This window comes from Kineosporia sp. R_H_3, assembly GCF_002198675.1.
In the GTDB taxonomy this organism is placed as follows: domain Bacteria; phylum Actinomycetota; class Actinomycetes; order Actinomycetales; family Kineosporiaceae; genus R-H-3.
This window is the reverse complement of record NZ_MWLL01000218.1, coordinates 1-55,594: the sequence shown is the minus strand read 5'-3', so window position 1 is coordinate 55,594 and position 55,594 is coordinate 1. Positions and strand designations below refer to the sequence as shown.

Annotated in this window: 54 protein-coding genes and 1 pseudogene (1 of these 55 cut by a window edge); 20 read left to right on the top strand and 35 right to left on the bottom strand. The window is 73.5% G+C overall.

Going from position 1 to position 55,594, the window contains the following annotated elements; genetic code table 11:
* Positions 1-601 carry the 3' portion of a class I SAM-dependent methyltransferase gene (locus tag ECOMGDLI_RS27550; protein ID WP_088320061.1) on the top strand. The gene continues 266 nt to the left of window position 1, outside the view, so the window shows 601 of its 867 coding nt (coding positions 267-867); its start codon lies beyond the left edge, outside the window; it ends in the stop codon at positions 599-601.
* A gap of 5 nt (positions 602-606) precedes the next feature.
* Here the strand turns inward: ECOMGDLI_RS27550 and ECOMGDLI_RS27545 are convergent, their stop codons facing one another.
* From ECOMGDLI_RS27545 to ECOMGDLI_RS27530, 4 genes are read right to left on the bottom strand one after another with little or no spacing between them, the layout of a single operon-like run.
* Complete coding sequence (locus tag ECOMGDLI_RS27545) at positions 607-1,317, bottom strand: methyltransferase domain-containing protein (RefSeq protein ID WP_088320046.1); 711 nt, start codon at positions 1,315-1,317, stop codon at positions 607-609.
* Positions 1,314-1,970 (bottom strand): DUF2064 domain-containing protein, encoded by a 657-nt coding sequence (locus ECOMGDLI_RS27540; RefSeq protein ID WP_088320045.1) that lies wholly within the window; start codon positions 1,968-1,970, stop codon positions 1,314-1,316. The genes ECOMGDLI_RS27545 and ECOMGDLI_RS27540 overlap by 4 nt, the downstream gene beginning before the upstream one ends.
* The gene (locus ECOMGDLI_RS27535) at positions 1,967-2,647 is read right to left on the bottom strand and encodes a glycosyltransferase family 2 protein (RefSeq protein ID WP_088320044.1); all 681 of its coding nucleotides are present in this window, start codon (positions 2,645-2,647) and stop codon (positions 1,967-1,969) included. The genes ECOMGDLI_RS27540 and ECOMGDLI_RS27535 overlap by 4 nt, the downstream gene beginning before the upstream one ends.
* A gap of 10 nt (positions 2,648-2,657) precedes the next feature.
* Complete coding sequence (locus ECOMGDLI_RS27530) at positions 2,658-3,995, bottom strand: glycosyltransferase 87 family protein (protein ID WP_088320043.1); 1,338 nt, start codon at positions 3,993-3,995, stop codon at positions 2,658-2,660.
* 114 nt (positions 3,996-4,109) lie between these two features.
* Here ECOMGDLI_RS27530 and ECOMGDLI_RS27525 point away from each other — a divergent pair, with 114 nt between their 5' ends.
* Both ECOMGDLI_RS27525 and ECOMGDLI_RS27520 read left to right on the top strand, forming a co-directional pair.
* Entirely contained in the window at positions 4,110-5,264 is a 1,155-nt protein-coding gene (locus ECOMGDLI_RS27525) for a molybdopterin-dependent oxidoreductase (protein WP_088320042.1), read from the top strand.
* The gene (locus ECOMGDLI_RS27520; RefSeq protein ID WP_088320041.1) at positions 5,261-5,725 is read left to right on the top strand and encodes a hypothetical protein; all 465 of its coding nucleotides are present in this window, start codon (positions 5,261-5,263) and stop codon (positions 5,723-5,725) included. Before ECOMGDLI_RS27525 ends, ECOMGDLI_RS27520 begins: the two co-directional genes overlap by 4 nt.
* On the opposite strand, the gene ECOMGDLI_RS27515 is transcribed toward ECOMGDLI_RS27520, so the two are convergent.
* Positions 5,685-6,719, bottom strand: coding sequence for an NAD(P)-dependent oxidoreductase (locus tag ECOMGDLI_RS27515; RefSeq protein WP_088320040.1), 1,035 nt, complete (start codon positions 6,717-6,719; stop codon positions 5,685-5,687). The two genes, ECOMGDLI_RS27520 and ECOMGDLI_RS27515, sit on opposite strands and share 41 nt — an antisense overlap.
* Positions 6,720-6,791: 72 nt before the next feature.
* A complete protein-coding gene (locus tag ECOMGDLI_RS27510) occupies positions 6,792-7,439 on the bottom strand; it encodes a TetR/AcrR family transcriptional regulator (protein WP_088320039.1) in 648 nt (215 codons plus the stop codon).
* Positions 7,440-7,569: 130 nt separating this feature from the next.
* Between ECOMGDLI_RS27510 and ECOMGDLI_RS27505 the strand changes: the two genes are divergently transcribed.
* The 6 genes from ECOMGDLI_RS27505 (at position 7,570) to ECOMGDLI_RS27475 (ending at position 12,848) form a co-directional block, all read left to right on the top strand.
* Positions 7,570-8,364, top strand: a complete 795-nt coding sequence (locus ECOMGDLI_RS27505; protein ID WP_088320038.1) for an SDR family NAD(P)-dependent oxidoreductase — start codon at positions 7,570-7,572, stop codon at positions 8,362-8,364.
* A 58-nt stretch (positions 8,365-8,422) separates the two neighbouring features.
* Positions 8,423-9,961 carry a long-chain fatty acid--CoA ligase gene (locus ECOMGDLI_RS27500; RefSeq protein WP_088320037.1) on the top strand — a complete coding sequence of 513 codons (1,539 nt, stop codon included), beginning with the start codon at positions 8,423-8,425 and terminating at the stop codon, positions 9,959-9,961.
* A 30-nt stretch (positions 9,962-9,991) separates the two neighbouring features.
* Positions 9,992-10,408, top strand: coding sequence for a nuclear transport factor 2 family protein (locus tag ECOMGDLI_RS27495; RefSeq protein WP_158221184.1), 417 nt, complete (start codon positions 9,992-9,994; stop codon positions 10,406-10,408).
* Positions 10,409-10,828: 420 nt separating this feature from the next.
* Positions 10,829-11,608 (top strand): class I SAM-dependent methyltransferase, encoded by a 780-nt coding sequence (locus ECOMGDLI_RS27485; RefSeq protein ID WP_088320034.1) that lies wholly within the window; start codon positions 10,829-10,831, stop codon positions 11,606-11,608.
* A 74-nt stretch (positions 11,609-11,682) separates the two neighbouring features.
* Entirely contained in the window at positions 11,683-12,369 is a 687-nt protein-coding gene (locus ECOMGDLI_RS27480) for a Type 1 glutamine amidotransferase-like domain-containing protein (protein WP_088320033.1), read from the top strand.
* Positions 12,366-12,848, top strand: a complete 483-nt coding sequence (locus ECOMGDLI_RS27475; protein WP_143447980.1) for a GNAT family N-acetyltransferase — start codon at positions 12,366-12,368, stop codon at positions 12,846-12,848. Before ECOMGDLI_RS27480 ends, ECOMGDLI_RS27475 begins: the two co-directional genes overlap by 4 nt.
* Before the next feature lie 61 nt (positions 12,849-12,909).
* Here the strand turns inward: ECOMGDLI_RS27475 and ECOMGDLI_RS27470 are convergent, their stop codons facing one another.
* The 7 genes from ECOMGDLI_RS27470 to ECOMGDLI_RS27440 all read right to left on the bottom strand — a co-directional run bounded on the left by ECOMGDLI_RS27470 (position 12,910) and on the right by ECOMGDLI_RS27440 (position 22,904).
* Positions 12,910-14,202 carry a thrombospondin type 3 repeat-containing protein gene (locus ECOMGDLI_RS27470; RefSeq protein ID WP_143447979.1) on the bottom strand — a complete coding sequence of 431 codons (1,293 nt, stop codon included), beginning with the start codon at positions 14,200-14,202 and terminating at the stop codon, positions 12,910-12,912.
* 178 nt (positions 14,203-14,380) lie between these two features.
* Positions 14,381-15,454: a DNA cytosine methyltransferase gene (locus ECOMGDLI_RS27465; RefSeq protein ID WP_088320029.1), complete on the bottom strand. Its 1,074-nt coding sequence runs from the start codon at positions 15,452-15,454 to the stop codon at positions 14,381-14,383.
* Positions 15,455-15,537: 83 nt separating this feature from the next.
* Positions 15,538-16,314, bottom strand: a complete 777-nt coding sequence (locus ECOMGDLI_RS27460) for a DUF6339 family protein (protein ID WP_088320028.1) — start codon at positions 16,312-16,314, stop codon at positions 15,538-15,540.
* On the bottom strand, positions 16,311-17,183 hold the full coding sequence (locus ECOMGDLI_RS27455; RefSeq protein ID WP_143447978.1) for a hypothetical protein: 873 nt from the start codon (positions 17,181-17,183) through the stop codon (positions 16,311-16,313). The genes ECOMGDLI_RS27460 and ECOMGDLI_RS27455 overlap by 4 nt, the downstream gene beginning before the upstream one ends.
* A 65-nt stretch (positions 17,184-17,248) precedes the next feature.
* On the bottom strand, positions 17,249-19,159 hold the full coding sequence (locus tag ECOMGDLI_RS35555; RefSeq protein ID WP_088320026.1) for a hypothetical protein: 1,911 nt from the start codon (positions 19,157-19,159) through the stop codon (positions 17,249-17,251).
* Positions 19,156-20,181 carry a PD-(D/E)XK motif protein gene (locus ECOMGDLI_RS27445; protein ID WP_088320025.1) on the bottom strand — a complete coding sequence of 342 codons (1,026 nt, stop codon included), beginning with the start codon at positions 20,179-20,181 and terminating at the stop codon, positions 19,156-19,158. The genes ECOMGDLI_RS35555 and ECOMGDLI_RS27445 overlap by 4 nt, the downstream gene beginning before the upstream one ends.
* Positions 20,178-22,904, bottom strand: coding sequence for a Z1 domain-containing protein (locus tag ECOMGDLI_RS27440; protein WP_088320024.1), 2,727 nt, complete (start codon positions 22,902-22,904; stop codon positions 20,178-20,180). The genes ECOMGDLI_RS27445 and ECOMGDLI_RS27440 overlap by 4 nt, the downstream gene beginning before the upstream one ends.
* Here ECOMGDLI_RS27440 and ECOMGDLI_RS36355 point away from each other — a divergent pair.
* The 3 genes and pseudogenes from ECOMGDLI_RS36355 (at position 22,820) to ECOMGDLI_RS27425 (ending at position 25,396) form a co-directional block, all read left to right on the top strand.
* Complete coding sequence (locus ECOMGDLI_RS36355) at positions 22,820-23,431, top strand: very short patch repair endonuclease (protein WP_369812798.1); 612 nt, start codon at positions 22,820-22,822, stop codon at positions 23,429-23,431. The two genes, ECOMGDLI_RS27440 and ECOMGDLI_RS36355, sit on opposite strands and share 85 nt — an antisense overlap.
* 70 nt (positions 23,432-23,501) lie before the next feature.
* Positions 23,502-24,125 (top strand): annotated as a pseudogene (locus ECOMGDLI_RS27430) (dienelactone hydrolase).
* A 41-nt stretch (positions 24,126-24,166) separates the two neighbouring features.
* A complete protein-coding gene (locus ECOMGDLI_RS27425; protein ID WP_088320022.1) occupies positions 24,167-25,396 on the top strand; it encodes an NAD(P)/FAD-dependent oxidoreductase in 1,230 nt (409 codons plus the stop codon).
* Between the two features lie 22 nt (positions 25,397-25,418).
* Here ECOMGDLI_RS27425 and ECOMGDLI_RS27420 read toward each other — a convergent pair whose 3' ends face one another.
* From ECOMGDLI_RS27420 to ECOMGDLI_RS27400, 5 genes are all read right to left on the bottom strand, one after another.
* On the bottom strand, positions 25,419-25,919 hold the full coding sequence (locus ECOMGDLI_RS27420) for a hypothetical protein (protein WP_198955228.1): 501 nt from the start codon (positions 25,917-25,919) through the stop codon (positions 25,419-25,421).
* Positions 25,920-25,956: 37 nt separating this feature from the next.
* Entirely contained in the window at positions 25,957-27,450 is a 1,494-nt protein-coding gene (locus tag ECOMGDLI_RS27415) for a hypothetical protein (RefSeq protein ID WP_198955227.1), read from the bottom strand.
* A complete protein-coding gene (locus ECOMGDLI_RS27410; RefSeq protein WP_088320058.1) occupies positions 27,447-28,496 on the bottom strand; it encodes a glycosyltransferase in 1,050 nt (349 codons plus the stop codon). Before ECOMGDLI_RS27410 ends, ECOMGDLI_RS27415 begins: the two co-directional genes overlap by 4 nt.
* Positions 28,493-29,758 (bottom strand): glycosyltransferase, encoded by a 1,266-nt coding sequence (locus ECOMGDLI_RS27405; RefSeq protein ID WP_198955226.1) that lies wholly within the window; start codon positions 29,756-29,758, stop codon positions 28,493-28,495. Before ECOMGDLI_RS27405 ends, ECOMGDLI_RS27410 begins: the two co-directional genes overlap by 4 nt.
* Positions 29,759-29,951: 193 nt before the next feature.
* The gene (locus ECOMGDLI_RS27400; protein ID WP_088320021.1) at positions 29,952-31,037 is read right to left on the bottom strand and encodes a glycosyltransferase family 4 protein; all 1,086 of its coding nucleotides are present in this window, start codon (positions 31,035-31,037) and stop codon (positions 29,952-29,954) included.
* A gap of 250 nt (positions 31,038-31,287) precedes the next feature.
* Here ECOMGDLI_RS27400 and ECOMGDLI_RS27395 point away from each other — a divergent pair, with 250 nt between their 5' ends.
* Positions 31,288-32,238, top strand: a complete 951-nt coding sequence (locus ECOMGDLI_RS27395) for an IS1595 family transposase (RefSeq protein WP_143447977.1) — start codon at positions 31,288-31,290, stop codon at positions 32,236-32,238.
* Here the strand turns inward: ECOMGDLI_RS27395 and ECOMGDLI_RS27390 are convergent.
* The 6 genes from ECOMGDLI_RS27390 to ECOMGDLI_RS27365 form a co-directional block, all read right to left on the bottom strand.
* Entirely contained in the window at positions 32,174-32,599 is a 426-nt protein-coding gene (locus ECOMGDLI_RS27390; protein ID WP_088320018.1) for a VOC family protein, read from the bottom strand. The genes ECOMGDLI_RS27395 and ECOMGDLI_RS27390 overlap by 65 nt on opposite strands.
* A 28-nt stretch (positions 32,600-32,627) precedes the next feature.
* Positions 32,628-34,109, bottom strand: coding sequence for an aldehyde dehydrogenase (locus ECOMGDLI_RS27385; protein WP_088320017.1), 1,482 nt, complete (start codon positions 34,107-34,109; stop codon positions 32,628-32,630).
* Between the two features lie 92 nt (positions 34,110-34,201).
* Entirely contained in the window at positions 34,202-36,538 is a 2,337-nt protein-coding gene (locus tag ECOMGDLI_RS27380; protein ID WP_088320016.1) for a pyruvate dehydrogenase, read from the bottom strand.
* A 105-nt stretch (positions 36,539-36,643) separates the two neighbouring features.
* Positions 36,644-37,369, bottom strand: a complete 726-nt coding sequence (locus ECOMGDLI_RS27375) for a GAF and ANTAR domain-containing protein (RefSeq protein WP_088320015.1) — start codon at positions 37,367-37,369, stop codon at positions 36,644-36,646.
* 52 nt (positions 37,370-37,421) lie between these two features.
* Positions 37,422-38,171: a GAF and ANTAR domain-containing protein gene (locus ECOMGDLI_RS27370; protein ID WP_088320014.1), complete on the bottom strand. Its 750-nt coding sequence runs from the start codon at positions 38,169-38,171 to the stop codon at positions 37,422-37,424.
* A gap of 117 nt (positions 38,172-38,288) precedes the next feature.
* Positions 38,289-39,362, bottom strand: a complete 1,074-nt coding sequence (locus ECOMGDLI_RS27365; protein ID WP_088320013.1) for an acyl-CoA desaturase — start codon at positions 39,360-39,362, stop codon at positions 38,289-38,291.
* Positions 39,363-39,606: 244 nt separating this feature from the next.
* Between ECOMGDLI_RS27365 and ECOMGDLI_RS27360 the strand changes: the two genes are divergently transcribed.
* Positions 39,607-41,325, top strand: coding sequence for a long-chain-fatty-acid--CoA ligase (locus ECOMGDLI_RS27360; RefSeq protein ID WP_088320012.1), 1,719 nt, complete (start codon positions 39,607-39,609; stop codon positions 41,323-41,325).
* A gap of 246 nt (positions 41,326-41,571) precedes the next feature.
* Here the strand turns inward: ECOMGDLI_RS27360 and ECOMGDLI_RS27355 are convergent, their stop codons facing one another.
* From ECOMGDLI_RS27355 to ECOMGDLI_RS27340, 5 genes are all read right to left on the bottom strand, one after another.
* Entirely contained in the window at positions 41,572-42,009 is a 438-nt protein-coding gene (locus ECOMGDLI_RS27355; protein ID WP_088320011.1) for an STAS domain-containing protein, read from the bottom strand.
* A 135-nt stretch (positions 42,010-42,144) separates the two neighbouring features.
* Positions 42,145-42,624, bottom strand: coding sequence for a response regulator transcription factor (locus tag ECOMGDLI_RS27350; RefSeq protein ID WP_088320009.1), 480 nt, complete (start codon positions 42,622-42,624; stop codon positions 42,145-42,147).
* 43 nt (positions 42,625-42,667) lie between these two features.
* Positions 42,668-44,140: a GAF domain-containing protein gene (locus tag ECOMGDLI_RS27345; protein WP_158221183.1), complete on the bottom strand. Its 1,473-nt coding sequence runs from the start codon at positions 44,138-44,140 to the stop codon at positions 42,668-42,670.
* Positions 44,141-44,280: 140 nt separating this feature from the next.
* On the bottom strand, positions 44,281-44,898 hold the full coding sequence (locus ECOMGDLI_RS34945) for a hypothetical protein (RefSeq protein ID WP_158221182.1): 618 nt from the start codon (positions 44,896-44,898) through the stop codon (positions 44,281-44,283).
* Between the two features lie 93 nt (positions 44,899-44,991).
* Positions 44,992-46,104, bottom strand: coding sequence for a GTP-binding protein (locus tag ECOMGDLI_RS27340; protein WP_088320006.1), 1,113 nt, complete (start codon positions 46,102-46,104; stop codon positions 44,992-44,994).
* A gap of 70 nt (positions 46,105-46,174) precedes the next feature.
* Here ECOMGDLI_RS27340 and rpmG point away from each other — a divergent pair, with 70 nt between their 5' ends.
* Positions 46,175-46,342: a 50S ribosomal protein L33 gene (gene rpmG / locus ECOMGDLI_RS27335; protein WP_088320005.1), complete on the top strand. Its 168-nt coding sequence runs from the start codon at positions 46,175-46,177 to the stop codon at positions 46,340-46,342.
* Positions 46,343-46,358: 16 nt separating this feature from the next.
* Here the strand turns inward: rpmG and ECOMGDLI_RS27330 are convergent, their stop codons facing one another.
* Positions 46,359-47,624 carry a YibE/F family protein gene (locus ECOMGDLI_RS27330; RefSeq protein WP_143447974.1) on the bottom strand — a complete coding sequence of 422 codons (1,266 nt, stop codon included), beginning with the start codon at positions 47,622-47,624 and terminating at the stop codon, positions 46,359-46,361.
* Between the two features lie 63 nt (positions 47,625-47,687).
* Between ECOMGDLI_RS27330 and ECOMGDLI_RS27325 the strand changes: the two genes are divergently transcribed.
* Positions 47,688-48,074, top strand: coding sequence for a hypothetical protein (locus tag ECOMGDLI_RS27325; RefSeq protein WP_088320002.1), 387 nt, complete (start codon positions 47,688-47,690; stop codon positions 48,072-48,074).
* Here ECOMGDLI_RS27325 and ECOMGDLI_RS27320 read toward each other — a convergent pair.
* Entirely contained in the window at positions 48,064-48,915 is an 852-nt protein-coding gene (locus ECOMGDLI_RS27320; protein WP_158221181.1) for a nicotianamine synthase family protein, read from the bottom strand. The two genes, ECOMGDLI_RS27325 and ECOMGDLI_RS27320, sit on opposite strands and share 11 nt — an antisense overlap.
* Positions 48,916-49,114: 199 nt before the next feature.
* Here ECOMGDLI_RS27320 and ECOMGDLI_RS27315 point away from each other — a divergent pair, with 199 nt between their 5' ends.
* A complete protein-coding gene (locus ECOMGDLI_RS27315; protein WP_088320056.1) occupies positions 49,115-50,608 on the top strand; it encodes an NCS2 family permease in 1,494 nt (497 codons plus the stop codon).
* Here ECOMGDLI_RS27315 and ECOMGDLI_RS27310 read toward each other — a convergent pair.
* Complete coding sequence (locus ECOMGDLI_RS27310) at positions 50,601-51,449, bottom strand: SDR family oxidoreductase (RefSeq protein WP_088319999.1); 849 nt, start codon at positions 51,447-51,449, stop codon at positions 50,601-50,603. The genes ECOMGDLI_RS27315 and ECOMGDLI_RS27310 overlap by 8 nt on opposite strands.
* Before the next feature lie 113 nt (positions 51,450-51,562).
* Here ECOMGDLI_RS27310 and ECOMGDLI_RS27305 point away from each other — a divergent pair, with 113 nt between their 5' ends.
* Complete coding sequence (locus ECOMGDLI_RS27305) at positions 51,563-52,543, top strand: YafY family protein (RefSeq protein ID WP_088319998.1); 981 nt, start codon at positions 51,563-51,565, stop codon at positions 52,541-52,543.
* On the opposite strand, the gene ECOMGDLI_RS27300 is transcribed toward ECOMGDLI_RS27305, so the two are convergent.
* A complete protein-coding gene (locus tag ECOMGDLI_RS27300) occupies positions 52,518-53,078 on the bottom strand; it encodes a DUF6529 family protein (protein ID WP_088319997.1) in 561 nt (186 codons plus the stop codon). The genes ECOMGDLI_RS27305 and ECOMGDLI_RS27300 overlap by 26 nt on opposite strands.
* Positions 53,075-53,626, bottom strand: a complete 552-nt coding sequence (locus ECOMGDLI_RS27295; protein ID WP_088319996.1) for a hypothetical protein — start codon at positions 53,624-53,626, stop codon at positions 53,075-53,077. The genes ECOMGDLI_RS27300 and ECOMGDLI_RS27295 overlap by 4 nt, the downstream gene beginning before the upstream one ends.
* 188 nt (positions 53,627-53,814) lie before the next feature.
* Between ECOMGDLI_RS27295 and ECOMGDLI_RS27290 the strand changes: the two genes are divergently transcribed.
* Both ECOMGDLI_RS27290 and ECOMGDLI_RS27285 read left to right on the top strand, forming a co-directional pair.
* Complete coding sequence (locus ECOMGDLI_RS27290) at positions 53,815-54,444, top strand: RNA polymerase sigma factor (RefSeq protein WP_158221180.1); 630 nt, start codon at positions 53,815-53,817, stop codon at positions 54,442-54,444.
* Entirely contained in the window at positions 54,441-55,112 is a 672-nt protein-coding gene (locus ECOMGDLI_RS27285) for an anti-sigma factor domain-containing protein (RefSeq protein WP_088319992.1), read from the top strand. The genes ECOMGDLI_RS27290 and ECOMGDLI_RS27285 overlap by 4 nt, the downstream gene beginning before the upstream one ends.
* Positions 55,113-55,182: 70 nt before the next feature.
* Here the strand turns inward: ECOMGDLI_RS27285 and ECOMGDLI_RS27280 are convergent.
* Positions 55,183-55,594 (bottom strand): RICIN domain-containing protein (locus tag ECOMGDLI_RS27280; protein ID WP_143447973.1); only part of this gene is annotated, 412 nt, incomplete at its 5' end.

Below are 55,594 nucleotides of genomic sequence, written 5' to 3'. Positions count from 1 at the left end.
GATGGTCGAGCTCGCCGCGCAGCGTGTCGAGGAGCTCGGGCTGACGAACGTCGAGCTGTCCGTCATGGACGCCTCGGCCCCCTCGCTCCCGGCCGGCGAGGCGGACGTCGTCGTCGCCTCGCTCGTCGTCTTCTTCCTGCCGCGCCCCGCCGAGGCCCTCGCCGCGTGGACGGCGCTGCTGCGGCCGGGCGGCCGGCTCGGCATCTCGACCTTCGCCGGGCGGGACGACGCGTGGCGCCGTCTCGACGACCTCTTCACGCCGTACCTGCCGCCGATGATGCTCGACGCCCGCACGAGCGGGGAGTCCGGGCCGTTCGCGAGCGACGCAGGCGTCGAGGGCCTGCTCGCCGGCGCCGGCCTCACGGGCGTCACGACGACGCACGCCGACGTCGTCGTCCGGTTCGCGGACGTCGACGCCTGGGTGACGTGGTCGCAGTCGCACGGCCAGCGGGCCATGTGGGACCAGGTCCCGGCGGACGCCGGGGCAGGGCTGCGGGAGCAGGCCGCGGCGATCCTGGACGGCGTCCGCACCCGTGACGGCGACGCGGCGCTGACGCAGCAGGTCCGCTACACGCTCGGCCGGGCTCCCGCGGCAGGGTGACGCGGTCACCCGCGGCTCGGTCGTGAGCGCGGGCGTCTGCCGGGGGCCGTCAGCCGCACGAAACGGCGGCCGCCGTCCGCCCAGTGCTCGGCCGAGCACCACCTCGTCGCCGCGGCGAGGGCGAGCAGGGCGGTCACACCGACCTCGGCCCACGGGAACGGGCCCGCGACCGCTCCCCCGGGGTCGGGGCCGCACCCGTGCGCCTGCAGACGCACCGGCCCGCGCCGGTCGACGTCGTGCGGAGACGCCTCGACGACGGCGGCCCCGCCCGGCGCGAGCAGCCGCCGCACCCGGCGGAGCAGCCGCACCGGGTCGCCGCCGATCCCGATGTTGCCGTCCATGAGCAGCGCGTGGCTCCACAGCCCCTCGCCGGGCAGCGGCCCGAGGACGTCACCTCGCAGGGCGGCCGCGCCGCGGGCCCGGGTCATGCCGACGGCCACGGGCGAGACGTCGACCCCGAGCGCGGGGATTCCGTCCGCCACGAGCCTGGCCACGAGCCGACCGGGCCCGCAGCCCAGGTCGACGATCGGGCCGGTGCAGCGGGCGAGCACGCGGCGGTCGACCGGGTCGGCATCGGCGAGCCAGCGCGGCACGTCGTGGTGCTGCACGGCGCCGCAGCCATGGACGACCCGCACCGGTCGCCCGGCCCGCAGCACGGTCTCGAAGACGTCCGGGCCGGCGTCCGGCCCGACGTCCGCGACGAGCACCTCCGTCACGCCGCACCCACCGGGGCCGGCGCACAGGCCGACGACAGCTCCTGCACGAGCCGGCCGAACCGGGTCCCCGGAGCCAGGGCTGCCACCGCGAGCGCGTCGTCCGGCTCGTCGACGTCGCGCAGCGCAGGCAGCGCCCGCGGCGCGAGCCCGGCGGCCACGAGCCGCTCCCGCTGCACCTGCCCGGTGAGCGCGGTCGACATCGGGACGCCGGCGAGCACCGATCGGGCGTCCCGCCCGGGATGCCGCAGCCCGAGGGCCCACCAGCCGCCGTCGGCCGCCGGCCCGAGCCAGGCATCGACGCCGGGTTCGGCGAGGTCGACGGTGAGCAGGGCAGGGGTGACCTGCGGGGTGTCCATGCCGATGAGCAGTGCCGGGCCGGGCTCGGCCGCCAGCGCGGCCGCGATCCGGTCGCCGTGGGTGCGTCCCCGCTGGCGCACGACGACGAACCCGGCGGGCACCGGCGGGACGACCTCCCCGTCGAGCACGAGCACCCGGCGCGCCGCCGGTGCCGCCGCGACGGCATCGAGTGTGTCGGCGAGCGCCGCCGCCGCGAGCGCCGCGGCCCCCTCGAAGCCGTAGGCCGGCGCGAGGCGGGTCTTGCTGCGGCCCGGCTCCGGGGACTTCGCGAGCACGAGGATCGTCAGGCCGCTCACGCAGGCGTCCCGGCGAGTGCGCGACGCATGTCGGCGACCGCGGCGACGGTCCCGCGGACGGTGCCCGTCACCTTGGACCGCCCGGTGCGCGGGTGGTACGCGACGTCGACCTCGCGGATCCGCCAGCCCTGCGCGGCCGCGCGCAGCACCATCTCGAGCGGGTAGCCGAACCGGCGGTCCTCGATCCGCAGCGCCAGCAACGGTTCCCGGCGGGCCACGCGCATCGGCCCGAGGTCGCGCAGGGGCGTGCCGCACCGGCGCCGCAGCTCGCGGGCGAGCACCCGGTTCGCGAGCCGGGCGTGCACCGGCCAGGCGCCGCGGGTCGTCGGACGGCGGCGCCCGAGCACGAGGTCGGCCTCGCCGGCGAGCACGAGGGCCGCGACGTCGGGCAGGGCGCCCAGGTCGAGCGAACCGTCGGCGTCGCAGAACGCGACGACCGGTGCGGTCGCGGCGAGCAGCCCGGCGGCGCAGGCCGCGCCGAAGCCGCGGCGGGGTTCGACGACGACGTGCGCGCCGAGGTCGGCGGCGACCCGGGCGCTGCCGTCGGTCGAGCCGTTGTCGACGACGACGGCCCGCCAGCCCGGCGGCAGGCCCGCGAGCACGCGGGGCAGGGCGGCGGCCTCGTCGAGGCAGGGCAGGACGACGTCCGCGAGGGCGGCGGGAACGGTGGCTGGCACCCTCCCGACCTTAGGAATCCCCTGGTGCCGCAACCCTTACGGAAGTCGAACGGCGTGCGCGGGCCGCGGCCCCGAGGAGCACGAGCGTCGCGATCCCGTAGCCGACGACCCGGGTCCCGAAGTACGCGTGGCCGAGCGCGGCCGCCGCGTAGACGGGGTAGACCGCCACCGGGACGACGAGCCAGACCCGGGGTGCGCCGAGCGCCACGAGGGGCACGAGGAGCAGCGCGTACCAGGGGTAGGGAGGCGTGAGCACGAGGAACGTCACGCCGACCATGACCGCAGCGCCCGACCACGGCTGCGCCGGCAGCCCGGCGGCCTCGCGCCGTCCGGCGTCGCGCCACAGCAGCAGCGCGGTGGCCGCGAGCAGCGCGACGGCGACCGGCGCGACGACCGCGTCGGGGAGCAGCGGCCGCAGCAGGTCGTACCGGTCCCGGGACTCCTCCTCGAGGTAGCCGCCGAGGAAGCCGGTGACGTCCGCGCCGAGCGCGAGCACGTGCGGCAGGTAGACGAGCACGACCGCGAGGGCCGCGGCCGCTCCGACGCGCAGCGAGCGGCGCGGCGGCACCGCGACGGCGACGAGCGCCGGCAGCAGCTTGGTCGCGACCGCGAGCCCGAGCGCGACGCCTGCCGGCACCCACCGCCGTTCCACGAGCAGCCCGAGCGCCACGACGACGAGGAACGCTGCGACGACGTCGACGTGCGCGTTGCCCCCCGCCTCGAGCACGACCGTCGGGCACCACGCCCACCAAACGACCCGCTGCGCCGGCCGGCCGGCACGGCGCAGGACGACGACGACCGCCACCGACGTCGCGACGGCCACGAGCGCCGACCCGACCTGGAGCTGGAGGCCCTCGCCGCGCCCGCCCGACAGCGTGTGGACGAGCCAGAACCAGGCCTGGGCGACCGGTGGGTAGATCGTCCGGACGCCGGGGTGGTTGAGCCGCGGCGTCACGCCGTCCGGGAACAGCCAGGCGTCCCGCAGCGCGGCGAGCTCCGGCGCCCCGGGCACGTAGCGGTACGGGTCGACGCCCGCCGCCTGCACCCGGCCGTCCCACGCGTAGCGCAGGTAGTCGTCCGTCGACCACGGCCGCACCCGCAGCGCGACGAGCTGGAGCAGCGCCCCGCCGAGCACGGCGAGCCGCACCCCGAGCGGCTCGCCGACCCGGTCGACCGCACGCGCGGCGGGCGCGAAGACGACGAACATGAGCAGGACGACGACGAGCTGCCGCACCCCGCGCACCGCCGGGTGCTGCGCGGCGACGAGGAGGGTCACGAGCGCGACGAGGCCGCCGGCGGCGACCGGCAGGTCGGTCGTCACGCCGGCACGCGCCGACCGGATCCCCATGTCCCCCAATGTGTCAGGGCCGGGAGGCCGCGGACCGGTCCGAGGGCAGACGTACGACTTCCGTAAGGACTCGGACGGGGTCGTCCACGCCGGTCCGCGCCTACGGTCGACCTCATGTCGCTGCTCGCCAAGGTCCGGCCGCCCGAGATCACCAGCCCGCTGCGGGATCCGCGTGTCACCGTGCGCGTCGGCGCCTGGCTCGGGGTGGCGGTGCTCGTCTGCTTCCTCACCGGGCTGCTGAGCCACCTGCACCAGCACCCGGTCGGCTGGCTCCCGATCCCGCCGCGGCCCGCGTGGGGGTACCGGGTCACGCAGGGGCTGCACGTCGCGAGCGGGATCGCCTGCGTGCCGCTCGTGCTCGTCAAGCTGTTCAGCGTGTTCCCGCGGCTGCTCGAGTGGCCGCCGGTGCGCTCCCTTCCCCATGCGCTGGAACGGCTCTCGGTCGCCGGGCTGGTCGGCGCGATGCTCTTCGAGGTCGTCACCGGGCTGCTCAACGTGGCCCAGCTCTACCCGTGGGGCTTCTTCTTCCCGAGCGCGCACTACGCCGTGGCGTGGGTGCTCGTCGGCTCGGTGCTGCTGCACCTCGCGGTGAAGGCCCCGGTCATCGCCGAGGCCTGGCGGACCCGGACCACGGACGCCGGCACGCCCGACGGCACGCCCGACGCCGTGGACGGCGCCCTGACCCGTCGCGGCCTGCTCGTGTCGACCGGCGCCGCGGTCGGCGCCGTGACGCTCGTGACGATCGGGCAGACCGTGCCGGGGCTCTCCCGGTTCGCGCTGCTCGCCCCGCGCCGGCCGACGACCGGCCCGCAGGGCTTCCCGGTGAACAAGACGGCGCGCTCCGCGGGGGTCGCCGCGTTCGCGACATCCCCGCAGTGGCGGCTGCTCGTCGCCGGCCCTGCCGCCCGCGCGTTCTCCCTCGACGAGCTCGCAGCCCTTCCGCAGCAGTCGGTGTCGCTGCCCATCGCGTGCGTCGAGGGCTGGAGCGCGACGGTGCGGTGGGACGGCGTCCGGCTGGCCGACGTCCTCGCGCTCACCGGGCTCGACCCGGCGGCCGGGGTGCTCGTCACGTCGTTGGAGGCCAAGGGGCTGTACGGCCGGAGCACGCTCACCGCCGACCAGGCGCTCGACCCGCAGACGCTGCTCGCCCTGCGCGCGAACGGCGAGACCCTCGCGCTCGACCACGGCTTCCCGCTGCGGCTCATCGCGCCGAACAGGCCGGGCGTGCAGCAGACCAAGTGGCTCAGCCGGATCGAGACGGCCCGATGACCGGCCCGCTCGCGTCCGCCGCGCTCGTGGCCCGGCTGCGGCCGGCTGCGGGAGCGCTCGGCGTCGGCCTCGCCGGGTACGGCGCGTGGCTCGTGCTCTCCGGCGGCCGGGCCACCGACGTGCTGTCCGTGGTCACGTTCGTGGTCCTGCCGATCGTCGTCCACGACGCGCTGCTCGCGCCGGCGGTCGTCGCCGCCGGCTGGCTCGCCGCCCGGTTCGTGCCGGCGGCGGCGCGGGCCCCGCTGGCCGTCGCGCTCGTCGTCGCCGGGTCGATCGTGCTCGTCGCGGCGCCGCTGGTCGCCGTCCAGGTGCTCGGGAGGCGCCCCGCCGACAACCCGAGCGTCGCCCCGCTCGACTACGCAACCAACCTCGCAGCACTGCTCGCGCTGGTGCTCGCGGCGACCGCCGGCTGGGTGGTCGTCAGGGCCGTGCGGCGCCGGCGAGCGTCTGCGCCTCGGTGAAGAGCTCGGCGACGCCGGCCGTGAAGTCCTCCCCTGCCGTCCAGCCGAGCTCTGCGGCAGCCCTCGCCGCGGAGGCGGTGATGTGCCGGACGTCGCCGAGCCGCCCGGTACCCGTGACGACGGGCGCCGGTCCGCCGCCGGCCGCGGCGAGCGCGGTCGCGAGCTCGAGGACGGTCCTCGGTCGGCCGCTCGCGACGTTGTAGGCGGCCACCGATCCCGCAGGGACGTCGCCCCCGCCCGGAGCGACCGCCGCGACGCACGCCCGCGCGACGTCCCGGACGTGCACGAAGTCCCGCCGCTGCCCGCCGTCCTCGGTGACCTGCGGCGGCCGCCCGGCGAGCACCGCGCTCAGGAAGATCGACGCGACCCCGGAGTAGGGGTTGTCCCGCGGGGCACCCGGTCCGTAGACGTTGTGGAACCGCATCGCCGCGCCGGTGCCGCCCGTCTGCCGGGCCCACGCCGAGAGCAGGTGCTCCTGCGCGACCTTCGTCGCGGCGTACACGTTGCGCGGGTCGAGCGCTGCACCCTCGTCGACGAGCGCCGGGGCCAGCGCCGAGCCGCAGGCCGGGCAGGGCGGTTCGAACCGGCCGGCACCGAGGTCCTCGACCCGGCGCGGTCCGGGCCGGACGGCGCCGTGCTCGGCGCACGCCCCCAGTCCCTCGCCGTAGACGACCATCGAGCTCGCGAGCACGACCCGCCCGACGCCGGCGCGGTCGGCCGCCGCGAGCACGACCGCCGTCCCGTGGTCGTTGTGCGAGACGTACTCCGGCGCGTCGGCGAACGAGCGTTCCAGCCCGACCTTGGCGGCGAGGTGGACCACGACCGCAGCCCCGCGGAGAGCGGCGTCCATGGCGGCTGTGTCACGGACGTCGAGGGCGTCGGCCGTGTGCGGCGCCGCCAGGTCGACGACGCGGACGTCGTGGCCCGCGTCGGTCGCGGCCCGCACGACGTGGGTGCCGATGAAGCCGTTGCCGCCGGTGACCACGATGCGCACGGACCCACGCTAGGAGCGGCGGGCCCCGTGCGTGCCGGTCGAGGTCCTTACGGAATCCTCACGGCCGCGGCCCTACGGCCGGGCGGCACCGCCGAGGAACGTCGGCATGACGTCGTGCACCTGGGCCACGAGCGCCGCCAGGGTCGGCTCGGGCTCGTCCCCGAACGCGAGCAGCGCCTGCTGGAAGAGCCCGTCGAGCATCCCGTAGGCGACCGCCGACGGGAGCGACGGCGTCCGGCCGGCGAGCTCGGCGTACCGGCTGACGACCCGCCAGATCATGTCCTGCAGGGTCGCGTCGATCTGCGTGACGGCCTCGCGCAACGACGGCTCGAACATGCTCTGGGTGCGCAGGTCGTACCAGAGCCGGTGCATCGGGGCCTCGTCGCGGATCGTCTCCGCGAGCCGGTCGGCGAACCGGTCGACGAGCTCGGCGGCCGACGTCGAGTCGGCGACGACGCCGTCGTACCGGGTCACGCAGCGGGCCTTGTAGTACCGGACGCTGTAGACGACGAGCTCGAGCTTGTCCTGGAAGTAGTAGTGCACGACGCCGTGGGTGAACGGGGAGTTGTTCGCGATCTCGCGCAGGCTCGTCCGGGCGTACCCGAGGGTGCCGAGCGTCTGCAACGCGGACTCGGCGAGCTGGGCGCGCCGCTCGTCGAACTTGTCGACGGGGCGCGCAGCGCGCCGCCGCGGCGCCTCGGTCACTCCCACCCGGCTCATGCTAGGCGCCCTGGTCCGATCTGGACAGTCGTCAAGATTTCTCCGGACGAATGTCAAGAGACCTCTTGACCGGTGTCAGGACGACGGGTGTGATGGGCGCCACCACCCGACCGAGAGCAACGGAGCTCCCATGACTGGTCTCGATCTCACCGGGCGCAGGGCGCTCGTCACCGGCGGCGCGCAGGGCCTCGGCGAGGGGATGGCGCAGGCCCTCGCCGCCGCGGGTGCCACCGTCGCCGTCGCCGACGTCCAGGACGAGGCGGGCGCCAAGGTCGCCGAGGGCCTCGGCGAGGGCCACACGTTCGTCCACCTCGACGTGACGGACGACGCGAACTGGGAGTCTGCGGTCGCCGAGGCCGTGGCCCGGCTGGGCGGCCTCGACATCCTCGTCAACAACGCCGGGATCGAGATCACGAGCCTGCTCGTCGACCTGGACGCCGACGCCGCACGCCGCCAGCTCGAGGTGAACCTGCTCGGCACGGCGCTCGGCATCAAGCACGCGTTCCGCGCCATGCGGCCCGGCGGTGCGGCCGGCGCCGGCGGCGTCGTCGTCAACGTCGCCTCGGTCGCGGCGACGATCGCCTTCCCCGGCATCTCGGTGTACTCGGCGACGAAGTCCGGCGTCGACCGGCTCACCCGGGTCGCGGCCATGGAGTCCGGCAAGCTCGGGTACGGCGTCCGGGTCAACTGCATCTACCCGGGCCTCGTGCCGACGGCGATGGGTGCGGGCCTGGCGAACGACGTCGCCGAGATCGGCCTCTTCGCCTCCCCGCAGGAGGCCGTCACCGCGGTCGTCGGGCTCACGCCCTCCGGCCGCCTCGGCGAGGTCTCGGACATGGCGGACGCCGTCGTCTTCCTCGCGTCGGACGCCGCCCGGTTCGTCAACGGCGTCGGCCTGCCGGTCGACGGCGGGATGGGGATGTGAGCAGACCCTCGCGTGGTGTCGCTCCAGGAACCACGGCCCAGGACTGAGGAGGCTGCGCGTGCGGCTCGTCGACTACCTCGACAAGGGGGCCGACCTCGGCCCGGACCGGCCGTGCCTGACGACGGACGGCGAGTCCCGCTCGTACGCCGCGGTGCGGGAGCTGAGCTCCCGCATCGCGGCGGCCCTCGTGGCGCGCGGGGTCCGGCCCGGCGACCGGGTCGCGATCCTCTCCGCGAACGACCCGACCTCGTTCACGTGCGTCTTCGGGATCAGCCGCGCCGGCGCGGTGTGGTGCCCGGTGAACCCGCGGAACGAGGCGGCCGAGAACCGGGAGCTGCTCGACCTGTTCGGCTGCACCGTGCTGCTCTTCCAGCCGGCGTTCGCGCCGCTCGTCGCCGCGATCCGCGGGGACCTGCCGGCCCTGACCACGCTCGTCTGCCTGGACGGCGAGGCACCGGACGCGTTGTCGTGGAACGACTTCCTCGCCCTCGGCGACGGGGTCGGCCCCGTCGACGAGCCGGCCCTCGACGACCTCGTCATGATCGTCGGCACCGGCGGGACGACGGGCCGCCCGAAGGGCGTCGAGCTCACCGGCCGGAACATCGAGACGATGACGGCGCTCACGCTGATGAGCTACCCGTTCGAGGGCCCGCCGGTGTACCTGGCGCTCGCACCGCTGACCCACGCGGCCGGCGTCCTGTGCTTCCCCGTGACGGCGCTCGGCGGTGAGGTCGTCGTCATGCGCGCGCCGGACGTCGGCGGCTTCCTCGGGCTCGTCGAGAAGCACGGCGTGACGCACACGTTCCTCCCGCCGACGCTGATCTACATGGTGCTCGCGCACGAGCACCTCGACACGACGGACCTGTCGTCGCTGCAGTGCTTCTGGTACGGGGCGGCCCCGATGTCGGCCGCCCGGCTCGAGGAGGCGCTGACCCGGATCGGCCCGGTCATGGCCCAGCTCTTCGGCCAGACCGAGGCACCGATGATGATCTCGACGATGGCCCCGCGCGACCACTTCCGCCCCGACGGCTCCGTCGCCCGTGAACGGCTCCCCTCCGCCGGCCGCCCGACGCCGCTCGTGCGGGTCGCGATCATGGGCCCGGACGGTGCGCTGCTGCCGCGCGGCGAGACCGGCGAGATCGTCGTCCGCGGCTCGCTCGTCATGCGCGGCTACCACCGCGACCCCGCGGCGACCGCGCAGGCGTCGGCGCACGGCTGGCACCACACGGGCGACGTCGGCTACCTGGACGCCGACGACTACCTCTTCATCGTCGACCGGGCCAAGGACATGGTCATCACCGGCGGCTTCAACGTGTACTCGACCGAGGTCGAGCAGGCCCTCATGGCGCACCCCGCGGTGCAGGACTGCGCGGTCGTCGGCCTGCCCGACGAGAAGTGGGGCGAGCGGGTGACGGCCGTCGTCCAGCTGCGACCAGGTGCCGAGGCCTCCCCCGACGACCTGCGGGCCTTCGCCCGTGAGCGGCTCGGCGGCGTCAAGGCGCCGAAGCAGGTCGAGGTCTGGCCGGACCTGCCGCGCTCCAAGGTCGGCAAGGTGCTCAAGACGGAGATCAAGGGCCGGCTGCGGACGAGCACCTGACCGTCCGCCCGGTCCGTGCGAGGGTGGGGCGTGCCCACCGACGCCGAACGGATCGCCGACGACCTCCTGGCCGCGTACGTGGCCGGCCGGGACGCTGTCACCGAGGCCTTCAGGGCCTGCCTCGCCGACCAGGTGGACCTGCTCCACGAGCCAGGTCAGCCGCAGGACGGCGTCTACCCGCGCGACGTCCTGGTCGCGGCCCAGGCGGCGCAGGCGGAGCGGCTGGCCGGCGTCCTGCGGCAGTACGCCGAGAACGTGGAGATCTCGGCGGCGGGCGACGAGGTGACGGTCCGCCTCGTCATCACGGGATCGTTGCCCGACGGCACCGGTGTGACCATCACCGGCCGCGACGTGCTGGCCGTCGCCGGCGGTCGCATCGTGCGCATGGTCTCGACGTTCGCGTCCGACCAGATGCCTGCCCTCGTCGCCGCTCTCACCAGCGGGTGAGCCGGACCGTCCGCCGAACACCCGACCCGCCGTCCGCCGAACGGCTGGGATCGAGCATCCCTGACAGGGTAAGAAGGACAGGACCGCACCACCGTCGTCCCACCACTGACAGGCTCGATGGCGAAGAACGGTCCGCGCGTAGAAGACGTCCAGGGCCCCGGGGTCGGCTCGTCACCCTCGAGGAGTGCCCTCATGCCCACCGGTTCCGACAGACCGCCGCGTCTGAGCTGCCCCGAGTGCGGTGCGCACGTCGAACCGAGGACGGTCATCGCGTTCGACCCGCGCCTGCGCGAGGTGACGATCGAGCGCGCGCGCTGCTGGGGGTGCGGCTGGGAGCGGACGACGGGACCCGACCGGCGGCAGTCGGCGGAGGGTTAGGCGTCCCCGGCCGGCGCGGGCCGCCGCGGCTACCCTCGCCGGGTGACAGCCCCCTCGGAACGGCACGCGTTCGCCCGGACGTACCAGCGGTCGTGGGCCCGGCTGTGCGCCGGCACCGTGGACGCCGTCCTGGCCGACCTGGGGCCCGCGGCGTCCGGCCGGCTGCTGGACGCCGGGAGCGGGACCGGGACCCTGGCGCAGGCAACGGCGGCGCGCGGGTGGTCCGTGACGGCCATCGACCCGGACGAGCAGATGCTGCAGGTCGGGCGGGAGGTGTGCGACGGGCTGCCGGTGCGCTGGGTCCGCTCCGCCCTGCCCCGGTCGGGGCTGCGGGACGGCGCCTTCGACGCCGTGGTCGCCAACTTCGTCGTCAACAACCTGCCCGACCCCCTGACCGCCACCGAGGAGCTCACCCGGACGGTCCGCCCGGGCGGCCTGGTCGCCCTCACCGCATGGGTCAGCGACCGCACGACGCACATCGCGTTGATCGAGGAGGCCTTCCGGCGGGCGGGGCTGCCGGCGCCGAGGCGGCAGCGCCCGCCCGAGGTCGACTTCGAGCGCACGGTCGAGGGCCTGGTGTCCCTGGCGCAGCGGGCCGGGCTGCACCCGCTCCGCAGCCGCGAGCTCACCTGGAGCTGGGGGATCTCCTGGGACGACCTGTGGCCGGGCATCGCCGCCGCGATGGGAAAGCCGTACATGGACCTCGACGCGACGGTCCGCGACGACGTCCGGGAGGCGCTGCGACGCCGGACGAGTGCGCTGGAGGTCGGCGCCGTGGTCCAGGTGCCCACCGTCGCGGCGTACGTGCTGGCCCGGCGATGAGTTCCTCGTCGGTCACGGGTCCAGACTGACGACAGGTTGACGACAGGACTGTCGATCCGAGCCGGGAAGGCATCGTGAAACTCCTCCTCACGTCCGCAGGCGTCAAGAACGCCACCATCCGCGAGGCCCTGGTCGGCCTGCTGGGCAAGCCGATCGAGGAGTCGACGGCGCTCTGCATCCCCACCGCGCAGTACGGCCACCCGATGGTCGGCCCCGGTGTCATGCCCTGGCAGTTCATCAGCGGCACGTCCGACAACCCGATGGTCGACCTCGGCTGGAAGTCCATGGGCGTCCTCGAGCTGACCGCGCTGCCGAGCATCGACGAGGAGCGCTGGGTGCCGCTCGTCCGGCAGACCGACGCGCTCCTCGTGGCCGGCGGCGACGCGCTCTACCTGTGCCACTGGATGCGGGAGTCCGGCCTCGCGGACCTGCTGCCGTCGCTGGAGCGCACGGTGTGGGTGGGTCTGAGCGCCGGGAGCATGGTCATGACGCCGCGGATCGGCCAGGACTTCGTCCAGTGGACGCCGCCGGCCGGCTCCGACGACGCCACCCTGGGCCTCGTCGACTTCGCGATCTGCCCGCACCTGGCCCCCGACGGCATGCCCGGCAACTCCATGGCCGAGGCGCAGGAGTGGGCGGCGAGCATCCCCGGGCCGAAGTACGTCATCGACGACGAGACCGCCATCGAGGTCGTCGACGGCACGGTCAGGGTCGTGTCCGAAGGGCAGTGGACGCACCTGCCCGGTGGGGGGACGGCATGACACGGGTACGCCTGCGCGAGCTGGTCACCGAGGAGGACCGCGCCACGGTGCTCGGGTTGCGCCTCGGTCCCGGTCAGGACCGGTACCTCAACACGATCGAGAGCATCCTCCTCGAAGCCGAGGAGGAGCGCCGCGCCATGCCGCGGCAATGGGCCGTCCACGACGCGGGGTCCGGCGCGCTGGTCGGCTTCACGATGATCAGCGACAACATCCCCGAGCCGATCGACGACGACCTCGTCGGCCCCTACTTCCTCTGGAAGCTGTTCGTGGACAAGGACCATCAGCGTCGTGGGTACGGCTCGGGGACGATCGACGAGCTCGTCGCGTACCTGGCGACCCGACCGGGCGCCGACGTCCTGTACACGAGCTGCGCCGACGGACCCGGCTCGCCGCGCGACTTCTACCTGCGGTACGGCTTCACCGACACCGGCCGCGTGATGTGGGGCGAGAACGTGCTTGCGCTCGATCTCACCGCATGACGTAAAAACTCGGCAGGGGAGATCTGTTCCTCGTGGCGGGCAGGTGCGTCGAGCGGAGGGGTCAGGCCGGGCAGGGCGTCGTCGGGCTCGGGATGCACGAGGTGTCGGGCTGGTTCACACCGCGGACGAAGGTCGTGTTCCCACCGGCCTTGTCCGGGTCGGGCAGGGTCGGGACCGGGGTGTACCAGACGGCGTCGTTGCCCGGGTCGACGAGGATCAGGCCCGGGTGCAGCGGGGAGTACATCGGCGGCTCGACGTCCTCCGGGCCCACCTCGACCGGGGTGTCGCCCTGGTTCGTGTCGGTCCCCTGGATCTTCTCGAAGGCCTCGCTCTGCTCGGGGGTGACGACGAGCGTGCCCCCCGGCACCACGGGCGGGGCGCCGTCCACCTCACCGCTCGTGAGGGCGTTGCACAGGTCGCCCGTGCAGACGCGGGTGGTCGTCGACTTCCCGGCGGCGTCGGTCGTCGTGGTCGTCGTCTCGACGGTCTGGCTGCCGTCCTTCGCGGTGACGGTCCGGTTGACGACCTCGGTCTTGTTGCCCTTGTCGTCGACCGTGGTGTTCGTGACCGTGTAGGTCGACAGCACGGTCTTGCCGTCCTTGTCCTTCGTCTCGCTCCACGTGGTCGTCACCGTCGTGGACGACCCGTCCGGGTTCTTCTCGCGCGAGGACACCGTGTTCGTCGTCGTCGTGGCCCCGTCCTTGCCCGTGCGCGTGATGTCGCTCGAGACGCTCTGGTGCTCGACGCCCTTGTTGTCGACGAAGACGAAACCGTCCTTCGTGACGCTGCTGAACCCGCCCGTGAGCACGGTGGTCACGAGGTTGCCCTGGCCGTCCTTCTCGGTGGTGTGCACCAGCCAGCCGATCTCGGACATGTTCACCCCGCCCACCTTGGCCGGCGGCCGCCCCGTGCCCGGGTCCTTGCTGCCCAGGTCGAGGACGACGCGCAGCCCGTTGCTGACGTCCACCCCGCCGAGCCGCTCGGGGTTCACGCCGAGCCGGGTGAGCGCGTCACCGCGCTTCGGGCCGAAGGCGAACAGGTCGCTCGCGAGCGCCGTCCCGTCCGGGGCCTGCGTGGGCAGCACGAGCACCTCGCGCCGGGCGAACCCGTCGGGCCGGACGGCGCCGCTCGTGTACGCATCGAGGACCTCGAGGATGCGGGGGTGGCTCTGCGCGTCGGACGGGTCGGTCCCCGCCGCGCGTTCGTCGGCGTCGGACCATCCGTCACCGTCGCTGTCCACGCCCGAGGGGTCGAGCAGGCAGATGCCCGTCTCGCAGACGAGCACCGGCTCCGGCCGCGGCCCGGCCGCGGACGCGGGTGGTGCGAGAACTGTCGTGGCGGTCGCCCCGACCACTGCCACGAGTGTTGCCAGGCGACCCGCCGTGGACCGGCCCCCGGGTGCACGGTCTGTTGTCAGCATGCCGAAGATCGTCCGGGGAGCGGGGCGGACTCCGCAGTCGTGCTGGCACCACTGTCAGCGGACGATCCGGCACTCCATGCCGCTGGACGAGATCCTCACGGTGGTGCCGAGTTCAGGCGACATCCTCCGCCTCGGCGTCACCGGCAAGAACGTGCCGATCGAGGGACGCCGCTAGGTGCTCAGCGATCGCGCGCGCCAGCGGCACAGGCACCGCGTTCCCGATCTGGCGGCCGATGGCGGTCTTGGACCCATGCCACAAGAAGCCAGGTGGGAACCCCTGTAGCAGAGCGGCTTCCAGATGGGTGATCGGACGGTTCTCGGTCGGGTGTAGGTACCGACCCTTCTCCGGCTTGTAGAACTCCGTCCGGATAGTTACGGACGGTTGCTCCCAGCGGAGCCTGCCCATGACATCGCCGGACCCCGTCGTGTGCTTCACCCAACAGGCGGGAAGAAGGTCGGGCGGGATGTCGAACCTGTTCCCGCCTGCGGGGATGGCCTCGAACCGACGGCGCGACAGGTCCGTCACGTTACGCGTCAGATGCAGTTCCGTCGTCAGGTACGGACCGTGTGGTCGGGGTAGAGATGTCTCGGTGACCCGGGGTCGGACGCCGTGGAGCACGTCGGCGAGAGTCGCCGGTTCACCATGCGTGGCCTCGGGCATCCCGATCTCGGGAAGCTGCCTCAGCCGTCCGATGACCAGCGCGCGGCGACGCTTCTGCGCGACTCCGAAGGCCGATGCGTCAAGCACGTCGTGGACCAGGTCGTAGCCCGACAGCCGCCCGGTCGGTCGGGTCTCCCGTGATAGCGCGGCGAACTGACCGGACCTCAGGAAGTCCGGCACGTTCTCGAGCACGAATGCCACCGGACGCACTCGTTGGATCGTCTCCACATAGCGGTTCCACAGTGCGTTGCGCGGGTCCCGGTTCCAGCGCGTCCCGAGGTTCGAGAAGCCCTGACACGGGGGGCCACCCACGACGACATCTGCCGCGGGGAGGTTCCCCGCACGAAGCCAGTCCGCTATGTCCCCGTTGAACATGTGATCGCCGAAGTTCGCCCGGTAAGTGGCAGCGGCGTTCTTGTCCAACTCGACGGCACCCACCGGAACGAAGCGCCCGGTCTGCACGAAACCCTGCGTGAGGCCACCGCACCCTGCGAAGAGGTCGATGATCCGGTACACGCGCGCCATACGTCAGACCCTAGGCGGCGCAGCCGACAACATGGTCACGGCACGCCGGCGAGGGACCGGGACCGGAGGAGTGAGGGCGTCGGCTACCGGCTCTCAAGTGTTCGGCGGCTGCTGTCCCTGGCCTCATGTACCAGGGACGCCAGTTGGTGACGCGACAGGCTGTCCAGATCGAGGAACGCCGCAAGTCGCAGCAGACGCTTGAGACTGTCGCGGAGCACATCACGATCTTTGGGTCCGCTTCCCGCGCGTGGGTCGTCCCTGTGAGCACGGACAATCTCCCTCACCAGCGCGGGACTAGCAGCGACATCGAGGCGACGCGCGAGGATCTGGTCCATGTCCGCCTCGCCGAGTGCGACGATGAGGCCATACGGATCGCCGACCCCGTCGTCGAACAACAGGTGGGCGCGGAGCCACAACCTGCCCAGTGTGTGCCTCGTCAGGTCTGCACCCACGAAACGGTCGTCAAGGAAGCCGCGGGTCTCGTTCGCCGGATACCGCCAGGCGCAGATGTCCGGGACGAGCACGAGCCCGAAGTAGGACCAGACCGAGCGTTGCGCCGCTTCGCCGGGGACCATCCCGCAGGCTCCGTGCAGGTACCTGGCGACGCTGACATCGAATTCGGCGTACCCCGTCCGCGACCGCTGAGTCGGAAACCCGGAGGCGCTCGCGCGCTCCACAAGGTCGAAACGAACTTTGGTGAGATCCGGGCCGGTGACCCTGGTGCCGCCCGTCGCAGCGAAGACGGCATCGGCCAACGACGGCTCCTCGCCTTCCTTCGGTGGCTGCGGGCCCATGACCTGCAGGTCCTTGAACCGGCGCGAGGCGGCACCCGGAAGGAGGCGCGGGTAGAGCCTGCTCATCCGACCTCGCTCCTCGGGTAGCCGAGACCGTGCTGAACGGCGGCGCGGTAGTAGGAGGGATCTCCGGCCCTCAGTTCTCGCAGCCGCGAAAGCGCCTCATCAACGGACTCGTTCGGTTGGGCGAGCCTGACGCGCACCAGCGCCCTCACCAGGGAACCCAGCGAGAAATCGTCGTCCGGGGAGTCCTCGTCCCCCGCGGCGAGGTAACTGTCCCTGAAGCGCTCGTCCTCTACAGCGCGACCGACCAGGTCGGTCACGAGATCGACCTCCAGGGTGTCCAGCAACGACCTGGCGCCGGCCGTCGTGGGGTCTTCCAATGCGGCGTTCACGGCGGGATTGTCCGTATTGAGGAGGACGAGGAGGCTTCCCATGGCCGCCCACTCCCACCGCGCCGTATCGAGACTGACGTACCAAGCTGCACCGGGTGGTAGACCCGCCGCGGAGAAGGACACGGGGGCTACCGGTAGGAGTCCGGAGTCGCCGTCCAGCGATGCCGCGGCCTCGTCCCTCCACAGCATGCTTGACGCGCGTGCGGCCGTGAACGGCGCCGGTTCGACGACGTCCTCGGCCAACTCCAGGACGGTCTCCATGGTCACCGCACCAGCCAGGTTCCGACCGGCGACCACGACATCCAGCGTGATCGACTGCCTGCCACCTGCAGCGAGAGGGACAGTTGCCTCGAGAGTGCGGATGAGTGACGACGACGGTCGTGACCTGACGCAGATGCGTATCGGGATGTCCGTGCGCAGCCCGGCGTCCGAGCGGACTCCGTCGCAGTCCACGACGACGCTCCGCCGGAGGTGGAGATCCGTGGCGTAGTCCCACCCCTCAAGAGGACCACCGAAGATCTCGACGTCGGACGTGGACACGCGCACCCACGAATCGGCCACGACCCTGTCCGCCGTAGGCGTCCGGTACGGGTATGTCCGAACACTCACGGCGCCGCCACTGCGACGGAGATATCCAACGTGGCGTCAACGACCGGTCTCACGAGGAGAGTGACCTCGCACGGCACGTCTGCGTCGACCGTGTCGCCCGCCAGTAGTGTCCCGACCTCACTCCGCCAGCCGATCACCGAAGGGACGACAGCGCCTGCGTATGGATCTGATTCGAGCTTCCCGTCTCCGGTGACCACGTGGACCGACGCGACGAAGCGTCCCCTTCCGGGCAGACGGACGCGTTGCTCGAGCACTGTCCCCCCCTCGGATTCGACGAAATGAGGCAGTCCTTCCAGACGAGGACGGCCGGAGCCTCGGCGGGCCCCGCCCGCGCGAGCGCCGGAACCAGCAGATCCGCCACCGCCTCCTGGGCCGCCGCCGAGGAGGGAACCGAACCCACCCGCCGTCGTGGAGCCGGCGGCCAACTGGACCGCCGGCCCACCTACGCCGGTACCGGAGGCGGAGACACCGGCCAACAGGTGACCGAGCTTCCGGGCGACGCTGCCGACGGGTTGGTCACCGGCCACGATCGTGTTCTTCCGCGCGCCCGCTATCTCATCAAGGCGGTCCTTCGTGCGTCGCCGGGCGACACGCACGAATGTTGCCTCCTGACCGTGGAGCTGGCTGTCGATCCACGCGTCGTGCGTCGGGGGCTCGGACTTGGCGAAGGTGGCGTCCAGGTCGTCCTCGACGCGGAGGACTGCCGCGTAGCCGATGTCCCGGTGCGGAGCAGGTGGACCGGGTACGTAGCGAACGACGAGCTCTGGTGTTCGCATGAGACATACGTGATGGGGGGCCTCTCCTTCCGTCAGGTCGTCCACGAGGCCCAGGTCGGAGGCGGCCTTGGAGCGGGACTTCGCCCCGAAGGTCCGCTCGACCGCGAACCTTGCCAGGAGCCTTCTCGGTCGCTTGCACTCGACGAGCTCTCCGTCCGGCGTCTGCAGACGTCGGTAGGCGGCGGCGAAACTCGCGATCACCGCGTCGTTGTCCTCGCCTGGAATTGCCACCGGCGCACCCGACACGACCATCCGGGGATTGAGACGCCGACGGCGTCCCTCGAGCGCGAGTGGCCAGAGATTCCACCCCATGGCATCGGCGAGGTAGCGTCCCGCCTCCTCCGGAGGCAACTGCTGAGCCTCTTCCTCGGGCACCGTCGGGTCGAGAAGGTTGGGTTCGATGATGGTGACGGTCGTACCGGTCTCGTCCGCCTCGAACCGCGGCAACCCGAGCGCACGCACGACCTCATCCGCCGCGGCGTCCACCAATGGTTCGCAGTGGTCGTCCTGTGCCACGCCCCACCAATGGCGACCGGTGAAGGGGCGATCGCCGCTCGTGTACGACGCCCACAGCGAAGAGCCGATGAACCGCGTCCTCAGCGCCCCGGCATCGTCCTTGAAGCGGGTGTAGATCAGGACGGTCCCGACCGCGGAGGCGAGGAAGAACACGCCTTTCCCGTAACCGTAGGTACCACCCCCACCCTCCGTATCTCTCGCCTCCCCGCTGTTGAGCACGAAGGAGAGCCAGTTCCTGTGCCCGGCGTCAGCCGCGTAGTCAGACCGGGTGGGGCCTCCGAGACCCTTGGTTCCTCGGTCGGAGACCGACAGATACCTGAGGTTCATCTCCCGGAGAGCCGGCCTCAGTGGGAAGACTTCGGGAGGGACCGACGGCATGCCCGTCGACAGCAGGCTCCGCCAGGCGTTGAGCTGAGCGGGGCCGACGGTCGCGAGCTCCATCGTGAAGTCGACGGTTCTCGCCCCGTCCGCCTTCGCGTCCCAGGAGTTCTGAGCGCTCTCCCGCACGAGGACGGTCGGCAGCGAGAGCGCCGGTCGGCCCAACTGGTTCCGCAAACCCTCGGCCGTGATGCCGCCGTCCGGACGGAATCTCTGCGCGTACCAGGAGCCGGTCACATCGCACCGCACAGCCGCCGCAGGACCGGCACCGGTTCCGTCAGCGAGGAAGTGGGCACGACGTCGAGGTCGACGAGGTACTCAACGCCTCCGACCCCGGCCGGCAGGGCACCCCGGACGAAGCTACTGGGGACGATTCGAGGAAAGGCGTCATCCACGACGTAGCAGCGCTCCTCCACCACGAAGAACGTGCGCTCGTCGAGCTCAGGATGCTTTTCGGTGGGTACTCCGAGCCGAGCCACGCAGTCGGCCCACTGCTTCACATCGGAGGCCAGGGCTGCGACCTCCCCCAGGACGGCACGCACAGTCGTCCCCTCCGCGTGCCGGTCGTCGAGCCGGAACCATGCCAGGTGCAGTTGGCCACCCACGGGTACCTCGAGCTGGTCCGACCCATGGATACGGACCAGGCGCCCCTCCCCTCCGAGCGTCGCCTTCACCTCGACCGCGGCCCGGACGCCGCGGAAGTCCTGCGCCTGTCCGAGCGGTCCGGTCCACAAGTCCAGCCGCGACTCATCGATCGTCAGGATCCTGCGCAGGATCACCAACTCAGCGAAGAGCCCTGCGGATCGCGATCTGGTCCACTCCGAGGTGCTGCGATCCAGCAGGCTCCGCCATTCCTCGATGACGCCGTTTACGGCCGCGACCGGATGTTCCGGTGCTCCGGCCACACGCAGGCAGATGTCGACCGACAGTCCTGCGAAGACTCGCGCGAGATCCTCTCTGGTGCACCCGAGATCGATGAACCGTACGGGTACGCCATCGTCGAGGAGCAGGACCCGGTCCCTGATCGTCACCCCATCGGTGCCGCGCAGGTGCTCGGTCGCAACCGCGGCGGGAACAGGCACCAACAGGTGCGGGAGGCCATCGCGGTCACGACCCACACGCAGCGAGCCGGTCGATGTTCGGAGATGTACCTCCGCCGTCAGCAACGCGTCCGATGGGCCGGGCAGGACGATCTGCTGCCAGAGGTCATCGAGCACCTTGTGAACCCGGCGACGGTCCTCGGCGGGGCCGCTCATCATGGTGCGACACCTTCGGGCAACTTGTCCTGGTCCTGGTCGAGAATGCTCGCGTCCTCGTCGTCAGCCCCTTCGGCGGCGGCAGGGAAGACCTTCCGCAGGTCCGCCTGGACGTAGTCGTACTCGACGGTGACATCCGTCCCCGAGACCGGGTTGGGGAAGATGAAGGCTGCGCCCCACACGGTCCGGACACCCTCGGGTGCGCCCAGAGGACTGCGGTCACCGCGTGCGTTCTTCGACTGCCCGTCGATGGGATAGAGCAAGATCAGCCCGACATCGGGCTGCTGTTGGCTGCGCCAGCCATTGAGATTCTGACGGTTGACGACCGACCCCGAGGGGATCGCCAGGTCCAGGCCCGGGTCACGTGAACCGGTCAGTGTCTTGATATCCGCCACCGCGTCCTTCGACGAGGCGCGGGTCCGAGCACGACTCACCGCCCCCAGAGATGTGCCGCCTGGCAACGTGACCTGGGGTCCGTCTCCGAGGGACTTGCCGATGACGCCGACGTTCCAGGTCTTCAGCCCTCCCTTGCCGACACGCTTCTCGATGTAGGCACGCACCAGCGCAGGCGAGTACTCGGTCGAGCGTGCGTCGAACTGGTACCGGTCGACGAACTCGAGGACGGTCGTGGTCGGTACGCCTCGGTACAGAACCGCAGCACCATGGTCCGCGGGATCGTGAAGTCCGTGTTCGTCGGCCTCCTTGAGCAGCGCCAACACAGCCGAAGCGTTGCGTTCGTGCCAGGTGACCACGTCCTGGGGAGCCTGATCGCCGACCGGCGAGCACGGGAAGTACCGGGTCTCGATGAGTTGGCCTCCGTACCCGGCGGCAGCCTTCACGTGGCTTCCCATGCGGCTCGGCGCCGTCACTCGCATCTTCGGGTGGCATCGGATCCTCACCGCCATGTCAAGCGGTGTCTTGTGCTCCGTCAGGTACCGCTCGATCTCCCGTCGCATGTCCGCTTCGACGGATGCCAGGTGCGAGAACCAACGCCGCATGTCGGCGGGCATCCAGATCCGTGGAAGGTCCGCGTACCCGGGGCGGTACCCGAACCACCGCCCCATCTGCAGCAGCGTGTCGTACATGTCGGCAGACCTGACGAAGACGCTGACGACGAGTCCTTCGAGCGTCAGACCCCGGGAGAGTGTGTTGCCTCCCACGGCGATCACGTTCACGGGCCCGGAGTCGTAGTCGAGCCGGTCCGAGCTGCGGTAGTGGTCCAGGATGATCTTCGTCGTCTGCACGACGTCGAGCAGGTTGGCGGCCACCTCGTCCCACGTCGTCCGCTCCAGCAGGAAGTCCTCCGCGGGGACCTCGCCGCATTCCTGGTTCCAGAGCTCCTCGAGCTCCTGCAGGACAGTGGCGTCGCCCGACCGCAGCCGTAGCGCCGTCTCGTCCCGGAGGAGTTTGAGCGGACGCTCGTACGAGTCGTGCACGGCGGTGTCGGAGTGAGCGTGGAGGAGCATCGAGGAGTGCTGATCACGCTGGCCCCTTGCGTGGCGAGCCGCAGTGGCGAGCCAGAACCAGTAGACGGCGTTCCTCAGCGACGGCGTCACCTCCGGCTCGAAGTCCACGACGTCGGCCCGCTTCGCCGGTCGCAGCGCATCGAGTTCGGCGTCCGGGATCTCCCGGATCATGTCCGATCCCGCCGGCACGTCCTCCGGGTCCTCTCCGTCGAGTGGTTCGCGGCCGAACAGTGTCTCCGGGCCCTGGTACCCGTGGCCCATGGGCAGGCTGAGGATGAAGTCCTTCGGGTAGAAGTCCTTGGCGTTCGTGGGGTCGATCAGAAGGTTCCCGAACGGGGTCGCGGTGTACCCGACGTAACAGACGCGCGGCAACTGGTCGAGGACGCCGCGGATCAGCGGATTGATCTTCTTCGTCGCAACCGTCGCCTGGTCGGCCTCGTCGTCGATGACGAGCGTCGGGCAGTTCTCCAACTGTTCGCGTGCCGTCGCCAACCATGCCTTCAGCTTGCGCAGGACGGCCGTGTTCTTCTTGACGACCAGGAGCAGGTACTGATCCTTCGACGCGAACAGCGAAGGGGCGTTGTCCCAAGGTTGGAAGTCCCGATCAGGGCCGGTGATCTGGTGCCAGAGCGGTGGGTTGAGCTCGACCAGATCTCGAAGCAATCTCGTCTGAGTCTGACGACGTAGAGAGTTGTGCACGCCGGAAAGGATGATGAAGAGGCGATATCCCCGATCGGCTGCCTTGCAGATGACCGCGGTGAAGTTGCTGGTCTTGCCCGACTGCACATGCCCGACCACGAGGCCTCGGGAATCGAAGCGTGGTGTGGCCGGGTGGTCGAGCATCGCGACAACCTTGTCCGAAGCTTCGTGGAGCCGGTCCACGGCAACGCCGGGTAGCTGCTTGCGTAGCTTCGCCTCGAAGGCCGGCCAATTCTTGTCGTCCTTGCGCGGCCCGGCGTACCAGTTCAACGCGTTCTCGCGGCCGATCCCCAACGGCTCCTTCAGAGCCACGATCCGCGCAGTCTCCGTCTCGTGCCGTTCGACCAGTTTGTCGATGATCTCGTCAGGGACGAACATGTTGCGCAGACGCTGCGGAAGCTCGTGGGGTGGGGTCCCGTCCATGAAGTGCTGGTAGGACTGCCAGGCTGCTTCCAGACGCGGGTCTTCCAAGGTGCATGCCTCCGAGTGACCGTCGTGCGCAACCCCCTGCGCATCGATCTGGACGCTACACGAGGACGCGGACAGGATCGGGGCGTCCACCTTTTCGTGACCGCGACCGTTGTGAGCGCACCCGATCGGAGCCTGAATTGAGCACGACGGATCGACCGGGCGCCTCGTCGCCGGCCGTGTCGCGCCGGATGTCCGTCCACCCCCGTAAGGACACGGGTCCCGAACTCGCCGTGCGAAGAGCCCTGCACGCCGCGGGCGAGCGCTACCGCGTCTTCGTGAAGGTACCGACCGCACCGCGCCGGACCATCGACATCGCTTTCACGCGTGCCAAGGTCGCAGTCTTCATCGACGGATGTTTCTGGCACGGTTGCCCGGATCACGGAGAGGTCCCGGCGTCCAACACGGACTGGTGGATCGCCAAGATCCATAGAAACCGCGTCAGGGACGCTGACACACGGCAGATCCTTGAGGATGCGGGGTGGGTCGTCCTCAGATTCTGGGAGCACGAGGCACCGGAACAGGTCGTCCTGCGGATCCGTGATCAGGTACGGGCGCGACGCGACGATCTGTGCGTCCCTGACGCCCATCCACGCTCGAGCCCATCAATACGACCTTAGCGTCCGGAGTCCTCCCTAGCGTCGATCCCGCCGCGCGACGCCCGGACAAGACCCCGAGGGAGACCCACCGATGGCCGACGTCCGGCTGTTCCACCACGCCCAGGAACTGACCGAGGGCGTGCTCGCCTTCGTCGACACCGTGCGCGCGGCTGGGCACGTCGTCCACACCCCCGACCTCTACGACGGGCACACGTTCGACTCCCTCGAGGACGGCTTCGGGTACGCGCAGCAGATAGGTCCGGAGCCGTCGTGGAGCGCGGCGTCCGGGCAACCGACGACCTACCGGCCGGCATCGTCCTCGCCGCCGTCTCGCTCGGTGTCCTGGCTGCGCCGCGGCTGGCGAAGACCCGGCCGGGCGCGGCCGGCGCGCCGCTGCTCGAGGCCTGCGGGCCGACGTCCGAGTTCGGCACCTGGACGGCAGGCGTCCCGGCGCAGGTCCACGGCATGGACGCCGACCCGTTCTTCACGCTCGAGGGCGACGTCGACGCGGCCCGCGCGCTCGTCACGGAGGCCGACGACGCCGAGCCGTTCGTCCACCCCGGGCAGCGGCACCTGTTCTCCGACAGTTCGCTCGCCTCGTACGACGCAGCGGCGGCCGCCCTGCTCACCGGATCGGGTGCTCACCTTCCTCGCGCGGCTCCCCCCGCACCTGACGGCGTCCGGGCCGACTGGCCGGATCGGAGCGCGCGGTTAGCGTGACGACGTCCGCCGGCAGCTCGTCAGCAGGAGGCCCTCATGGCCGGTCCCATCGTCATCGTCGGGGCCGGCATGGCCGGTGCCAACGCCGCGAAGACGTTGCGCGAGGAGGGGTTCGACGGGCCCCTCACGCTCGTCGGCGACGAGCCGGAGCCGCCCTACGAGCGGCCGCCGCTGTCCAAGGGCTACCTCATGGGCAAGGACGAGCGCGACTCCGCCTTCGTCAACCCGCTCGAGTGGTACGCGGACGCCGGGGTCGAGCTGAGGCTCGCGACCCGGGTCGAGCGGATCGACCGGCAGGCGCGCCGCGTCGTCCTCGTCGGCGGGCAGGAGCTGCCCTACGACAAGCTCCTGCTGACGACGGGTTCGTCGCCGCGACCGCTGCCGGTCGACGGCGCCCACCTGGACGGCGTCCGCTACCTGCGCACGCTGGCCGACAGCGACCGGCTCAAGGAGACGATCGCGGCGTCGTCCCGGATCGCCGTCGTCGGCGCCGGCTGGATCGGGCTGGAGACCGCCGCGGCCGCGCGTGAGGCCGGTGTCGAGGTCACCGTCCTCGAGATGGCCGACCTGCCGCTGCTGCGGGTGCTCGGGCCCGAGGTGGCCCGGGTCTTCGCGGACCTGCACCGCGCGCACGGCGTCGACCTGCGGCTCGGGATCTCGGTCGCCGAGCTCACCGGGGACGACGGTCGCGTCACCGGGGTCCGGCTCGGCGACGGGAGCCACGTGCCCGCCGACGCCGTGGTCGTCGGCGCGGGGATCGCGCCGAACGTCGGCCTCGCGCAGGACGCCGGGCTCGACGTCGACAACGGCGTCACGGTCGACGAGCACCTGCGCTCCTCCGACCCCGACGTCTTCGCCGCCGGCGACGTCGCGAACGCCTTACACCCGGTGCTCGGCAAGCACATCCGCGTCGAGCACTGGGCGAACGCGCGCCACCAGCCGCGGACCGCCGCCCGCGCGATGCTCGGCCGGGACGAGGCGTACGACCGGATCCCCTACTTCTTCACCGACCAGTACGACCTCGGCATGGAGTACACCGGGTACGTCGAGCCCGGCGGCTACGACGAGGTGGTCTTCCGCGGCGACCGGGAGAGCGGCGAGTTCGTCGCCTTCTGGGTCGGAGGCGGCCGCGTCCTCGCGGGGATGAACGTCAACGTCTGGGACGTCGCCGACGCGATCGAGGCGCTGGTCCGGGACGGCGGCCCGGTCGACGTCACCGCGCTCGCCGACCCGGACCGGCCGCTGGACTCGCTGCTCAAGGGGTGACGCGGGGACGCGCCGGCGCGGGCTACTGCGCCGTCGTGCCCTCGCGGCCGTAGGCGTCCCCGAGCCGGACGATGTCGGTGCGCCAGCCCGGCCACGCCGTCGACACCTCGAGCACGTCGCTGTCGACGACCGCCGTGATCCGGTGGACGACACCGGCCCGGACGAGCACCTGCTGACCGGGCCCGAGGGTCAGCGACCGCAGCCGGCCCGGGTCCGTGCCGTGCTCGAGGACGACCCGGCCCGTGCGGACCGCGAGGGTCTCGTCCTTGACCTCGTGCCGCTGCAACGAGAGCGCGGCGCCGGCCTTGATGTGCAACGTCTTGCCGACGTAGCGGCCCTCGAGGACGCCGAAGATCTCCTCGTGCCCCCAGGGCTTCTCGACCCGGACGACGTCCTCGACCCGGGTCAGGTCGAGCGGCTCGGCCGCCTGCCCGTCGACCGGTGCGTGGTGCGTGAAGGGCGAGGACAGCCCGGCGGTCCCCGGCTGCCCGGGGCGTGCGTTACCGTTGCGACCTTCGGTCATGGGCCTCTCCTGTCGTGGGGCGGACGGCGGCGGGCGGTCAGCCCGCCACCAGCCGCTCGAGCAGGCGGGGGACGTCGACGACGCCGAACCGGATGCTCGTGTCGCTGCAGCCGTACGGCAGCAGCAGCTTCTGCTCGTGGATGAGTGCGCCGCACGAGTACACGACGTTCGGGACGTACCCGTCGCGCTCGGCCCCGCGCGGCTCGAGGAGCGGCTCGGTGAGGCGGCCGATGACCTTCGTCGGCTCGTCGAGGTCGAGGAGCAGCGCGCCCATCGCGTAGGCCCGCATCGGGCCGACGCCGTGCGTGAGCACGACCCAGCCGATCTCGGTCTCCAGCGGCGGGCCGCAGTTGCCGAGCTGGGTGAGCTCCCAGCGCTGCTCCGGGGTCTGCAGCCCGGCGACGTCGTCCCAGTGGTACCCGTCGGCCGAGCTCGCGACCGCGTTGTTCTCCCGGTCCCACCGGGACAGGGCCAGGTAGCGGCCCCCGACCTTGCGCGGGAAGAGCGCCATCCCCTTGTTCTCCGCGGCGATCCCGGTGAGCGGGGAGGAGCGGAACGTCCGGAAGTCGTCGGTGTCGAGCCGGCGCGAGCCGACGTGCGACCCGTCGAACGCCGTGTACGTCGCGGCGTACGTCGCCGTGCCGTCGTCCGCGACGAGCCGGGTGAAGCGCGCGTCCTCCATGCCGTGGCTCTCGCTGTCGGCCTCGGGGAAGAGCGTGCGCTCGCACACCTTCGACGCCGGGTCGAAGATCACCTCGTAGGACGACGCGACTGTGCGGCGCAGCATCTCGATCGTCGCGTCGATGTCGATCCGCGTCAGCGCATCCTGGCGCAGGGCGTGCGTGGCCGCGTCGAGCGCCGCGAGGTCGACGCCGTCCGGCAGGTTCGACAGGACGTAGTCGAGGGTCTCGGGGTCTGCGCCGTCGGCCTCCGCCTGGAGCCGCAGGCGTTCCCGACCCAGCGGTGCGTCCCGCCGGGCGCCCAGGCTGACGAACCGGGAGGCGTCCTCGAGCCGCAGCCCGCCCGGGCCCTCGGACGGCGCGAACGTCCCGGAGCGGAACACGATCGTCGAGAGGTGCCCCTCGCTGACCGCCCGCGCGCTCATGACGAACCGCAACCCGTCGGACGCCGCGCTCTGCACCGGGTGCGGCACGATCGACGGGTTGAACAGCGCGGCCGCCTCGACGGCGATCTCGCGCGTGAAGTAGGCGCCGATGAGCAGGCGCCGGTCGGCCGAGAGGTCGGCGACCTCCGGCACCCGGTGCGCGATCGCGGCGAAGTTGCTGCGCAGCACGGCATCGAGGTCGGTGTGCCGGCCGGCGTAGCCGGTCCGGACGTCGGCGAGCGTGGCCGAGACCTCGTCGTCCGACAGCAGGCTGCACCGTTCGACGAGCCCGGCGGCGCGTGAGCTGCCGGGGGCGCTCGGCTCCTGGCCGGGCAGGAACAGGGCGGCGGCCACCCGCCGCGGGTCGCGCGTCACCATGACGCCGGTGCGGCGCAGGAGCGCCGTCTGGGCGGTGTGCGCGGTCACGGTCGCACCGCCGCGAGCCGGGCCGAGTGCTGCAGCGTCGTGACGAGCGCGAGCGTCGACTCAGCGCCCTGGTTCTCGTTGCGGCCGTGGCGTTCCAGGCCGTCGCAGCAGCCGCCGGAGCCGACGTCGTAGAGCGACGTCCCCGCATCGTTGCGGCCGAAGAACCACGCCGCGCAGAGGTCGACCGCGGCCGACCACCGCGGATCGCCGGTGAGCTCGAACGCCCGCGCGCAGGCGTCGGCCAGGGTCGACGCCTCGATCGGCTGCTGGTCGAAACCGGGCCGCTCCTCACCGGGCGCCCAGCCCGCGGCCGGCGTCAGCGACAGGTGCTCACCCGTGTGCTGCAGCGCGAGCAGCCAGCCCAGCATCTCCAGCCCGTCGTCGACGAGCTCGCTGTCGTTGAGGGTGTCACCGGCGGCGAGGACGACGTCCGCGAGGACGGCGTTCGCGTACGTGAGGCGCTGCTCGGGCCACGGCCACTCCCGGTCGCCCCGGAACGGACCGACCGCCGCGGCGGCGTCGTGCAGGAGCGCCCGCGCGACCTCGTGGCCCGGCTCGACGCGCAGCATCTCGGCGGCGCCGAGGCCGGCGAAGGCCATCGAACGCGGCCACGGCGAGCGCCGCACGGCGCTGCGCGCGAACGCCGCGGTGGCCCGGTCCGCGAGGGTCAGGTCGCGGCTGCGCGCCGCGGCGGTGCCGAACGCCCACACGGTGCGGCCCCAGCAGTCCTCGAGGGTGGCGGGGCCGTGCGGCGTCCCGTGGGCGTCGCGCCGGTTGACGACCGCACCGTCGGCGGCCTGGGCGCCCTCGAGGAAGTCCAGGTAGACGTCGGCGAGGCCGGCCATCACCGCGGGCTCGAGGACGCGGCCCTGCGACCGGTCGACCGCCGAGGGCTCGTCCCGGCAGACCGCGACGAGGGCGCGCGCGACGTCGTCCGCGCAGTAGCCGTGCTCGACGCGCGGCAGCCGCAGCCGGGCGTGCTCGAAGATGCCCACCCCGTCGGTGAGCGCCAGGACGTGGCTGAAGAGGGGCTCGGTGCGGGTCATCCGGCGGCGACCTGGTCGCGGCTGCGCGGAGCCCGGTGCGAGGCGGGCCGGCCGGCCCACGCGCAGACGGCGAGGTACTCGGTGGCCACGGCGCGCCAGGTGAGCCCGGCGGCGAGGCCGTGCGCCCGATGGGCCATGTCGACCCTGAGGTCGGCGTCGGTGAGCACCCGGCGCAGCGCCTGCGCGATGCCCTCCGGGTCGGCCCGCTCGACGAGCAGCCCGGTGCCGTCGCCGAGCAGCTCGAGGGCGTGCGGGAAGCCGGTGGAGATCACCGGCTTGCCGGCGGCGACGGCCTCGGTGAGGACGCCCGAGGTGACCTGCTCGACCGAGTCGTACGGGAGCAGGACGACGTCCGCGCTGCGGACGAGCGTGTGGAGCGCCCGGGCATCGAGGTAGCGGTCGTCGAAGGTGACGGACGACGCGACGCCGAGCTCGGCCGCGAGCCCGACGAGCTCGTCGCGGTAGCCCTCGCCGTCGCGGTGCGGCAGGCGGGGGTGGGTGCGACCGGCGACGACGTACACGGGCGCCGGGCGCAGGTCGCCGAGGGCGGCCATCGCCCGGATCCCCCACTCGATGCCCTTGCCGCGGCCGAGCAGGCCCCAGGTGAGGACGACGGGGGCGCCACCGCCGAACGGTGCCGCAGGCTGCGGTGCCTGCCGGACGACGAGGTCCTCGGCGGCACCGTGCGGGATGACGGCCACGCGTGCCTGGGACGCGCCGTACGTGTGCACGGCGCGGTCGCGGGCGGTCCGGGTCATCGTCACGACGGTGGCGGACTCGCGGATCACCTGGCTGAGGATGCGGTGCTGCCGGGACGTCGGCCGGCTGAGCACGGTGTGCAGCACGGTGACGACCGGCACGTCGAGCCGGCGCAGCAGACCGAGGACGTGCTCGCCGTCCGGCCCGCCGAAGATGCCGTACTCGTGCTGGAGGATCACGACGTCGTAGCCGTTGAGGACGCGGGCCGTGGCGGCCGAGCCGGCCGGGTCGGTCGGCCACGGCGTGGTGGCCGGGTCGGTGACCCAGTTGCCCGCGACGCCGCGGATCCGCTTCTGGTCCGCGCCGACGACGCGGACGACGTCCACGTCGGCGCCGACGTCGTCGAACCCGCCCGCGAGGGCCTGCGCGAACGTCGCGAGGCCGCACTGGGTCGGCGGGAAGGTGCTGACCATCGCGACCCGCGGCCGGCGTCCGGACGGGACGGGCGAGAGCCTGGAACCGGCGGCGCGGTCGCGGACGAGGTCGGGCGTCGGACGGGTCATGCGAGCCTCCAGGCCCGGGGCAGGGCCTGGTCGGGCCCTGCGCGGCCCGCGAAGGGACCGCCATGATGCCGACTGCGGCTCACCGGGGATCCCGGCTGGCACGAGTGCGACCGGCGTCCCAGCAGGCACGTCAGGCGCGTGCTGCGCCCCGGGCCCGCTCGTCATGAGGTAGACCGCCGAGAGTCGCAGGCTATCAGTCACGACGCGCCGGTCCCGCGGATGTGACGTGCGGCATGCCCGGCCCGGACGGCGTCCCGCCGGCGTCGGGGAGGCCTTGCGCGGCAAGGATCTTCGCGTAGACCGCGAGGTAGTCGGTGACCATCCGGGCCGCGCCGAACCGGGCCGCGGCGCGGGCGCGGACCGCGTGCCGGTCGAGCCGGGCGGCCCGCCCGACGGCCGCTGCCGCCGCTGCGGCGTCCGCGACGACGAACCCGGTGACGCCCTCGTCGACGACCTCGGGCATCGAGCCGCGCCGGTAGGCCACGACCGGTGTGCCGCACATCATCGCCTCGACGACGGAGAGCCCGAAGGGCTCCTCGAAGTCGATCGGGTGCAGCAGCGCCGCGGCGGCGCCGAGGACGTCGGCGCGCTGCTGCGGACCGACCGACCCCAGGTACCGGACGCGGTCGCCGTCGACGTACGGCTCGACCTCCTCGCGGAAGTACCTGTCGTCGTGGACGATCCCCGCGACGACGAGCCGGCGGCCGGCGGCGCGGGCGATCCGCACCGCCTCGCCCGTGCCCTTGTCGGGGTGGATCCGGCCGAGGACCACGAGGTCCTCCCCGCCGTCGGCGGAGAAGGGGAGCAGGCTCTCGTCGACCCCGTGGTGGACGGTCGCCGCGTAGTCGAGGTCCGGGTGCCGGTCGGAGTCGGAGATCGAGACGAGCGCGGACCGGGACGCCCGGTACGCGGGCAGGATCGCCGGCCCGCCGAAACCGTGCACCGTCGTCACGAGCGGTGCGGCGCACAACCGCTCGAAGGCCAGCGGCAGCCAGTCGAGGTGGCTGTGCACGAGGTCGAACTCCCCTGCCCGGCCGAAGGCGTGCGCCACGTGCAGCGCCTCCTGGACGCGGCCGTCGAGCGCCGGGTCCTGCGCGTAACCGTGCGGCACGACGCCGTCGAGCGCCGCGCTCGTCAGGGAGTCGAGCGTCGCGAACAATGTGACGTCGACCCCCTGTGCGACAAGGCCTTCCGCGAGCAGGCTCGCGACCTGCTCCCAGGGGCCGTAGTGCTCGGGCGGGCTGCGCCAGGCGACCGGTGCGAGCACCGCGACCCTCACGTGGACGACGTCGGGACGGCGACGGGAACGGGCGGTACGACCATGACGAGTCCTCACGTCCGCGGGGCGGACGGTTCGCGACGCACGGGGGAGCGGCCGCAGCTGCGGCGCCTCCGTCACCGAGGTCCTGAGTGACACCTTCACAGTACGCCGCGGACGCGAACCGGGACCGGGGCCTGTCGCCCGGGCCGCTGCGCCCGGTGTCGAACAGCCGTCCAGGTGGTCGGTTGCCTGCAGTACGGTGATCGACATGGTCGCGGAACCGGTCGCCGGGGTGGACTACCCGTCGACGGCCGCCCAGCTGCGCCGGTGGTTCCCGGACGACGAGGCGTGCATCGAGTACCTGGCGCGGCTGCGCTGGCCCGACGGGTTCGTCTGCCCGGCGTGCTCCGGCAACGGGTTCTGGCGGACCGGTCCCGGGCTCTGGATGTGCGCGACGTGCTCGCGCAAGACGTCGGTGACGGCCGGCACGCTCTTCCACCGCTCCCGGACGCCGCTGTCGACGTGGTTCGAGGCGATCTGGTTCGTCACCTCGTCGAAGGACGGGCTCTCGGCCGCCGCGCTCCAGGAGCACCTCGGTCTCGTGTCGTACGAGACCGCCTGGGCCTGGCTGCGCACGATGCGCTCGGCGATGGCCGACCCGGAGCAGGAACGGCTCGGCGGCGGGGAGGTCCAGCAGGTCGAGATCGGCGAGGCCTTCCTCGGCGGCGTGACCCGGGACCTGCCGGGCGCCACCACCCTCGAGGTGCCGGTGATGATCGCCGTCGAGCGGCTCGGGCCGCGACGCCTGGGCCGGCTGCGTCTGGAGACCACCCGGTACCCGGGGAGCCTGGAGGCGCTGCACTTCGCCGCCCGCGCCGTCCGGCCGGAGGCGCTCGTCGCGACCGACGGCGCGCCGAGGTTCCGCCGGCTCGCCCTCATGGGGTTCGGGCACACGTGCGTCGAGGGGTACGAGGACCCGGGGCGCGGCCGGCTCCTGCCCGGCCCGCGGCAGGTCGCCACGCTCCTCGACCGCTGGTTCGTCGGGACGATGCGGTACGGCGTCCGGGAGCGGCACCTGGCGTCCTACCTCGACGAGTTCATGTTCCGGTTCGACCACCGGACGGCGGCCTCTCGGGGTCTGCCCTTCTACCGCTTCATGGTGCGGGCGGCGAACGGCGGGCCGCGTCGGAGGGAGCCGGCGCGTCCTGGCGTCCGGTGAGCACGCAGAACTCGTTGCCCTCCGGGTCGGCGAGGACGACCCACCGCGCGTCACCCTGACCGACGTCGACGTGCCGGGCGCCGAGGTCGAGCAACCGACGGACCTCCTCGGCCTGGTCGGTGCCGACCGGGGTGAGGTCGACGTGGAGCCGGTTCTTCAGCGTCTTGGGCTCGGGGACGTGCGCGAACGTCAGCGTCGGCGGGACCGGGCGGGTCGGGCCCGCCGGCGGTGCCTGGGCGCCGATCGTGACGACGCCGTCGTCGTCCTCCTGGATCTCGTAGCCGAGGACCGCGCACCAGAACCGCGCCAGCCGGTAGGGGTCGGCGCAGTCGACCGCGAGGTCGGTGAACCTGCTGGTCATCGGGTGCCCTTCCTGGGACGAGCGCCGTTCAGCCGAGCTGGAACGGGTCCCGCGTGCCACCGGTGAGCTCGACGAACACCGACTTCGTCTCGAGGTACTCGTCGACCGCCGTCACACCGTTCTCGCGGCCGATGCCCGACAGGCCGTAGCCGCCGAAGGGCATGTTCGGTGCGACGACCCGGTAGGCGTTGACCCAGACCGTGCCGGCGCGCAGGCCGGCGGCGACCCGGTGGGCACGGTGCACGTCCTTGGTCCAGACCGCGCCGGCGAGGCCGTACGGGGTGTCGTTGGCGAGGGCCAGGGCCTGGGCCTCGTCGGTGAACGTGTACGCGGCGAGCACCGGGCCGAAGACCTCCTCACGGACGACCGTCGCCCCCGGGTCGGCGACGACGACCGTCGGGCGCACGAAGAGGCCGCCGAGGTCGACGTCCGGGCCGCCGCCGCAGGCGATCGTCGCGCCCTCGGTGCGGGCACCGTCGAGGTAGCCGAGGACCTTCTCGTACTGCGGGCGGTTCGCGACCGGGCCCATCTCGGTCTCCGGCTGCGTGGGGTCGCCGAGCCGGATCGACTCGGCCCGGGCGACGACCTTCTCGAGGAGCGCGTCCTTGACGCTCTCGTGGACGACGAGCCGGGAGCCGGCCATGCAGGTCTGCCCGGTCGCGGCGAACACCCCGGCGACGAGACCGTTCGCGGCGGCGTCGAGGTCGGCGTCCGGGAAGACGACCTGCGCGCTCTTGCCACCCAGCTCGAGCGTCACCCGGTTGACGTTCGCGACGGCGGCCTGCGCGACCTTGACCCCGGTCGCCGTCGACCCCGTGAACGCGACCTTGTCGACGCCCCGGTGCGCCGCGAGCGCCTCGCCCGTCGACCGGTCCCACCCGGTGACGACGTTGAGCACACCCGCGGGCAGCCCCGCCTCGTGGAGCACCTGGGCGAACGCGACCGTCGACGCCGGCGAGTGCTCGGACGGCTTGACGACGCACGTGCACCCGGCGGCGAGCAGCGGTGCGAGCTTCCACGTGAGGAGCATGAGCGGGGAGTTCCACGGCGTGATCGCCGCGACGACCCCGACCGGTTCCCGCACCGTGTAGCCGAAGTAGGCCGGGTTGACCGGCGGCACGGTCCGGCCCTCGAGCTTGTCGGCGAGCCCGGCGAAGTACGAGTACCAGGTGCCGAGGCTGCGCAGCTGGCCGAGCATCTCGCGCAGGAGCTTGCCCGAGTCGCGGACCTCGAGCAGCGCGAGCCGCTCGGCGTTCGCGGTGATCGCGTCGCCGAGCCCGCGCAGCACCGCGGCCCGGTCGAAGCCGGTCATCCGGCCCCAGGGGCCCTCGAACGCCGCGCGCGCCGACGCGACGGCGCGGTCGACGTCCGCCGGGCCGCCGTCCGCGAGCACCGCCCACGGCCGGCCCGCGTACGGGTCGAGGGACTGGAAGGTCCGGCCCGAGGCCGCGTCGACGACCTCGCCGTCGATGAAGAGTCCGAACCGTTCGAGCGGGGTGTCGGCGGACATGCGGGCTCCTCGTCGTCGAGTCGTCGCGGTTGCGGCGGAACGCTAGCGGCAGAACGGTTGCAGCGGAACGGGTGCAGGGCGACGGACGGCGCTCAGCGCCCGAGCAGGTCGAGCGCCGCCTCGGCGACGGAGACGGCGTCGATCCCGTGGAGCCGGTAGGCGTCCTGGACGCTGCTCGACCGGCCGAAGTCGGTGACGCCGAGGCAGCGGATCCGGTCGGCGCGCACCCCCGCGAGGAACGCCAGCGTGTGCGGGTGCCCGTCGAGCACGGTGACGAGCGGTGCGGGGTGCGCGGCCGGCAGCAGGAGGTCGCACACCGCCGAGCCGGTGCCCGCCGCGCGGCTGCCCCGCTGCTGGAACGACCGGAAGACGAGGTCGGCGCTCGTCAGGCAGACGACCCCGGCCGTGACGCCGGCGGTCGCCAGGGTGTCCGCGGCGGCGAGCACCTCGGGCATGACCGCCCCCGCCCCGACGAGCGTGACGTCGTCCGCCGCCGGGTCGTGCGCGCTGAGCCGGTACCCGCCGGCGACCGCCTGTCGGCGGCGCCGTTCGAGGAGCGCCGGGTCGTCGGGCAGCCGGGCGAGCGCCGGGTCGACCGGCCGGGTCGAGAGCCGGAAGTACGCCGACGTCCCGCCCGGGACGCCGACCCGCGACATCGCGTGGAGGAAGCACCACTCGAGGTCCTGCCCGAACGCCGGCTCCCACGCGACGCAGCCCGGCTGCTCGAGCCCGATGGACGGGGTCGTGATGCTCTGGTGCGCACCGCCCTCGGGCGCGAGCGTCACACCGGACGGCGTGCCGACGAGGATCGACTGGCCGCCCGCGTAGATCCCGAACGACCACGGCTCCAGGGCCCGCGAGACGAACGGGTCGTAGAGCGTCGCGACGGGGATGAGCCGTTCGCCCCAGCGCGACCAGGTCGCCCCGAGCTCGCCGAGCAGGCCGACGAGGTTGACCTCGGCGATGCCCAGCTCGATGTGCTGCCCCGACGGCACCTCCGCCCAGCGCAGCACCCGCTCCGCGTCGTCCGCGAACCAGTCCCTCCGCTCGCGCACGGCCCAGACGCCGGTCTTGTTGATCCAGCCGCCGAGGTTCGTCGACGACGCGACGTCCGGGCTGCACGTGACGACCCGGGCGGCGGTCGCGGGGGCGTCGCGGACGAGGTCCGCGAGCAGCCGGCCCAGGGTGGCCTGGGTCGAGAGCACCGAGCGGTGCGGCCGGCCGAGCGAGGTCGGGACGTCGACGTGCCCGGACGGCGTCACCGGCTCCCGGCGCAGCACCCGGCCGCGCTCGGCGCACAGCACCGCCTCCGGGCTGCCCGGCGGGAAAGGCGCGAACGGGTCGTCGGCCGCGGCGCCGCAGGCCTCGGCGAGCGCCGCGAGCTGGGCCTCGTTGAGGAGCACCGAGTGGTTGTTCGGGTGGCCCTCGGTCGGCAGGCCGCGGCCCTTGACCGTGTAGGCGAAGACGACGGTGGGCCGGTGCGAGTCGACCGCGCGGAAGGTGTCGACGAGCAGCCCGAGGTCGTGGCCCCCGAGGTCGCGGACGGCGGACGCGAGGTGCGCGGGCGACAGCGACCCGAGCAGCGCGCGCAGGTCCGGCGACCCGCCGCCGGCGAGCAGCCGCTCGACGACCTCGGAGGTGTCGACGCGCAGGATCCGCTGGTACTCCTCGTTGGGCATCGCCTCGAGCCGGCGCCGCAGCTCCGCACCGCCCGGCCGCTCGAAGAGCGCGCTGACGACCCGGCCCCACTTGAGCGTGACGACCTGCCAGCCGGCGGCGGCGAACATCCCCTGCAGGCGCTCGATCTGGATGTCGGGGACGACCCGGTCGAGCGACTGCCGGTTGAGGTCGACGACCCAGAGCAGCTCGCCGAGGCTCGCGACGGCGGGGTCGGCGACGGCCTCCCAGATCGCGCCCTCGTCGAGCTCGGCGTCCCCGAGCAGGCTGACGAACCGCCCGGCCTCCGGCGCCGTCGGCACGTGCGAGCGGACGTAGCGGTGCGCCATCGCGGCCCAGAGCGCCGCCGTGGCACCGATCCCGACCGACCCCGTCGAGAAGTCGACGGTGCCCGGGTCCTTGGTGCGGCTCGGGTACGACTGCAGGCCCTTCGCGGTGCGCAGCGTCGGGAGCCAGGAGGCGTCGAGGTCGCCGAGGAGGTGGTTCACCGCGTGCAGCACGGGCGACGCGTGCGGCTTCACCGAGACCCGGTCGAACCGGGTCAGCTCCGAGAACCAGAGCGCGACCATGATGTCGACCATCGACGCGGACGACGCCTGGTGGCCGCCGACCTTGACCCCGGTCGGGTCCTTGCGCCGGTTCGCGGCGTCGACGACCGCGGTCGCGAGCCAGAGCACACGCCGGGAGATGCGGCGGAGCAGGTCGACGTCCACGGTGGGGCCGCCGTGCAGGTCAGGGTCGGTCTGCGTCATCGGCGTCCTCGCTCCCCGGGCGGACGGGCCTTCTGCGGAGCAGTCTGCTCCGCCGTCCCAGGAGAGCGCGGATCGGGGCCCGCGGCGATCGCAGAACGAGACGCGTCAGCGCATGAGCCCCGGCAGCGTGTGCGGGTCGGTGACGACGACCCGGGCGAGGTCGACGAGCTTGCGGTTGTGGTTGCGCGCGTAGGTGCGCAGCAGCTCGAAGGCGGCGTCCACGCCGATCCCGTGGGTGCGGGCGAGCGCCCCCTTGGCCTGCTCGATGACGACCCGGCTGTTGAGCGCGTGCTGGAGCTGCTCGGTGAGCATCTCTCCGTTGCGGATCGCCTTCTCCTGGAGCAGCCCGATCGTCGCGACGTCCGCGAGTGCCTGGACGATCTTCACGTCCCCCGGCTCGAGCGACCCGGCGTCGGTGCCGAAGAGGTTGAGCGCCCCGATGACCGTCGAGCGCAGCCGCAGCGGCAGGGCGTGCACCGACCGGAACCCGGACGCCGTCGCCCGCGGCGCGAAGGTCGGCCACCGGCTCTCGGCGTGCGCGAGGTCGGCGTTGACGACCTGGGTGCCGAGCGTGAAAGCGTCGAGGCAGGGGCCCTCGTTGTGCTGGATCTGGAACAGCTCCAGCAGCCGGGTCTCCTCGTCGGAGGCCGCCATGAACTGCAGCCGCCCGCGTCCGTCGTCGAGGAGCAGGCCGACCGCGGGCACCGAGACGAGCTCGGACGTCCGGGTCGTGATCATCTCCAGGAACTCGATGACGTCGAAGTCGTCCACGAGGGTGTCGGCGACCTCCACGAACACCTCGGCGAGCCGTGCCGGTGCAACCGTGGCCATCAGGGCCTCCCTCTGTCGTCGATGGTAGGTGCGGGAACGTCCGTGTACCCGGTCAACCGCTGTCCGGTTCGAGCCGGAGCCGGCCCTCGACGACGTCACGCGCGACGTCGAGGAGGGACCGGTCCGCGGAGTAGGCGTGCGCGCGCAGCCGGGCGAGGGCGTCGACGAGGGAGACCCCGAGGTCGACCATCGTCATGCCCTGCGCCTGGTACACGACGTAGTGGCCGTCGACGACGCCGTCGAGACCGCCCGGGTTCGCGGCGTCGCTGACCGCGCCCTGCGCGTCGAGCAGCGCCTCGACGGTGACGTCCGCGAACGCGAGGGCGAGCCCGGTCGCGGCCGCCGAGAGCTCACCGGCCTCGGAACCGTAGACGTCGAGGGCGCCGAGCCGCGCGGCCCCGACCTGCAGCGGGAACGAGAACACCGCGTGGACGCCGGACGCGAGGGCGGCGGCCGTGTACCCGGGCCAGCGGGTCGGCGCGACGGTACCGAGATCCGGGACGAGGACCGGCCGGTGCTCGTGGAACGCATCGACGCACGGCCCCTCGCCGAGGGTGAACTGCAGGGTGCCGAGGGAGTCGGTGAGCTTGTCGGAGGCCATCGCCACGGCGAGCACGCCGGTGTCGGTCATGAGGCTCACGGCGACCCCGGTCGCGGGCAGCGCGGTGACGGCCGCGGAACACATCCGGCCGAGCCAGGTGCGCACGTCGGCGGCGACGTCCCCCGGCGGGTCGACCCGCGGGAGCAGGGCGCGGACGGCGGCCAGGTTGTCCTGGTGGTCGTTCTGGTGGCTCTCAGCCACGCGGCCACCGCGCACGCGGGCGACAGCCGTGCATGACCGCCCCTGACCGCTCTGCTCCGGCTGTCGACGGGCCGACCGGGTCGGGGCCGCGTCGTCCTGCGAACGAGTACACCGAGGCTACCGCAGCGCCAGCAGCGGGCACCGGAACGGGTCCGCGTCCCGGCGGCCGACGGCGTCGAGGTACCGGGCGACCCGCACGTACGCCTGCAGCAGCGTCGTCTCCTCGTAGTGCACGTCGTGCCGGCGGCAGTGCGCCTGCACGAGGCCGCGGGCCCGGGCGAGCGCGGGGCGCGGCATGCTCGGGAAGAGGTGGTGCTCGACCTGGTGCTGCAACCCGCCGAGGAAGAACCCGACGACCCGGCCGCCGCTGACGTTGCGCGACACGAGCACCTGCCGACGCAGGAAGTCGGGCCGGGCGTCGGCGGGGACGACCGGCATCCCGATGTGGTTCGGCGCGAACGCCCCGCCGAGCAGGGTGCCGAACACCCCGACCTGAACGGCGAGGAAGACACCCGCGCGGCCCGGCGGCAGGAGCAGGAACAGCGCCGCGACGTAGCCGCCGAGCCGGACGGCGAGCATGGCCGCCTCGAGCGCCCGCTGCCGCATCGGCGCCGGGCTCACGACCCGGGCGACGCTCTGGACGTGCAGGTTGACGCCCTCCAGCGGCAGCACCGCGAAGAACCACCAGCCCTGCCGGCGGGTGACGCCGGCGGCCCACCCGGTGCGGGTGGCCGCCGTCGCCGGGGTCAGCGCGACCGGCCCGGGGCCGATGTCCGGGTCCCGGCCCTCCTGGTTCGGGCCGGAGTGGTGGCGGTTGTGCTTGTGCTGCCACCAGCCGTAGCTGAGGCCGGCGAAGACCCCGGAGACGATGCGGGCGGCCCACTCGTTCCAGCGCGCGGACGCGAAGACCTGCCGGTGCGCGGCGTCGTGCCCGAGGAAGCCGAACTGCGCGCACACGAGAGCGAGGGCCGGGGCGAGCAGGACGACGAACCACGAGTCCCGCAGCAGGACGACGCCGGTGCACACAGCGGCGAAGGCGAGGACCGCGACGGTGAAGGCGGACCAGTAGAAGCCGTACCGGCGGCGCTGCAGCCCGGCGGCGCGCACCGCCCGGGCCAGGTCGGCGTAGGTGCTCACGTACGCGTCGGCCGGGCGGGGCCGCGCCCGCTGGACGGGCTCCGTGGTCGACATGCCTCTCCTCGGGTCCGGCGTCGCATCGGCGCCACCGGGGTCCGGGGTGACTGCTCCGAGGCTACGGGGCGGCCCGCCGGCCGCCAATCGGTGACGAAAGCCGCTGCGCGCAGCCACGCACCCGGACGTAGGCTCGAGGTGACGGTCACCCTGCGTCCCGGCCGACCGGGTGACCCGGCCGACCGTGACGAGCCCACCGCAGGCGCACGACGAGCGCGCCCGAGGGGCGGGGAGAGAAGCCGACATGGAGCACGCGATCCCGCTCGACGACCGGCCCTGGGTGGCGAGCTACGCGGCTGGGGTCCCCGCCGACGTCGAGGACCCGGACGAGACCCTGCCGCAGATGCTCATGGCGAGCGCGGACCGCTGGAACGGCCGGACGGCGCTCGACTTCTTCGGCGCGACGACGTCCTACGCCGACCTCGCGGACGCCGTCCTGCGGGGCGCCGAGGCGTTGCGCCGGCTCGGGGTCGGGCCCGGCGACCGGGTCGCGCTCGTGCTGCCGAACTGCCCGCAGCACGTCGTCGCCTTCTACGCCGTCCTGCGCCTGGGCGCCGTCGTCGTCGAGCACAACCCGCTCTACACGGCCGACGAGCTGCAGCACCAGCTCGCCGACTCCGGTGCGACGACCGCGATCTGCTGGGACCTCAAGGCGCCCACCCTCGTCGCCCTGCAGGAGCGCACCGCGCTGGAGCGGGTGGTGGCCGTCGACCTGACGACGGCGCTGCCGTGGCGCAGCCGGCGCGCGCTGCGGCTGCCGCTGCGCCGCGCCCGGGAGGCGCGCGCGGCGATGACCGGGCCGGTGCCGGCCGGCGTGGAGCGCTGGGAGCACCTCGTCGCCGCCGTCGGACCGCTCGACCCGGACCACCCTCAGCCGGGCCCCGACGACACCGCGCTGCTGCAGTACACGACCGGCACGACCGGGCTGCCGAAGGGCGCCGTCCTCAGCCACCGGAACCTGCGCGTCAACGCCGCCCAGGGCCGGGCCTGGATGCCGGGGCTGCGCGACGGCGAGGAGACCGTCTACGCCGTCCTGCCGCTGTTCCACGCGTACGGCCTCACGCTCTGCCTCACGTTCGCGATGAGCATCGGCGCGACCCTCGTGCTCTTCCCGCGGTTCGACGTCGCCCAGGTGCTCGCCGCGATGCGCCGCCGGCCCGCGACGTTCCTGCCCGCCGTCCCGCCGATCTACCGCCGCGTCGCCGAGGCCGCCGCCGAGCAGGGCGTCGACCTCACGTCGATCCGGTGGGCGATCTCGGGGGCGATGGCGCTGCCGCCGGACGTCGTCTCGCTCTGGGAGAAGGCCACCGGCGGGCTGCTCGTGGAGGGCTACGGGATGACCGAGACCTCCCCGGTCGCGCTCGGGAACCCGGCCGCGCCGACCCGCCGTCCCGGCACCGTCGGGGTGCCGTTCCCCTCGACCCGGATCCGCGTCGTCGACCCGGACGACGCCACGACCGACCGACCGCCGGGTGCCGCGGGGGAGCTGCTCATCCACGGGCCGCAGGTCTTCGGCGGCTACTGGAACCGGCCCGAGGAGTCGGCGAACGTGCTGCTGCCCGGAGGTTGGCTGCGCACCGGCGACGTCGTCGTCGTCGACGAGGACGGGTTCGTCACGGTCGTCGACCGGATCAAGGAGCTCATCGTCACCGGCGGGTTCAAGGTGCACCCCTCCGAGGTCGAGGCCGTGCTGCGCGACGTGGCGGGCGTCGCCGACGTGGCCGTCGTCGGGGTCCGCGGACCGGAGGGCGAGGAGGTCGTGGCGGCCGTCGTCACCGAGCCCGGTGCCGTCGTCGACGTCGCCGAGGCCCGGGCCACCGCCCGCCGGCACCTCGCGGCGTACAAGGTGCCGCGCCGGGTGGTGCTCGTCGACGAGCTGCCCCGCTCGCAGCTCGGTAAGGTGCTGCGGCGCGTCGTCCGGGAGCGGGTCGAGGCCTCCGAGAAGGCCGTCGACGGGCAGTGACGGCCCGGCAGTCGACGGCAGGCAGTTACAGCCGGGCTGCTCAGGTCAGGGCGCCGACCCCGAGCCCGACGCCGTAGGTGACTGCCATCGCGAGCGCGCCGACGCCGACGTTGCGCAGCACGGCCGGCCGGCGCCGCGCGCCGCGCAGGCGCGCGCTCAACGCAGGGTCCGGGCGCTCTCGACGAGGGTGAGGACACCGGCCCTGTCCACCGGCGGGCCAGGTCCGGCGGTCCCGGTCATGGCCGTTCATGCCGAGCCTGGTTCCGTTCCGAGGGCGCCGGCGGAGCGATGGTGCGGGAGGAGCGTGATCGCGGGCACGTCGTCCACGTAGGCGAACGCGTCGGTCAGCCCGGTGAGGCTGAGCAGGCGCCGGACCTGCGGCGGCGGGTTGGCCAGCCAGAACCGGTCCGTGAGCCGGCGGCGGGCCGCGACGAGCGGCCGCAGACCGGCGCAGTCGAGGAACGTCACGGCCCCGAGGTCGAGGACCAGGTTGCGGACGGGCTGCTCGTCGGTGGCCGCCGCGAGCAACGCGTCGTCGAGCGCGGACGCGGTCGAGATGTCGATGTCGCCGCTGGCCCGCACGAGCGACCAGCCGCTCGGTGAGCCCTGGGCGGGTGCTGTCGCGAGCCGCAGGGCGGCCGACGGTCGTGGCGGAGGCAGGGGGGTCGGGACCGCTGGTGCCATGGGGGCCTCGGATCCGGGGGAGAGCACGTCGGGTGACTCGGACGTGCGCTGCCGGGGGCCTGGGCCGCGCGAAGATCAGGACGGTGAGGGCGGCCCGGGTCGGGGCGTCGTCACGTGATGTCCGTAGCGCTGACGCTACGCCTGCTTCGTCCTCACGTCACTGGGGTGGACGGACCTCACGGGGGTGATCTTCCAGGCACCGGCGCGGCCGGGGAACTGCCGGGGCGAGCACAGCACCGCGTGGAGAAGCGCGTCGGGGCGCACGTTCTTGCTGACCACGGCGACGGCCCCGGCGTCCAGGGCGGCCCGCTGCTCGGTCGTCGTCATGGCCGAGGTGTGGACGACGACCCGGACGTCGGGCCGGTCGGCCGCCAGCCGGCGGCACAGGTCGACGCCGAGACCGTCGGGCAGCCGGTCGTCGAGGACCACGACGTCGGGGTCGGTGCCGACGACGGCGTCGTACCCGCGGACCACCCCGGACACCGCGGCGCGGACGTCGATCCCGACCGCGCGCATCGCCGCGACGAGCTGCTCGCGGACGAGGGCGTCGTCCTCGACGACCACGACGCTGCGGGCGGGCACCACCGCCCGCGGGTCCACCCGGGGTGTCTGCATCGGAGCCACGATCCTCGCCCCGTTGGCCCCTGGGGCGGGACCATCATCCGGGGCCGCCGTCCATCGGGGCCGTCCAGTGCAGCGTCGCCCCGCCGGAGGCGTTGCGGCACAGGGAGAACGCGCCGCCGAGCGCGGCGGCCCGCTCGGCCATGTTCGTCAGGCCGTGCCCGCCGGACGTCGTCGTGGCGCGGCGCTGCTGCGGCGGGCCGGTCCCGTCGTCCGCGACCGTGAGGTCGACCCGGTCGGCCCCGCACGTCACGCCGACCTCGACGCCCTGTGCGCAGGCGTGCCGCGCGACGTTCGCCAGGGCCTCGCGCAGGACGCCGAGGAGGTGCTCGGGGACCGTCGAACCGACGGGCGGCTTGACCGTGACGTCGAACGTGACCCGAGGCGTGAACCCGAGGTGCGCCGCGGCCTCCTCGACGACCTGGGCGACCCGGGCGGGCAGGCTCCAGACCACCGCGGGATCCTCGTCGAGGCCGTAGATGAGGGTGCGCAGGTCGCGGACGGCGGCGTCGAGGTCGTCGAGGTGCGCGGCCAGCCGGCGATGCCCGTCGGGGTCGGTGATGAACCGGCCCAGGCCGTGGACCGCCATCCCGGCGCCGACGAGCCGGCCGATGACGTGGTCGTGCATGTCGCGGGCGATCCGGTGGTGCTCGGCGACGAGCCGGACCCGTTCGCGGTCGTCCCGGGCCCGGGCCCGGCCGAGCGCGAGCGCCACCTGCTCGCTGAACCGGTCGATGGTCTCCTGCTCGTGGGCGTCGAACGGGGCGCGGCCCGGGTGCCGGCGCACGACGACGACGTCACCGCCGTCGGCGTCCCGGTCCAGGTGCACGTCGTCGGCGTCGACGAGGAGCCGGCCCTCGGCGAGCACCATGCGCAGCACCTCGTCCGAGGCCGCCTCCGAGAGCAGCGCCGTCGTGATCCGGGTGCTCGCCTGCTCGCGGCGCCGGGCGCGGGTCGTCTCGTCGTGGAGCCGGGCGTGGTCCACCGCGACGGCGGCGTTGGCGGCGAGCGCGACGAGGAGGTCCTCGTCCTCGGCGGTGAACGGCCCGCCACCGCGCTTGTCGGTGAGGTAGATGTTGCCGAAGACCTCGTCCCGGACCCGGATCGGGACGCCGATGAACGAGCGCATCGGCGGGTGGTCCGCCGGGAACCCCCGCGAGGCGGGGTGCTCGCCGAGGTCGTGCAAGCGCAGCGGGCGCGGGTCGTCGATGAGCAGGCCGAGGATGCCGTGGCCGCGCGGGAGCTCGCCGAGCAGGGCGGCGGTGTCGCCGTCGAGACCGGCGTGCAGGAACTGCGCCAGCCGGCCGTCGTCCCCGAGGACGCCGAGCGCGGCGTACGTCGAGTCGAGCAGGTCGCGCGCGGACTCGACGATCTGCGAGAGCACCTCGCGCAGGGTGAGGTTCGCGGTGACGGCGAGGTTGGCGGCGACGAGGCCGCGGAGCCTGCGTCCGGCGTCCAGTCCGGGCGTCCAGTCCGTCGTCCGGTCCGTCGTCCGACATGACCACCCCACCGACGAGCGCCGGCGCCGTGGACCGGCCCGGTCGTGGCCGGGTCCCGGGCCAGGGACGCCACGGTACGCCACGCACCGGGCGGGAGCGCCGCCGTCGCCGGCCCGGAACGTACCGATGCTGCGAGGGCGCCGCCCGAGCGTCAGGGCAGGTACTGCTCGGCCAGGGCGATGACCTTGCCGCCCCGCACGGTCACCTGGAACAGCCGGCCGCTCACGTCGCCGTAGGCGGCGAGCTGCGTGAGGGACTTGCGCACGTCCTGCGTCGAGCTGCCGGTCTCCTCGGCCGCCAGGGTGTTCACCGTGATCGGCGCGCCCGCGAGGACCACGAGCGTGCGCAGCTTCGGGTTCGCGTTGCGGATCCAGTAGTCGTTGGGCGGCGGCGATTCGCCGCCGTCCTCCTTCGCGGCCTTCGCCGCGGCGTCCCCGGTGAGGAACTGGACGACGTCCACGGTGACGAGACGCGCGCCCGCGTCCACCTCGGTGACGACGACCGCGTGCCGGCCGTCGGCGAGCGCCGCCTCGGCGGCGGCGTTCTTCGTCGACGTCGCGCTGTTCGACACCGCACCGGTGGGCGTCGTGGACGGCGTGGCGGTCGGGGTCGGGGTGTCGGCGGCGGTCGTGGTCGTCGCGGGCCCGGACGACGCGGGTGCCGTCGGGGACGTCGGTGCGCCTCCCGACGTGGCACCGCTGCACGCCACCAGCCCGACGCAGGCGGCGACCGCCAGCGTGACCGTCGTCCGTCGTCGTGCTCCGCGCATGTCGTCCCCGGCTCCCGGTAGGCCGGCGGACCGGGCAGGCCCGCCGGGGCACACCCTAGAGAACGGGTGCGGGGACGTCCCCGGACCGACGTCTCAGGCGCACTCGGCGGCGTCGCCGAGCCACGGGTCGAGGTCGTCGCCGTGCCGGCGCCACCAGTGGGTGCCCCGCGCTGCCTCGTCGTCGGTGAGCTCGAGACCGCGGAACGCCCGCGTCAGCCGGCTGCGGTCGGCCGGGTCGGTGCCGGTGACGACGATGCGGGTGCCCGCCCGGCGCCGCCACGGGCCGACCGACCCGATGCTCAGCTGACCGCCGGCACCGTCCCAGGCGCACGCCGTCCCGGGCCGCGACGGGAGCCACATGTGACCGCGGGCCCGGATCCGGCCGCGGCCGAGGTCCTCGACCCGGTCGAGCACGCGACCTGGGTGCAGCGGGCGCCCGGCCCGCAGGTCGAGGGTCCAGACGCCGTCGCCGTCACGCACCGGGGCCGGTCGCACGGCCTGGACGTCGCCCCGCGGGTCGTGGCCCGGGCGCAGCAGCGCCGCGAGCCGCCCCGGTGCGAGGTCGTGGACGTCGCGGACCTCGATCGGGAACCGCGGCGTCGCCAGGTGCGCGAGCAACCGGGACGCGGCCGGGCCGGGCGGGCGCGACGTCGCGACGACGTCGCTCAGCTCGACCTGGTGCGCCAGCGCCTCGCCGAGCGCCCGCTCGTCCCCGGCGAACAGGTCGCGCCCGCGCTCGGCGAGGGTGTCGGCGCCGAGCAGGTCGTCGACGAGCGAATCCGCGTCGACGACGGTGACGACCCCGCCCGCGCGCAGCCGGCCGCCCTCGTGCTGCAGGGCCCGGACGACGGGCAAGGGCTCGGCCGCGACCGGCAGGGCGAGCACGAGCAGCGGGGGCAGGTCCTCGGCGAGGCGGCGCAGGGTCGGCAGGACGTCCTCGCGCAAGGCGCAGGACAGGCAGCCGTGGCCGAGGTCGACGTCCGTCTGCTCGACGACCCCGCTCCGGGCGTGCACGGTGCGTCGCAGCCGCGTGCCGCCGTCCGCGTCCTCGTCCGGGCGGGCACCCGGGCCGACCGGCCCGACGTCGTGCTGGACGACGTACGCACCGGGGACGTCGCAGAGCAACCCGGCGACGGCGCTCGCACGGAGCACGACGTCGACGGAGGCGACGGTGACGACAGGGACGACGCGGCTCGGCGGAAGCATTGACCCATCATGCATAATGAGAATCATTCTCGTCTAGTCGGGTCGGGACGACCCACCAAGGAGGCCCACGATGGCACGCAGCACCGAGAGCCGGCCGATCGTCAAGCTCCGCTCCACCGCCGGCACCGGGTTCACGTACGTCACGCGGAAGAACCGTCGCAACGACCCGGACCGCCTGGTGCTGAAGAAGTTCGACCCCGTCGCCCGGCGGCACGTCGACTTCCGCGAGGAGCGCTGACGCCGGGTTCCGGGCGTCACGGCGCCGGGACGTCGCCCGTCCCGGCCGGGTCGGGGCCGCCGGTCGTGGAGGTCGCAGGGGCCTGCGCGACCGGCGGCCGCGTCGTCGCCGCGACGGCCGCCGCGACCGCCGTCGTCACCGGCACGGCGAGGACGAGGCCGATCGCCCCGACGCAGGTGCGGGCGACCTCCTCGGCGACCTCGACGCTGCGGAGCAGGTCGGTGAACGGCACCCCGGAGACCGTGACGAGCAGCAGCGTCGGCAGCGCGGCACCGGCGTACGCGAACGCGATCGTGTAGACGGTCGAGTTGAGGTGGTCGCGGCCGACCCGCATGCCGCTGGCGAACAGGGCCCGGCGGCCCAGGGCCGGTGCGCTCGCCCGCACCTCCCAGACCGCCGACGCCTGCGTCACCGTGACGTCGTTGAGCACCCCGAGGCCGGCGACGACGATGCCGCACAGCACGATGCCCGACAGGTCCGGGGCCCCGGTGAGCCCGCTCACCGACAGGCTCTCCTCCGAGCTGAGCCCGGTGAGGTGCAGGCTGCGCGTGGCCCAGCCCGCGAGTGCCGTCGAGACGACGAGCCCGACGACCGTGCCGAGCAGGGCGACCGAGGTCTTCGCGGAGAAGCCGTGGGCGGCGTACAGGACGACGGTCATGATGACGACGGCGGCGCTCAGCGCGACCGCCGCCGGGTTCCCGCCGAGCAGCAGCGACGGCAGGACGAACTCCAGCACCGTCACGTACGCGAGCGCGAGACCGGCGAGCGCCGCGAGGCCGCGGAACCGGCCGACCGCGACGACGAGCAGGGCGAAGACGGCGGCGAGCGCCGCGAGCGGGGCCGACCGGTCGACGTCCACCCAGACGTAGCCGTCGTCGACGGCGCCGACCCGCGCCGCTGACCCGGGCTCGATCCCGGCCCGGTAGACCTCGAGCGGGACGACGACGGTCACCTCGCGGCCGGCGTCCGGGCCCGACGTCACGCGGACGAGCGCGTCGACGCACGACCCGTCCGCCGCGCCGGGGGTCACCGGGGCAGCGCCGAGGTCCTCGGCGCTGCACGCCCGGGCCGAGACCGAGAGCACCTGCGCGCCGACGACGGCGTCCCCGCGCACCCCGCCCGCCGCGGACCCGTCGCCGACCGGGCCCACCGGCCAGAGCAGGAGCATGACGACCACGCCGAGGACGACGGCCGGGACGAGCACGGCCGCGAGGGCGAGCCGGGCGCCGTCCGAGACCCGGTCCCCGGCGGGGCCGCGCAGGCGCGCCACCTCGCTCCTCATGACTTTGATACTCATTCTCATTAAGATGGGTCTCCTGACCGTCCCCGTCACCGGAGGCACGCCATGACGACGACCCCCGCCCGCCCGCTCGTCGTGCTGTGCGTCGGCACGGACTGCGGGACCCGGCACGAGGAGCACGACGGGGCCGGCCTGCGCGGTCTGCGGGACGTCGTCCGCAAGACGCCCGGAGCGGTCCTCGTGACGACGGGCTGCCTGCGGGGCTGCACGGCCGCCCACGACACCGGCCGCCCCGCCGACCACGCCGTCGGGGTGGTCGCCTGGCGGGCCGGCGAGAGTCTCGACGCGCACGACCCGCTCGTGCTCGCCGGCGTCGAGGACCCGGACGTCGCCGGGCAGGTCGCCGCCTGGGTCCGCGACCACGCCGGCGGTCCGCCGCGCACCGCACTGGAGTCGCTGCCGCTCGGGCTGCGCCGCCGCCTCATCTCGTGACGCCCCGCCGGGCGACGAGCACCGAGTTGACCACGTCACCGAGCGGGTGGACGAGCAGCTCGGGCGTGAAGCCGCACCGGCTGACGTCCCCGACGTCGACGGTCGGGTAGAGCAGCGTGCGCAGGCCGTCGGCGCTGCGCAGCAGGACCCAGGTGCCGGGCGCGAGCACGCCCGCGAGCGTCCTGAGCACCTGCCGCTTGGCCTCGCGCGTCAGCCCGACGAGGGCTGCGACGACCACGAGGTCGCACCCCTCGGCGGCGGCGGCGAGGCCCGCACCGGACGCCGCGTCGGCGGGGACGCAACGGACGCCGTCCCCGGCACCCAGCGCGTCGAGCACCCGGTTCGCCAGGTCGACCGCGGTCGGGTCGTGGTCCACGACGCGCACCCGGGCCGACGTCGTCCGGTGCAGCAGCACGGCGCTGAGCGGCAGTGGGCCCCCGCCGACGAAGCAGACCTGTCGCGGGCCGCCCGGCTCGTGACCCGCGGCCGCGAGCGCATGGACCTCGAGGCGGGTGAGGGCCTCGTAGTTGGCGAGGTACGGGAACCGTGCGAGGTCGGCCTCAGGGTCGGCGGCCTCGAGCACCCGGGTGGCCCACGCGGCCTCGAGCTGGGTCTCGCCGCGGGCGCAGAGGTCGACGAGCCGGTGCCGGAGCGCCCGGACGCGGTCGTCGGCGAGGACGGTGCCCGTGGTGCGCGGGTCAGCGGTCCGACAGGTCCGGACGAGGTCGCCGAAGAGGGCGTCCACGAGCGGGGACGGCGCGAGGCCGTCGAGCGCGACGAGCCGGTCGTGGAGCGAGACGACCCGGTCGGCCACGGCGCCCGCGGCCCCCCGCGCAGGCACTGCCGTGCGCACCATCGCCTCCCCCGGACCAGCGACACAGTATTGAGAATGATACGCATTCTCGACTGGAGTCGATGATGGCATGTGGATCATTCGGACGACGACCGGACGAAGATATCGATAACGTCTGCGCACCCGGCGAAGATCCACTCCTCGTCGGCACGACATGTCGAACTGCGACGGCCAGGAGCTCGAGACGATGTCATCCCGGACGGACCTCGGTACGGCGGCGGCCCCCCTGCGCGGCCTCGACAACTACTTCACGATGACCCGGCGCGGGTCGTCGTGGGGGCGTGAGCTCCGTGGCGGCGTCGTCACGTTCTTCACGATGGCGTACATCGTCGTCCTCAACCCGCTCATCATCGGCACCCAGGCCGACAGCACCGGGGCGTTCCTCGGCGGCGGGAGCGTCGAGTCGGCGCAGGCCAAGGTCGCGGTGGCGACGGCGGTCGTCGCCGGGGTCATGACGATCCTCATGGGCGTCGTCGCCAACTACCCGCTGGCGCTGGCGGCGGGCCTCGGGCTCAACGTCTTCGTCACGTTCGGCATCGCGAAACTGCCCGGGATGACCTGGGAGGACGCGATGGGCCTGGTGGTCCTCGAGGGCATCGTGCTCGTCGTCCTCGTGCTCACGGGCTTCCGGGCCGCGGTCTTCCACGCCGTCCCGCCGTCGCTGCGGATCGCCATCAGCGTCGGGATCGGCCTGTTCATCACCATCATCGGCTTCGTCGACTCCGGGTTCGTCCGCCGCACGGCCGTCGGGCCGGTGCCCGTCGAGCTCGGGGTGGGAGGCGCGCTCCAGGGCTGGCCGACGATCGTCTTCCTCGTCGGGCTCGTCGTCATCTCGGCGCTGCTCGTCCGGGCGGTCCGCGGCGCGCTGCTCATCGGCATCCTCGTCTCGACCGCCCTGGCGATCGTCGTCGAGGCGGTCTTCGAGGTCGGCCCGAACATCACGGCGCAGGGCGAGGCGAACCCGACCGGCTGGGGCCTCAACGTCCCGCGCCTGCCGGACCAGATCCTCGCCACCCCGGACCTCGACCTGCTCGGCCGGTTCAGCCTGCTCGGCTCGTTCCGGGCGATCGGCGTCGCGGCCGCCGTCCTGCTCGTCTTCACGCTCATCGTCGCCGACTTCTTCGACACGATGGGCACGATGGTCGCCGTCGGCGCCGAGGGCGCCCTGCTCGACGCGGACGGCGTCCCGCCGAACGCCGACCGCATCCTCCTCGTCGACTCCCTCGCGGCCGCCGCGGGCGGCGCGGCCTCGGTGTCGAGCAACACGGCGTACATCGAGTCGACCGCCGGCGTCGCCGAGGGCGCGCGCACCGGGATCGCGAGCATCGTCACCGGCGTGCTGTTCCTCGTCGCGGCCGTGTTCGCGCCGCTCGTGCGGATCGTCCCCTACGAGGCCGCCGCCCCGGCGCTCGTCATCGTCGGCTTCGTCATGATGCTCCAGGTGCGGTCGATCGACTGGGACGACGGCGAGGCCGCGATCCCCGCCTTCCTCACGATCGTCGTCATGCCGTTCACCTACTCGATCACCGCCGGCATCGGCGCGGGCTTCGTCATGTACGCGGTCCTCAAGGCCGTGCGCGGCCGTTGGTCCGAGGTGCACCCGCTCATGTGGTTCAGCGCCGGGCTGTTCGTCGTCTACTTCGCGATCGACCCGGTGAAGGCGCTGCTCGGGGTCAGCTGAGGAAGTCGGCGCGGTGGTCGACGGCCCACTGCTCCAGGGTGCGGCCCGGTCGGCCGGTGAGGTCGGTGACCCCGGGCCGGACCCGGTCGGGCTCGGTGACGGTGTCCGACCAGTACCGCAGCAGCATCGAGACGATGTCGTCGGGGACGAACCGGCCCACCTCCTCACGGAACTCCTCGGGGGTGATCTCCACGATCGCGACGTCCCGGCCGATGCCGGCGGCGATCGCGGCGACCTGCTCGACCCGCGTCAGGGACTGCGGGCCGGTCAACGCGTGCGTCGTACCGGCGAGGTCGTCCCGGGTGAGGGCGGCCGCCGCGGCGTCGGCGATGTCGGCCTCGTGGATCGGCGCCTGGGCGGACAGGACGTACGGCGCCCGGACCGGGCCGCCGGCCTTGATCGGCCAGGCCCAGCTGAGGAGATTGGTGCTGAAGGTGCCCGGGCGCAGGAACGTCCAGCCGTCGGTGCGGCTGCGGACCGCCTCCTCGACCGCGTGGTGGTGGACGTAGCTGGCCGAGCCCAGGTCACGCGGGAACTCCGCGGCGGCCGCGAGCGAGGAGAGCACGACGAACCGCTCGATGCCTGCGGTGACCGCCGCCTCGACGAGGTCCGGGACGCCCTTGTCGGCCGGGAAGACGAACACCCGGTCGACGTCGCGGAAGAGGTGCGCGCCCAGGGTCGAGGGGTCGGCGAGGTCGGCGCCGACCACGTCGACGCCGTCCGGCAGGGCCGCGTCGCCGGGTGCGCGGCTCACTGCCCGCACGTGCTCGCCGGCGTCGGTCAGGGTCCTCACCAGGTGGCGCCCGATCGTGCCCGTCGCGCCGGTGACCAGGATCGTCATGGGGTTCGTGTCCTTCCGAGGGGGGTCGCTGCCGACCTGTCGTCGTCCGTCCCCACCGACGCTAGAGATCGTTCAGGACTGTTTCTGTCCTCAAAGGACGGAGAATCAGACTCATGTCGACGACGTCCCGCGCGCTCCGGCTGCTCGACCTGCTCCAGGCCCGCCGGTACTGGGCGGGGGAGGAGCTGGCCGGGCGGCTGGGCGTCACGACCCGCACGGTGCGCCGGGACGTCGACCGGCTCCGCGAGCTGGGCTACCGGGTGGACGCGCACCGAGGCTCCGGCGGCGGGTACTCGCTCGCCTCGGGCAGCGGGCTGCCGCCGATGCTCTTCACCGACGGCGAGGCGATCGCGATCGCCGTGGGGCTGGGTACCGCCGCCTCGGCGAACACCGTCACGGGGCTGGACGAGCTGGCGGTCTCCGCGCTCGCCAAGGTCGAGCAGGTGCTCCCGCCGGTGCTGCGCCGCCGGGTCAACGCGTTCCGCGTGGCGACCGTCCCGAGCACGCCGAGGTCCGGGGCCGAGGCGGACCGGGAGGTCCTCGCCGTCGTCGCGATGGCCTGCCGCGACCGCGAACGGCTCCGGCTCTCGTACACGTCGGCGCAGGGTGAGCAGACCCGCCGCCAGGTCGAGCCGGCCAGTCTCGTGCCCCGGGGCCGGCGCTGGTACCTGGTCTGCTGGGACCTCGACCGCGGAGACTGGCGCACCCTGCGCGTCGACCGGATCACGGCGGCGACCCAGACCGGCCTGCGGTTCGCCCCGCGCGAGCTGCCGGTCGAGGACGCCGCGGAGTTCGTCGACCAGCGCTTCGGCGTGCCGCGCCCGGACCACACGGCCCGGGTCGTCATCGACGCCCCGCTGGAGACCGCCGCCGCCTACCTCGGCGGCTGGGTGCGCAACCTCGAGGCCGACGGGGAGCGGACGGCGTGGACGATCAGCGACGCACGGCTGGAGGTCCTCGCGGCCGCCCTCGTCTGGTTGCCGTGGCCGTTCCACGTCGTGGGCTGCCCCGAGCTCGTCACCCTCCTCGAGCAGATCGGCGCGCGGTTCGTCGCGGCCGCCCCGCCCGTCACCAGCGGAACCCCGTCGTCGTGAAGAACCACAGCGCCGACGTCAGCCACAGCCCGACGAGCGTGGTGAAGACGAGCCCGCCGAGCAGGGGGAGCGCCCAGCCGGGCAGGCCGCGCCGGGTGAGCGCGAGCATCTTCGTCGTGAACGCCCCGAAGAAGACGCAGCCGAGCAGCGAGTGCACGAGCACGCGGGTGTCGAAGGCCTGGAACCCCAACGCGTACAGGCAGTGCACGGCCACCGGCACGGTGGCGAGGAACGCCGCCCGGCCGGACCAGCGATGCAGGGTGCCGGTCCACGCCGGGGCCGTGACCCGGGGCAGCCGCCCGTAGAGGGCGAGGGCGCTGACGAGCTGGACGACGGCCAGTGCCGCCGCGAGGGACGCCAGCCAGACCTTCGACTCGAGGGGACCGGAGAACCCCGGCAGGTGGGCGGCGACCCCGGTCGGGGTGTGCAGCCGGCCGAAGACGCCGAGAGCGACGGCGACCGCCGCGCCGACGAGGGCCAGCCGCACGAGCACGAGGTCGAGGCGCTGCGCGGCGCCCTGCGCCGGCGCGCTCACGGCGCGACCTTGGCGGTGACGGTCCGGACGCTCGCCGGGTCCACCGCGGAGACCGTGAAGGACCAGCGCTGGCCGAGAGCCTCGACGGTCCCGCTCGCCCGGCCGGTGACGAGGGTCGCGGCGAGGGTCTCGCCGTTCTTCCCGGTCAGCGCCAGGGTCGGACCGGTGACCGTGCCGCGCAACCACGACTCGACCTCGTCGCCGTCGCACACGTAGGCGACCACGCGGTCGTCGCGCACCGCCATGACGAGCGAGTACCTGCCGCCGGGCAGCCGTCCGGCGTAGGCGGCCAGCTCGCCGTCCGACAGCGGCGATCCCTCGGACGGCGCTCCGCCGGCGTCCGGCGCCGCACCGGTCGCCGGGGCCTGCGGGGCCGGTGACGTCGGCGGTGGTGCCGATGCGGGTGGCGCGGTGGTCGGGGTCGGCGAGGCCGTCGCGGCGGCGGCGACGACGGCGCCCGGCCGGGCGGCGGCCGAGCTCGTCGCGAGCACGGCGCCGCCGACCAGGGCCCCGAGGGCCAGGGTGACGAGTGGTCCGCTGAGCTTCATGGTGTGCTCCGGGGTCGGGTGCGCCGGGGGACGCGGGAGGGCTGTGTCGACGGGGATACGCGGCCGGAGCCCGATGCGGTTCTCGGCGGTCGCCGGCCACAGGCAGGAGCGCGCGGACGGGCCGCTGCGTACGGCTGGGCAGGGAAGCGCCGAGAACCGGGCGACCTGGTCGCTGCGTACCGGAGGGTGTGGCAGCATCCCTTGTCCTCGACCGCGACACGACCGGGGGCGTAGTGGCACCATCTGGCGGCCCGGACGCGCCGACGGGGTCGGGCAGCGGCCTCGACCCGTCGGTCGTCGACGCCTTCCGGGCCGGGGACGGCGACGCGCTCGCCGCCGTCTACGACCGCTACTCCCGGGCCGTCTGGAGCGTGGCGATGACGGTGCTGCGGGACCGGGCGCTCGCCGAGGACGCGACCCAGGAGACGTTCCTGCGGGCCTGGCGCGCGGCCGCGACCTTCGAGCCGGGGCGGCCGCTGGCCCCGTGGCTGCTCACCGTCGCGCGGCGCACCGCCGTCGACGTCCACCGCCGGGAGGCCCGCCCGACCCAGGGCGGTCACGCCGCGGAGCAGGACGTCGTCGTCCAGCTCCCCGGGCTGGAGCACGTCTGGGAGGCGTGGGAGGTCCGGCTCGCGCTGGACGCACTGCCGGACGACGAGCGCGCGATCATCCGGATGTCGCACTTCGAGGAGATGACGCATCGTGAGATCGCCGAGGCCCTCGACGTCCCGGTCGGCACGGTGAAGTCGCGCTCGCACCGCGGGCACCGCCGGCTGGCCGCGAGCCTGGCCCACCTCGTGAAGGGAGGCGACCGGTGAACCCCTCGGAGGACCCCCGCGTCGACCTCTGGGCCGGGCACCTCGAGCGCCGCGAGCCCGGGACCCCGCCGCCGGCGGACCTCGACGCGGCGGAGCGGGACGCGCTGGACGCCGTGGCCCGCCGGCTGGCGGACGAGGCGCTGTGGTCCGGGCCGCCGCCCGAGCTCCGCGCGCGGCTGCTGGCCGAGGTGGGCGCGGCGCAGGCGAGCGAGCAGCAGACCGGCGCCGCCGCACCGGCCCGCGCCGCGGGCCGCCCCGTGCGCCGGTGGCTCCTCGTCGCCGCGGCCGCAGCCGTCGTCGCGGTCGGCGGTGCCGTGCTCTGGCCGCGCGGCGCGGCCGTCGAGTTCGCGCTCGCCGGCACGGCCGCCGCACCGGCCGCGCGCGCCACCGCCGAGCTGACGCCGAAGTCGGCCGGGCTGGCGATCGAGCTGCACATCACCGGGCTCGGGCCCGCGCCGGAGGGGACCTACTACGCAGCCTGGCTGCGCGGACCGGACGGCGTCGTCCCGGTCGGCTCGTTCCACTGGCGCAAGGGCGGCATCCCGATCGACCTGTGGAGCGGGGTGACGGCCGACCGGTACCCGGAGCTGTTCGTCACCCTGCAGAGCGAGGACGCCGGGCCGGGCCCGTCGGATCTCGTCGTGCTGGACGGCCGTACCGGGCGCTGACCCTGCAGGTCAGCGCCCGGTACCCGGCGCGGGGGATCCGGCGAGCACGAGCAGTGCGGTGCGCTCGTGCTCAGACCGAGAACCAGCGCTGGCTCTGCCGCCCGGTGCACGTGTTCTGGACGGCCGACGCACCGCTGGCGGTGCTCCCCCGCAGGATGTCGAGGCACTGGTTCGAGTGCGAGAACCCGAGCAGTGCGCCGCTCGACCACATCCGCTGGTTCGCGGCGCCCGTGCACGGCTGCTGCACGACGCGCGCCCCGGAGGCCCGGGATGCCCCGGACACCGTCATGCACATCCCGGTGCTCTCGATGACGAGCATCGCGTCGTCCAGGACCGTGAACCGCTGGCTCGCCTGCGTGGCGTCGCACGGGACCTGGACGAACCGTGCGCCGGCGGCGGTCGACGCGCCGCGGACGCCGAGGCACAGGTCGGAGTGAGCGGCGAGCAGGCCGAAGGTGTCGGAGGTCGGGGTCGGGGTGGGC

What these genes read in the sequence shown, in the direction of transcription:
- ECOMGDLI_RS27530 (WP_088320043.1), bottom strand. Translation starts at nt 3,995, where the DNA reads ATGGGGATCCGGTCGGCGCGTGCCGGCGTGACGACCGACCTGCCGGTC.
- ECOMGDLI_RS27525 (WP_088320042.1), top strand. Translation starts at nt 4,110, where the DNA reads ATGTCGCTGCTCGCCAAGGTCCGGCCGCCCGAGATCACCAGCCCGCTG.
- ECOMGDLI_RS27520 (WP_088320041.1), top strand. Translation starts at nt 5,261, where the DNA reads ATGACCGGCCCGCTCGCGTCCGCCGCGCTCGTGGCCCGGCTGCGGCCG.
- ECOMGDLI_RS27510 (WP_088320039.1), bottom strand. Translation starts at nt 7,439, where the DNA reads ATGAGCCGGGTGGGAGTGACCGAGGCGCCGCGGCGGCGCGCTGCGCGC.
- ECOMGDLI_RS27505 (WP_088320038.1), top strand. Translation starts at nt 7,570, where the DNA reads ATGACTGGTCTCGATCTCACCGGGCGCAGGGCGCTCGTCACCGGCGGC.
- ECOMGDLI_RS27475 (WP_143447980.1), top strand. Translation starts at nt 12,366, where the DNA reads ATGACACGGGTACGCCTGCGCGAGCTGGTCACCGAGGAGGACCGCGCC.
- ECOMGDLI_RS27465 (WP_088320029.1), bottom strand. Translation starts at nt 15,454, where the DNA reads ATGGCGCGCGTGTACCGGATCATCGACCTCTTCGCAGGGTGCGGTGGC.
- ECOMGDLI_RS27460 (WP_088320028.1), bottom strand. Translation starts at nt 16,314, where the DNA reads ATGAGCAGGCTCTACCCGCGCCTCCTTCCGGGTGCCGCCTCGCGCCGG.
- ECOMGDLI_RS27445 (WP_088320025.1), bottom strand. Translation starts at nt 20,181, where the DNA reads ATGATGAGCGGCCCCGCCGAGGACCGTCGCCGGGTTCACAAGGTGCTC.
- ECOMGDLI_RS36355 (WP_369812798.1), top strand. Translation starts at nt 22,820, where the DNA reads ATGCCTCCGAGTGACCGTCGTGCGCAACCCCCTGCGCATCGATCTGGA.
- ECOMGDLI_RS27425 (WP_088320022.1), top strand. Translation starts at nt 24,167, where the DNA reads ATGGCCGGTCCCATCGTCATCGTCGGGGCCGGCATGGCCGGTGCCAAC.
- ECOMGDLI_RS27420 (WP_198955228.1), bottom strand. Translation starts at nt 25,919, where the DNA reads ATGACCGAAGGTCGCAACGGTAACGCACGCCCCGGGCAGCCGGGGACC.
- ECOMGDLI_RS27410 (WP_088320058.1), bottom strand. Translation starts at nt 28,496, where the DNA reads ATGACCCGCACCGAGCCCCTCTTCAGCCACGTCCTGGCGCTCACCGAC.
- ECOMGDLI_RS27405 (WP_198955226.1), bottom strand. Translation starts at nt 29,758, where the DNA reads ATGACCCGTCCGACGCCCGACCTCGTCCGCGACCGCGCCGCCGGTTCC.
- ECOMGDLI_RS27395 (WP_143447977.1), top strand. Translation starts at nt 31,288, where the DNA reads ATGGTCGCGGAACCGGTCGCCGGGGTGGACTACCCGTCGACGGCCGCC.
- ECOMGDLI_RS27390 (WP_088320018.1), bottom strand. Translation starts at nt 32,599, where the DNA reads ATGACCAGCAGGTTCACCGACCTCGCGGTCGACTGCGCCGACCCCTAC.
- ECOMGDLI_RS27385 (WP_088320017.1), bottom strand. Translation starts at nt 34,109, where the DNA reads ATGTCCGCCGACACCCCGCTCGAACGGTTCGGACTCTTCATCGACGGC.
- ECOMGDLI_RS27380 (WP_088320016.1), bottom strand. Translation starts at nt 36,538, where the DNA reads ATGACGCAGACCGACCCTGACCTGCACGGCGGCCCCACCGTGGACGTC.
- ECOMGDLI_RS27375 (WP_088320015.1), bottom strand. Translation starts at nt 37,369, where the DNA reads ATGGCCACGGTTGCACCGGCACGGCTCGCCGAGGTGTTCGTGGAGGTC.
- ECOMGDLI_RS27365 (WP_088320013.1), bottom strand. Translation starts at nt 39,362, where the DNA reads ATGTCGACCACGGAGCCCGTCCAGCGGGCGCGGCCCCGCCCGGCCGAC.
- ECOMGDLI_RS27360 (WP_088320012.1), top strand. Translation starts at nt 39,607, where the DNA reads ATGGAGCACGCGATCCCGCTCGACGACCGGCCCTGGGTGGCGAGCTAC.
- ECOMGDLI_RS27355 (WP_088320011.1), bottom strand. Translation starts at nt 42,009, where the DNA reads ATGGCACCAGCGGTCCCGACCCCCCTGCCTCCGCCACGACCGTCGGCC.
- ECOMGDLI_RS27350 (WP_088320009.1), bottom strand. Translation starts at nt 42,624, where the DNA reads ATGCAGACACCCCGGGTGGACCCGCGGGCGGTGGTGCCCGCCCGCAGC.
- ECOMGDLI_RS34945 (WP_158221182.1), bottom strand. Translation starts at nt 44,898, where the DNA reads ATGCGCGGAGCACGACGACGGACGACGGTCACGCTGGCGGTCGCCGCC.
- ECOMGDLI_RS27340 (WP_088320006.1), bottom strand. Translation starts at nt 46,104, where the DNA reads ATGCTTCCGCCGAGCCGCGTCGTCCCTGTCGTCACCGTCGCCTCCGTC.
- rpmG (WP_088320005.1), top strand. Translation starts at nt 46,175, where the DNA reads ATGGCACGCAGCACCGAGAGCCGGCCGATCGTCAAGCTCCGCTCCACC.
- ECOMGDLI_RS27330 (WP_143447974.1), bottom strand. Translation starts at nt 47,624, where the DNA reads ATGAGGAGCGAGGTGGCGCGCCTGCGCGGCCCCGCCGGGGACCGGGTC.
- ECOMGDLI_RS27325 (WP_088320002.1), top strand. Translation starts at nt 47,688, where the DNA reads ATGACGACGACCCCCGCCCGCCCGCTCGTCGTGCTGTGCGTCGGCACG.
- ECOMGDLI_RS27315 (WP_088320056.1), top strand. Translation starts at nt 49,115, where the DNA reads ATGTCATCCCGGACGGACCTCGGTACGGCGGCGGCCCCCCTGCGCGGC.
- ECOMGDLI_RS27310 (WP_088319999.1), bottom strand. Translation starts at nt 51,449, where the DNA reads ATGACGATCCTGGTCACCGGCGCGACGGGCACGATCGGGCGCCACCTG.
- ECOMGDLI_RS27305 (WP_088319998.1), top strand. Translation starts at nt 51,563, where the DNA reads ATGTCGACGACGTCCCGCGCGCTCCGGCTGCTCGACCTGCTCCAGGCC.
- ECOMGDLI_RS27295 (WP_088319996.1), bottom strand. Translation starts at nt 53,626, where the DNA reads ATGAAGCTCAGCGGACCACTCGTCACCCTGGCCCTCGGGGCCCTGGTC.